Annotated in this window: 49 protein-coding genes and 2 tRNA genes (2 of these 51 only partly in view); 25 read left to right on the top strand and 26 right to left on the bottom strand. The window is 54.2% G+C overall.

Going from position 1 to position 57,671, the window contains the following annotated elements; genetic code table 11:
• Positions 1-496 carry the beginning of a sulfatase gene (locus C5Y83_RS13120; RefSeq protein ID WP_105330185.1) on the bottom strand. Its footprint begins 944 nt before the window's first position, so only the first 496 of its 1,440 coding nucleotides appear in the window; it begins with the start codon at positions 494-496; the stop codon falls past the left edge of the window.
• A gap of 187 nt (positions 497-683) precedes the next feature.
• On the opposite strand from C5Y83_RS13120, the gene C5Y83_RS13115 reads away from it, so the two are divergent.
• Positions 684-1,346: a DUF1080 domain-containing protein gene (locus C5Y83_RS13115; protein ID WP_105330184.1), complete on the top strand. Its 663-nt coding sequence runs from the start codon at positions 684-686 to the stop codon at positions 1,344-1,346.
• An 84-nt stretch (positions 1,347-1,430) separates the two neighbouring features.
• Positions 1,431-2,366 (top strand): DUF3472 domain-containing protein, encoded by a 936-nt coding sequence (locus C5Y83_RS13110; protein WP_105330183.1) that lies wholly within the window; start codon positions 1,431-1,433, stop codon positions 2,364-2,366.
• Between the two features lie 35 nt (positions 2,367-2,401).
• Here C5Y83_RS13110 and C5Y83_RS13105 read toward each other — a convergent pair whose 3' ends face one another.
• Positions 2,402-2,818, bottom strand: a complete 417-nt coding sequence (locus C5Y83_RS13105) for a winged helix-turn-helix transcriptional regulator (RefSeq protein WP_105330182.1) — start codon at positions 2,816-2,818, stop codon at positions 2,402-2,404.
• 120 nt (positions 2,819-2,938) lie between these two features.
• Between C5Y83_RS13105 and C5Y83_RS13100 the strand changes: the two genes are divergently transcribed.
• The 5 genes from C5Y83_RS13100 (at position 2,939) to C5Y83_RS13080 (ending at position 7,022) form a co-directional block, all read left to right on the top strand.
• The gene (locus C5Y83_RS13100) at positions 2,939-3,745 is read left to right on the top strand and encodes an SDR family oxidoreductase (protein ID WP_105330781.1); all 807 of its coding nucleotides are present in this window, start codon (positions 2,939-2,941) and stop codon (positions 3,743-3,745) included.
• Positions 3,746-3,855: 110 nt separating this feature from the next.
• Complete coding sequence (locus C5Y83_RS13095) at positions 3,856-4,305, top strand: Clp protease N-terminal domain-containing protein (RefSeq protein ID WP_105330181.1); 450 nt, start codon at positions 3,856-3,858, stop codon at positions 4,303-4,305.
• A gap of 294 nt (positions 4,306-4,599) precedes the next feature.
• The gene (locus C5Y83_RS13090; protein WP_105330180.1) at positions 4,600-5,169 is read left to right on the top strand and encodes a hypothetical protein; all 570 of its coding nucleotides are present in this window, start codon (positions 4,600-4,602) and stop codon (positions 5,167-5,169) included.
• A 93-nt stretch (positions 5,170-5,262) separates the two neighbouring features.
• Positions 5,263-5,907 carry a hypothetical protein gene (locus C5Y83_RS13085; RefSeq protein ID WP_105330179.1) on the top strand — a complete coding sequence of 215 codons (645 nt, stop codon included), beginning with the start codon at positions 5,263-5,265 and terminating at the stop codon, positions 5,905-5,907.
• Between the two features lie 104 nt (positions 5,908-6,011).
• Entirely contained in the window at positions 6,012-7,022 is a 1,011-nt protein-coding gene (locus tag C5Y83_RS13080) for a hypothetical protein (protein ID WP_146117766.1), read from the top strand.
• Positions 7,023-7,040: 18 nt separating this feature from the next.
• Here C5Y83_RS13080 and C5Y83_RS13075 read toward each other — a convergent pair whose 3' ends face one another.
• Positions 7,041-7,907, bottom strand: a complete 867-nt coding sequence (locus tag C5Y83_RS13075; RefSeq protein ID WP_105330177.1) for an SDR family oxidoreductase — start codon at positions 7,905-7,907, stop codon at positions 7,041-7,043.
• A gap of 396 nt (positions 7,908-8,303) precedes the next feature.
• Between C5Y83_RS13075 and C5Y83_RS13070 the strand changes: the two genes are divergently transcribed.
• The 3 genes from C5Y83_RS13070 to C5Y83_RS13060 all read left to right on the top strand — a co-directional run bounded on the left by C5Y83_RS13070 (position 8,304) and on the right by C5Y83_RS13060 (position 10,918).
• The gene (locus C5Y83_RS13070; RefSeq protein ID WP_158262348.1) at positions 8,304-9,281 is read left to right on the top strand and encodes a S1C family serine protease; all 978 of its coding nucleotides are present in this window, start codon (positions 8,304-8,306) and stop codon (positions 9,279-9,281) included.
• Between the two features lie 106 nt (positions 9,282-9,387).
• Positions 9,388-10,560, top strand: coding sequence for a trypsin-like peptidase domain-containing protein (locus C5Y83_RS13065; RefSeq protein WP_105330175.1), 1,173 nt, complete (start codon positions 9,388-9,390; stop codon positions 10,558-10,560).
• Between the two features lie 79 nt (positions 10,561-10,639).
• Positions 10,640-10,918, top strand: coding sequence for a DUF4404 family protein (locus tag C5Y83_RS13060; RefSeq protein WP_105330174.1), 279 nt, complete (start codon positions 10,640-10,642; stop codon positions 10,916-10,918).
• 115 nt (positions 10,919-11,033) lie between these two features.
• Here the strand turns inward: C5Y83_RS13060 and C5Y83_RS13055 are convergent, their stop codons facing one another.
• The 3 genes from C5Y83_RS13055 to C5Y83_RS13045 all read right to left on the bottom strand — a co-directional run bounded on the left by C5Y83_RS13055 (position 11,034) and on the right by C5Y83_RS13045 (position 14,852).
• The gene (locus C5Y83_RS13055) at positions 11,034-11,792 is read right to left on the bottom strand and encodes a hypothetical protein (RefSeq protein WP_105330173.1); all 759 of its coding nucleotides are present in this window, start codon (positions 11,790-11,792) and stop codon (positions 11,034-11,036) included.
• A gap of 93 nt (positions 11,793-11,885) precedes the next feature.
• Positions 11,886-13,139 (bottom strand): PQQ-binding-like beta-propeller repeat protein, encoded by a 1,254-nt coding sequence (locus tag C5Y83_RS13050; RefSeq protein ID WP_158262347.1) that lies wholly within the window; start codon positions 13,137-13,139, stop codon positions 11,886-11,888.
• Between the two features lie 417 nt (positions 13,140-13,556).
• The gene (locus tag C5Y83_RS13045) at positions 13,557-14,852 is read right to left on the bottom strand and encodes a 6-phosphofructokinase (protein WP_105330171.1); all 1,296 of its coding nucleotides are present in this window, start codon (positions 14,850-14,852) and stop codon (positions 13,557-13,559) included.
• Between the two features lie 307 nt (positions 14,853-15,159).
• On the opposite strand from C5Y83_RS13045, the gene C5Y83_RS13040 reads away from it, so the two are divergent.
• A complete protein-coding gene (locus C5Y83_RS13040; RefSeq protein WP_105330170.1) occupies positions 15,160-15,789 on the top strand; it encodes a hypothetical protein in 630 nt (209 codons plus the stop codon).
• A 49-nt stretch (positions 15,790-15,838) separates the two neighbouring features.
• On the opposite strand, the gene C5Y83_RS13035 is transcribed toward C5Y83_RS13040, so the two are convergent.
• The gene (locus tag C5Y83_RS13035) at positions 15,839-17,251 is read right to left on the bottom strand and encodes a hypothetical protein (RefSeq protein ID WP_146117765.1); all 1,413 of its coding nucleotides are present in this window, start codon (positions 17,249-17,251) and stop codon (positions 15,839-15,841) included.
• 200 nt (positions 17,252-17,451) lie between these two features.
• On the opposite strand from C5Y83_RS13035, the gene C5Y83_RS13030 reads away from it, so the two are divergent.
• The 3 genes from C5Y83_RS13030 (at position 17,452) to C5Y83_RS13020 (ending at position 20,229) form a co-directional block, all read left to right on the top strand.
• Positions 17,452-17,973 carry an alpha-ketoglutarate-dependent dioxygenase AlkB gene (locus C5Y83_RS13030; protein WP_105330780.1) on the top strand — a complete coding sequence of 174 codons (522 nt, stop codon included), beginning with the start codon at positions 17,452-17,454 and terminating at the stop codon, positions 17,971-17,973.
• An 84-nt stretch (positions 17,974-18,057) separates the two neighbouring features.
• Positions 18,058-19,686 carry a hypothetical protein gene (locus C5Y83_RS13025; RefSeq protein WP_105330168.1) on the top strand — a complete coding sequence of 543 codons (1,629 nt, stop codon included), beginning with the start codon at positions 18,058-18,060 and terminating at the stop codon, positions 19,684-19,686.
• 99 nt (positions 19,687-19,785) lie between these two features.
• The gene (locus C5Y83_RS13020; RefSeq protein WP_105330167.1) at positions 19,786-20,229 is read left to right on the top strand and encodes a hypothetical protein; all 444 of its coding nucleotides are present in this window, start codon (positions 19,786-19,788) and stop codon (positions 20,227-20,229) included.
• A 6-nt stretch (positions 20,230-20,235) separates the two neighbouring features.
• Here the strand turns inward: C5Y83_RS13020 and C5Y83_RS13015 are convergent, their stop codons facing one another.
• Together C5Y83_RS13015 and C5Y83_RS13010 are read right to left on the bottom strand one after the other, a co-directional pair.
• Positions 20,236-21,807 carry an arylsulfatase B gene (locus C5Y83_RS13015; protein ID WP_158262346.1) on the bottom strand — a complete coding sequence of 524 codons (1,572 nt, stop codon included), beginning with the start codon at positions 21,805-21,807 and terminating at the stop codon, positions 20,236-20,238.
• Between the two features lie 136 nt (positions 21,808-21,943).
• The gene (locus tag C5Y83_RS13010) at positions 21,944-22,375 is read right to left on the bottom strand and encodes a hypothetical protein (protein ID WP_105330165.1); all 432 of its coding nucleotides are present in this window, start codon (positions 22,373-22,375) and stop codon (positions 21,944-21,946) included.
• A 397-nt stretch (positions 22,376-22,772) separates the two neighbouring features.
• On the opposite strand from C5Y83_RS13010, the gene C5Y83_RS13005 reads away from it, so the two are divergent.
• Entirely contained in the window at positions 22,773-24,980 is a 2,208-nt protein-coding gene (locus tag C5Y83_RS13005) for a cation:dicarboxylate symporter family transporter (protein ID WP_158262345.1), read from the top strand.
• A gap of 18 nt (positions 24,981-24,998) precedes the next feature.
• Here the strand turns inward: C5Y83_RS13005 and C5Y83_RS13000 are convergent, their stop codons facing one another.
• From C5Y83_RS13000 to C5Y83_RS12985, 4 genes are all read right to left on the bottom strand, one after another.
• Positions 24,999-27,002, bottom strand: a complete 2,004-nt coding sequence (locus C5Y83_RS13000) for a glycoside hydrolase family 97 protein (RefSeq protein ID WP_105330163.1) — start codon at positions 27,000-27,002, stop codon at positions 24,999-25,001.
• Between the two features lie 170 nt (positions 27,003-27,172).
• A complete protein-coding gene (gene accC / locus C5Y83_RS12995; RefSeq protein ID WP_105330162.1) occupies positions 27,173-28,516 on the bottom strand; it encodes an acetyl-CoA carboxylase biotin carboxylase subunit in 1,344 nt (447 codons plus the stop codon).
• A gap of 50 nt (positions 28,517-28,566) precedes the next feature.
• Positions 28,567-29,079 carry an acetyl-CoA carboxylase biotin carboxyl carrier protein gene (gene accB, locus C5Y83_RS12990; RefSeq protein ID WP_105330161.1) on the bottom strand — a complete coding sequence of 171 codons (513 nt, stop codon included), beginning with the start codon at positions 29,077-29,079 and terminating at the stop codon, positions 28,567-28,569.
• Between the two features lie 241 nt (positions 29,080-29,320).
• Positions 29,321-29,650: a hypothetical protein gene (locus tag C5Y83_RS12985; RefSeq protein ID WP_105330160.1), complete on the bottom strand. Its 330-nt coding sequence runs from the start codon at positions 29,648-29,650 to the stop codon at positions 29,321-29,323.
• Between the two features lie 141 nt (positions 29,651-29,791).
• Here C5Y83_RS12985 and C5Y83_RS12980 point away from each other — a divergent pair, with 141 nt between their 5' ends.
• Positions 29,792-30,763 (top strand): hypothetical protein, encoded by a 972-nt coding sequence (locus C5Y83_RS12980; protein ID WP_105330159.1) that lies wholly within the window; start codon positions 29,792-29,794, stop codon positions 30,761-30,763.
• A 29-nt stretch (positions 30,764-30,792) separates the two neighbouring features.
• Here C5Y83_RS12980 and C5Y83_RS12975 read toward each other — a convergent pair whose 3' ends face one another.
• The 7 genes from C5Y83_RS12975 to C5Y83_RS12945 all read right to left on the bottom strand — a co-directional run bounded on the left by C5Y83_RS12975 (position 30,793) and on the right by C5Y83_RS12945 (position 36,548).
• Complete coding sequence (locus C5Y83_RS12975; protein WP_146117764.1) at positions 30,793-31,350, bottom strand: hypothetical protein; 558 nt, start codon at positions 31,348-31,350, stop codon at positions 30,793-30,795.
• A gap of 33 nt (positions 31,351-31,383) precedes the next feature.
• Entirely contained in the window at positions 31,384-32,490 is a 1,107-nt protein-coding gene (locus tag C5Y83_RS12970) for a M24 family metallopeptidase (RefSeq protein WP_105330779.1), read from the bottom strand.
• Between the two features lie 185 nt (positions 32,491-32,675).
• Positions 32,676-33,098, bottom strand: coding sequence for a hypothetical protein (locus C5Y83_RS12965; RefSeq protein ID WP_146117763.1), 423 nt, complete (start codon positions 33,096-33,098; stop codon positions 32,676-32,678).
• 109 nt (positions 33,099-33,207) lie between these two features.
• Positions 33,208-34,119, bottom strand: coding sequence for a DUF1559 domain-containing protein (locus C5Y83_RS12960; RefSeq protein WP_105330778.1), 912 nt, complete (start codon positions 34,117-34,119; stop codon positions 33,208-33,210).
• Positions 34,120-34,330: 211 nt separating this feature from the next.
• Positions 34,331-35,014, bottom strand: a complete 684-nt coding sequence (locus tag C5Y83_RS12955) for an HAD family hydrolase (protein ID WP_105330156.1) — start codon at positions 35,012-35,014, stop codon at positions 34,331-34,333.
• 159 nt (positions 35,015-35,173) lie between these two features.
• Positions 35,174-36,304, bottom strand: coding sequence for a S1C family serine protease (locus tag C5Y83_RS12950; RefSeq protein ID WP_233207206.1), 1,131 nt, complete (start codon positions 36,302-36,304; stop codon positions 35,174-35,176).
• A 173-nt stretch (positions 36,305-36,477) separates the two neighbouring features.
• Positions 36,478-36,548, bottom strand: a tRNA-Gln gene (locus tag C5Y83_RS12945).
• 215 nt (positions 36,549-36,763) lie between these two features.
• On the opposite strand from C5Y83_RS12945, the gene C5Y83_RS12940 reads away from it, so the two are divergent.
• Complete coding sequence (locus C5Y83_RS12940) at positions 36,764-38,452, top strand: SpoIIE family protein phosphatase (protein WP_105330154.1); 1,689 nt, start codon at positions 36,764-36,766, stop codon at positions 38,450-38,452.
• A gap of 59 nt (positions 38,453-38,511) precedes the next feature.
• On the opposite strand, the gene C5Y83_RS12935 is transcribed toward C5Y83_RS12940, so the two are convergent.
• The 3 genes from C5Y83_RS12935 to C5Y83_RS12920 all read right to left on the bottom strand — a co-directional run bounded on the left by C5Y83_RS12935 (position 38,512) and on the right by C5Y83_RS12920 (position 41,987).
• Positions 38,512-39,951, bottom strand: a complete 1,440-nt coding sequence (locus C5Y83_RS12935; RefSeq protein ID WP_158262344.1) for a DUF1080 domain-containing protein — start codon at positions 39,949-39,951, stop codon at positions 38,512-38,514.
• 248 nt (positions 39,952-40,199) lie between these two features.
• Positions 40,200-40,385: a hypothetical protein gene (locus C5Y83_RS12925; protein WP_105330152.1), complete on the bottom strand. Its 186-nt coding sequence runs from the start codon at positions 40,383-40,385 to the stop codon at positions 40,200-40,202.
• A gap of 108 nt (positions 40,386-40,493) precedes the next feature.
• Positions 40,494-41,987, bottom strand: a complete 1,494-nt coding sequence (locus tag C5Y83_RS12920; protein ID WP_105330151.1) for a hypothetical protein — start codon at positions 41,985-41,987, stop codon at positions 40,494-40,496.
• A gap of 302 nt (positions 41,988-42,289) precedes the next feature.
• Between C5Y83_RS12920 and C5Y83_RS12915 the strand changes: the two genes are divergently transcribed.
• Entirely contained in the window at positions 42,290-43,150 is an 861-nt protein-coding gene (locus C5Y83_RS12915; RefSeq protein ID WP_199195036.1) for a phosphoribosylaminoimidazolesuccinocarboxamide synthase, read from the top strand.
• Positions 43,151-43,157: 7 nt separating this feature from the next.
• Here the strand turns inward: C5Y83_RS12915 and C5Y83_RS12910 are convergent, their stop codons facing one another.
• From C5Y83_RS12910 to C5Y83_RS12900, 3 genes are all read right to left on the bottom strand, one after another.
• The gene (locus C5Y83_RS12910; protein ID WP_105330150.1) at positions 43,158-45,050 is read right to left on the bottom strand and encodes a tetratricopeptide repeat protein; all 1,893 of its coding nucleotides are present in this window, start codon (positions 45,048-45,050) and stop codon (positions 43,158-43,160) included.
• 10 nt (positions 45,051-45,060) lie between these two features.
• The gene (gene kdsA, locus C5Y83_RS12905; protein ID WP_105330776.1) at positions 45,061-45,867 is read right to left on the bottom strand and encodes a 3-deoxy-8-phosphooctulonate synthase; all 807 of its coding nucleotides are present in this window, start codon (positions 45,865-45,867) and stop codon (positions 45,061-45,063) included.
• A 193-nt stretch (positions 45,868-46,060) separates the two neighbouring features.
• Positions 46,061-46,990, bottom strand: a complete 930-nt coding sequence (locus tag C5Y83_RS12900) for a diacylglycerol/lipid kinase family protein (protein WP_158262343.1) — start codon at positions 46,988-46,990, stop codon at positions 46,061-46,063.
• Between the two features lie 797 nt (positions 46,991-47,787).
• On the opposite strand from C5Y83_RS12900, the gene C5Y83_RS12895 reads away from it, so the two are divergent.
• The 7 genes from C5Y83_RS12895 to C5Y83_RS12860 form a co-directional block, all read left to right on the top strand.
• Positions 47,788-47,861, top strand: a tRNA-Thr gene (locus C5Y83_RS12895).
• A 172-nt stretch (positions 47,862-48,033) separates the two neighbouring features.
• Positions 48,034-49,365 (top strand): DNA-directed RNA polymerase subunit alpha C-terminal domain-containing protein, encoded by a 1,332-nt coding sequence (locus C5Y83_RS12890; RefSeq protein WP_105330148.1) that lies wholly within the window; start codon positions 48,034-48,036, stop codon positions 49,363-49,365.
• Positions 49,366-49,487: 122 nt separating this feature from the next.
• On the top strand, positions 49,488-50,654 hold the full coding sequence (tgt, locus tag C5Y83_RS12885) for a tRNA guanosine(34) transglycosylase Tgt (RefSeq protein WP_105330775.1): 1,167 nt from the start codon (positions 49,488-49,490) through the stop codon (positions 50,652-50,654).
• A 117-nt stretch (positions 50,655-50,771) separates the two neighbouring features.
• On the top strand, positions 50,772-52,118 hold the full coding sequence (locus C5Y83_RS12880) for a PQQ-binding-like beta-propeller repeat protein (RefSeq protein WP_105330147.1): 1,347 nt from the start codon (positions 50,772-50,774) through the stop codon (positions 52,116-52,118).
• Positions 52,119-52,526: 408 nt separating this feature from the next.
• Entirely contained in the window at positions 52,527-52,883 is a 357-nt protein-coding gene (gene yajC, locus C5Y83_RS12875) for a preprotein translocase subunit YajC (protein ID WP_105330146.1), read from the top strand.
• 125 nt (positions 52,884-53,008) lie between these two features.
• Positions 53,009-56,863, top strand: a complete 3,855-nt coding sequence (gene secD / locus C5Y83_RS12870) for a protein translocase subunit SecD (protein ID WP_105330145.1) — start codon at positions 53,009-53,011, stop codon at positions 56,861-56,863.
• Between the two features lie 466 nt (positions 56,864-57,329).
• Positions 57,330-57,671, top strand: partial view of a LysM peptidoglycan-binding domain-containing protein gene (locus tag C5Y83_RS12860; protein WP_105330143.1) — the beginning only. The gene runs 546 nt beyond the window's last position; the window shows 342 of its 888 coding nt (coding positions 1-342); the start codon lies at positions 57,330-57,332; its stop codon lies beyond the right edge, outside the window.

Raw genomic sequence — 57,671 nt, 5'->3', positions numbered from 1 at the left:
TTTCGCCATCGCCGGGGGCTTTCCACTCGGGGCCAGGGCTATTAAAGCGTTCGTCCCACGAGATCGGATCGTCGGCGCCATCACCCCCACTTTCGATCCCGCCAGGAACGCCCATGTGATAGATCTTGCTCACGCGAGCCGTGTAATAACCGTTATCGCGAAAGTATTGCGGCCAGGTCGGGCGATCGCCGATCTTCGGACGGGGGCTCACATAGCCGAACACTTTAGTCGCGTGCGGATAATAGCCCGAAAGAAACGAAGCCCGCGATGGCCCGCAGTAGGTGGCGTTGCAATAAGCATGCGTGAAACGCGTTCCCTGCGATGCCAGGCGATCGATGTTGGGCGTTTGCGAAACTTTATTTCCATAACAGGAAAGAGCTGTCGGCGTAAGATCGTCGGAAATGATGAACAGCACGTTCATCGGTTTTTCCGCGGCCGCAGCCCACGAACTCATCCAAACGACGACCAACAGCGGCAAGCAAACAGAACGAAACATCGGCAGAAGATCCTAGGCAGGGGCAGCTTGTGGTGTGGCGGGGTGTCGCCTTTAGTGTAGACAAACCTTCGTGAAATTGCACGTTCCGATTTTAGGAGTAATCGACTTGATACCACCTGACATCAAGTCCACAATAGAGACACGTTCCTTCCTCCCTTTTCCCACCCGAAATTCAAGTGACCGACCCATGAGATATATGTTGACCGCCTTCCTGATTGGTCTTGGTTTAATCTGCAACACCGCGACGACGCGAGCCGCCGAAACGGAAGAAGGCTTCGTCCCGTTGTTCAATGGGAAGAACTTCGACGGATGGATCGAAAACCCTGGTTACGTGGCGGAAGATGGCAAGATTGTCTGTGCTCCGTCGAAGGGAAAAGGGAATCTGTTCACGAAGGATGAGTACGCCAATTTCATTCTCCGCTTTGAATTCAAGCTACCGCCAGGTGCGAATAACGGCCTTGGGATTCGAGCCCCGATGGGTGGTACGACCTCGCGTACGGGTTACGAACTTCAGATTTTGGACGATACCGCCAAGAAGTACGAGAAGTTGAAACCGTATCAGTATCACGGTTCGCTTTACGGTCTGGCCCCGGCAAAGCGTGGCCACCTGAAGCCGGTAGGTGAATGGAACGAGCAGAAAGTCACCGTCGACGGCGATTTGATTAAGGTCGTCCTCAATGGAACCGAAATCTTGAACGTGGATCTCGAAGAGATTCGCAACAACCCGACCATGGATGGCAACGAGCACCCCGGCCTCAAGCGATCGACCGGACATATCGGCTTCCTCGGACATGGCAGCCCGGTGGAATTTCGCAACCTGCAAATCAAAGTCTTGCCTGAGGCAAAATAGGCCCTGCCCAACCCGCTCTAGGTCTTACGCGAAATCGTACGTATACTGGAGGCTCCTCCCTCACGATCCTCTTGGAGCCTTCTAATGCGTTGGATGAGTTTGCTAGTTTGGCTGTGCCTGATTTCGCTGGTTGCTGCGAACGATCCTTGCGAGCAGCCGACGCCCGATGCGATGGCGAAAGAACTGGGCGTGAAGCTCCCGCGGCGTCCTTGGCACCTGGCCAACATCTGGTGGTTCTTCGATGGACCAGTCAAGAATTTTGAATCGCTTGAAATGGATGTCACCATTGATCGTGATGTCCCCGAAACCTATAACCTTTACGTCTCTCCCTGTGGTTCTTCGCTGATCAACGGTTTGCAGTTTTACGGCGGTTTGCAGACGAACGTGAACGGTTGGGTCAGCGGTGACGAACAAACCCGCGTTCATCGTGGCCATGGAGCGATCTTCTCGCGGTGGTCGTCCGACAAGAAGACACCGATCGGCCTTGAGCATGTCCGCAAAGCGGCCGACGAGTGCCTGGTGGAAAGTGCCGGGTACGAAGGGAAATTCGCCAGCGTCCGTCGTCCGTATGCTTGGAAGAAAGGGACCTACACTTGGGGCATCTACAAGGGGGAAACGATTGAGCGGGATGGTAAGCCGTCGACGTGGTTCACTTGCCGGGTTCGTAATCATGCCAACGACGAAGTGACCGAAGTGGGCAGCCTGCTGTTTGAAGGGACCGAGTTTGAGTTCTGGAATCGCCATTCGGCATTCGTCGAAGTTTATTCCACCTCGGAAATTCGCCGGTCGAACATTCCGAAGGTCAAGGTCACCTTCAGCCGACCACGCATCAACGGCGAGAAAGTCCCCTTGAAGCGAGCGATGGCCTTTTACCCGGACGAAGCCGCCGGTTCGACCAGTTCGCCCGACTGCGCGAAAGTGAAAGCGGACGGTGAAAACGCCGTCGTGGAAGTGGGGGCGATATTCGTCCGCGATCCGAAACAGCGGCGGCACGGGTTAGATCTCACGACCGCTGAGTAGTCATTGCAACTTCAACGCGACCAACTTCGCGCAACCTACGCCCTGCCCCGCCCGGCGGCGAATCGCTGGCGGGCTGCTTCGATCTCGGCGTGATGCTGCTCGGCCCATTTCCACACGCCGCAGAATGCCTCGCCTAAGCTTTCACCCAGCGGAGTTAGTTCGTACTCGACACGCGGTGGTACTTCGGCATAAATGGTTCGCTGAACGAGACCGTCGCATTCCATTTGTCGCAAGGTTTGCGTAAGCATCTTTTGGCTGATGCCTGGGACGAACCGACCGAGTTGCTTGAACCGCGTCACCCCGTTTTCATCCAGGGCTTCCAGAATCAAGAGCGTCCATTTATCGGCAACCTTTCCGATGATGTCGTTGACCAATTCAGACACCTGGGGATCGATCTCCGACCATTCTGGCGAATCTTCTGAAGCTGATTGTGTTTCATTTTTCCCGGTCATTTCCAATACTCACCTTGCGGTAACCAACCAACTTTTCGGTGCCTGCCTTCTTTACGAGAGCGTCACGTCTATCGTTGTATGCAGACGGCAATTCTGTCAATCAAGCGGAAGGAACAAATCATGAAGATGAGCGGCAACACGATTTTGATCACGGGTGGTGGAAGCGGAATTGGACGCGGCCTGGCTGAGGCCTTTCATGCGCTAGGAAATCAGGTATTCATCGCCGGGCGGCGGCAAGAATCGCTGGACGAAGTCACCACAGCCAATCCCGGGATGAAGAGTTATCAACTTTATGTGACCTCGCCGGTGGGAATCGCGGCGCTGGCGAAGAAGGTCACCGACGAAGTTGCTGGCTTGAACGTGGTGATTCATAACTCAGGCATCATGCGACCGGAGGATTACACTGCGGATCGTGTTGATCCACAAACGGCGGAAGCTACGATTGCCACGAATCTGCTCGGTCCGATTCGTTTAACCGCGGCACTACTTCCTCACCTCAGAACGCAGGCCGCATCGACGATTATGACCGTCTCGTCCGGGCTAGCCTTCACGCCATTGGCCCTCACACCGAGCTACTGTGCGACGAAGGCGGCGATTCATTCGTGGTCGATTTCACTGCGGCATCAATTGCGAGACACATCTGTCGAAGTTCTCGAACTGGCACCTCCCTACGTGCAGACGGAATTGATGGGGCCGCATCAAGCAAACGACCCCCACGCGATGCCCCTGGACGACTTTATTTCGGAAGTGATGCAACTTATCGAGGCGGGACCTACGCATGGCGAGATTCTCGTTCAACGCGTCATGAACTTACGAAACTCGGAAGCAAGCGGAAACTTCTGGGGAGAGTTCGAGCGACTGAATACGCTAAGTCATCGATTCAAACTGAATCTCGGTTCTCTAACAAAACTCTGGAGTGGGAGGTAACCTTCTGAGATAATTTGTCATTCAAGTTGATCGTTTCGCTTGTTGGTTCGAGTGGTCGTTTTATTCGCTGCCCCTCATGGTGAAGTGTCGTAGCGAATGTTGTGTTGAGAATGTTTGCCAACGTCGAATTTCGCATCGCCTATTCCGAAAACGTTCGCCGCGTCATGCGTCATGCGAATCGCTTGGCAAGGAAACTGAATGATGACTGGATCGGTACCGAACACCTCTTGCAGGGCATGTTGATTGAGCAAGACAGCGACATGATGCGTGTTTTCACGGCGATGAAGACGGACGTTGCTGCTTGCCACAAAGAAATCGGCCGCTTGACCCAGCCAAGGCCTGCCCAGCGGCAACAAGAGCCGCTGGCACTCACGCCGCGGGCAAAGCTAATGTTGGACTACGCAGTGACCTGGGCACGACGTCTTAATCAAGCCCAACTTCAGCCAGTGGATCTTCTCGTCGGAGCCCTGTGTGAGCGCGAAGGACTCGCTGCTCAGGTACTCATGAATGTCGGACTCGAACTGAGGGGAGTCTGTCGTTACATGTTGGCCTCTTTCTAGCTGGCGATGGCGTGGTATCTACTCCGGAAAAGGTGTTGTTGTTCAGGTATGTGTATATTGTCTAATAATCTACGTAAACGAGATAGGTGTTCATATGAGATAAAATACCGATTATTTTATATTAGAGTCTGGTGTGTAATAAGGAATGTGGTATTGTCTCTGTCACGCTACGTGTGGCGATGTTAAGCCAGCCATAGAATGTAAGGCTTGGTTCGTGGGTTTCCGTTTGCTTCAGTTGGCCTGAGCTTGGCAGGCGAACGTTTTTTACGATCGAGCCAATTAGGAGTTTGCGCGATGCGAATTGGAATGTTTTTGGTGGCGGCGTTCTTTGTGTCAATGGTATTACCTTGCGTAACCGCCCAGGCCGGTATCGACGAGACGTTGTCCGCGATTGCGAAAGAGACTGCTCTCAAGACGCTGAAGGACAAGGATTTCGAGTTTGAGAACGGCGGCTTCAAAGGAAACCTCTCGGCCGTTAAGCCAGAGGAAGAGTTGGAGATCGAAGTGAAGGACTTTTCATTGGCCGATGATTCGATCAAGGCCAAGGTGAAGGTCAAGGGGGTGTTTCTATTGGACGGAGAATACGAAACCGGCGGAGTGTCTACCATGCTGGAGGCAACGATGTTCGTGACGATCGAGCCGAAGTTCAAGACGCAACTGATCGAACGAGACGGCCAGTTCTTTGTAAAGTCCGAAGTGGAAGACCTCAGCTTCAAGGTGAAGGTGAATGAGCTGAAACCTGCCAGTATTTCGGGAGGCAAGGGAACGATCACCACGCTGCTCAATGCCGCATATGCCGCCAAGAAGAAGGAGATCTTGAAGCAAGTCAACAAGAATCTTCCTGAGAAGAAGTTGGAATTCTAATCGAAGCGATTTCCTACCCTCCATCGTTCAATTCAACGTTGGATAGCACTCCCTTTTTCAGATTCTATTTCCACGTAATGGAGTTTTCCCCTGATGAAATGGCCCCTGATTGCCATCCTGGCATTCGTAGTGTTCGGCACATCCGCTTCTGTACAAGCCGCGGATAATCCGGTGTTGCGAAAACTGCTCAGTAGTACACTTAAGAACGAACTTTCTAAGCACAATTCGGAAGACACTGCTTGGTACAACGCCGACAGTAAGAAGAAAGTGAAATGGGCGAAAACGAAAGTTTTTGGCAAAGTAATCAAAACCAAGGTCGCGGAGTGGAAAGAGGAAAGCAAGAGCTGGGTATGGTTAGACAACCCCAAAAAAAACTTGAGTGTCGACGTCTACAAGTTCGAGCTGAAAAACGATGTGTTAAAGTTTGGCGTAAAGGTGAAGGGCAAGGTTAAGGGAAAGGTATGGGGCAAGATTCCTAATGTGGTTACAGCGGATGTTAAGACTTCGGCTGTTGCTACCATCACTATCGAAGGGACGGTGAAGATTACCAAGGACAAATTGTCCGAGGCGAACATCACCAAGGCCTCTGGCTCGTTGAGCGATCTTCGTTTCAATAACGATGCCTTGAAGGTGATGCAGGGAGATTTGAAGGGACTTGCTAACAGGAATCTGAAAGATAACGAAGGCAAGTTCAAGAAGGACCTTGCGAAAGCTTTGAATGGGGTGAAGTTCCCATAGACTTCTTTCCCCTCTATTGTGTTCTTTAATTTAGGTCGGTTGGCCGGAAAGACGCAGCCGGCCTGGAATCATTTGGAAAGACCTTTTCAGCGGAGTGCGAAGAAGTGCGAAACTTTCATGTAGCCCTGGGAATATCGTTGTTGTTGGTCGGATCGGTGGTAACCACCACGTTCGCCGCTGACAAGTATGGTGGTTACATCGATACCGAAACCAAGATCGTCAAAACGCCGGAAGGGTTTGCCAGCGATGACGATTGTTGGCGGAGTTCGTGGTTCTATGCATCGCTGATCATCATTCACGCGAAAGACCAAGATCTCTACAACCAGCTCAAGCAAACACATGGCGTAGCGGTAGAAGATGCGACTGCGTTCATGAAGTACTATCGCGAAAACTGCCTGGCCGAGAAAAGCCTATTGCGGGCAGGATCGCTCAAGAACAACTTTTCTCGCGACCAGCTAGTGCCACTGCTCCTGCTGATCGAAACGGTGCGCGTGCATGGTCCCGTCGATGCGAAGCCGCACGGCAAGGCGATTCTTAAACACATCGTCAAGATCGTCGATAAACATGGCGAGGTCTCGCCAGAGGGGATTGGATCGGTCGGAGCTAACTTGAAGTATTGCATTGACGTGATCGGAGATAAGCAGGATGCCAGTTTGTCGAATTCGTTCCAGCGGCAACTACAAAAGGTGGCCTTCTCGGCAGCCTTGAAGCTTTACAATTTGCAAGCTCAAGCCCCGATTCCTGATCTGGCCCAGGAAGGTGACTACTCCGTATTCAACGCCTTGGCTTTAGTCACTATGCAATGTTTGACTTGGGGCAAAAACGACGACGATGTGAAAGATTGGAGAGCCAATTTCAAGATCCACGCCGACAAGGGTTGGGGGCCAGCCTTCAAGCTGGTGTCGGGACGCAACTTCGAAGATGATCAAATCGCCAAATACAAGACTGCCGCCATTCATCGCGATCAAGACAATGATATCCTCATGGGGCAACGTCCGGGAAAATATCTTGACGGTAAATTCCCCGACCCGCAGTTCGCTCAAGCATGCGACGACACCCACCACCTCGTGCTAGACTTCGTTATTCTGAAGGGGCTTCAGTTGGCATGGAAGTAGGGGAATTAGCCCAAAGCGTTATCTCAAAATACTCGCCAAGCCTTCTTGATAGCTGGGGAATTTGGGCGTGAAGCCCAACTCCTTCACAATGCGCGTGTTGCTCATCTTGCGGTCGGCTTGAGCACGCTTGGCGGCTGGTGAATTCGGTTCAGGGAGTTCGAAAGTTGGTTCTGGGGCGTCGAGCAGTCGAGCGACTTCGCGATAGTAATCACGGCGGTCAACCGGATGGCCGTCGCTGACGATGTAAACGGGCGAGAACGTTTCGCTATCGGCAGCCCGCTGAATCGCCTGAACGGCGTCGTCGACATGAATCAGGTTTAGGGCTCCGCCGGCCGGTGTAGGAATCGGATTGCCGGCTTGAATGTCCGCCAATCGCGGAACGCGATTGGGACCGTAGATGCCCGCCATACGGAGGATGATACTGCGAGTTGACCAGATAGGGTGACTTTGCAGGTACTGCTCGGCCTGAACGAATGCTTTCCCCCCAGCACGCGCGGGATCGCAGGGGGTGGTTTCGTCGACCGTTTGTCCACCAGCATCGCCGTAAACGCCGGTTGTGCTGACCATCACCACCCGCCGCGTGTGCTCGCTGAGATGGTCGAGCACGTTACGAAGCCCGTTAGCGTAAACGTCTTCCCGCGAGTTGCCGCTGCTGCTGTCGTAACCCACGGCGAAGACCACGGTGTCGGTTTCTGGTAAATCACGTAAACTTTGCGGATCGGTGACGTCGGCAATCACCGAGCGCCAACCTGCCTGTTCAAACTGTCGGGCTCGATCGGATGATCTGGTTGTGGGAAAAACAGTATCTCCCATTTGCTGCCATTGGCTGGCCAGCGGTTTACCAACGTAACCACATCCAACAATCATTCGCGTGCGGGAAACCATATTATCTTCTGCTTTCTTAGTAGTGCCGCACGAGCGGTAAACCTTGGCAATTTCAATGCTTCTGTCAATTTTGCCAAATCCCGGCAGACACTACCAAAGTATTCCGGGGTTGACTACTATAGATTGTGGAATCGCCGCCAGCAGTGACATCGAGGTGTGGCCCCTCCTCGGTTGCTGACCTGCAAGAACGTGACAAACTCTTGCTCGTATTCCTAGAATAGAACCGAACCCCGACACGATCCTGCCGTAGTCGATGGTGGTCAAACTGATTCTTAAGGGCGCAAAATGAAACAACGGACTTTCCTTCCCTCCTCTATTCTCCCTGCAGGGTCTTCGCGGTCGAACTTGACGGCATCGTTTCTGAACTTCCTGGCGGTATGCGGGTTGATTCTGTGCATGCCTCTTCTTGCGAATGCGCAAGAGAACGCAAATCCTTCCAGCGTTCAACGGACGGCGCACTTCTCCGAAATCCTTACCGGCGATGCACCGCACGATGTTGCCGACTTGCGTTCGATGGAGAAGTTGATTCAGCAAGTCACCCAAAAGGCACTTGATGCCACGGTGGGTGTTGTCGTGGGTCCGGCACAGGGCTCCGGAGTGGTCGTCAGTGAAGATGGTTTGATCCTTACCGCTGGGCATGTCATTGGAAAGCCTGGGCGAGAGGTAACGGTCATCCTCAATGACGGAAGCCGCGTGAAAGGGGTAACCCTGGGAACAGATCGTAGTATTGACTCTGGTGCCATCCAAATCACCACGCCAGGCAAATATAAGCACCTTCCCGTCCGTGCATCGTCGAACCTTAAGGACGGTGAATGGGTATTAGTAATGGGGCACGCAGGCGGCATCGTTCGAGACCGTCGCCCTGCCCTGCGGCTGGGCCGCGTGCTGGCAAACGGCCGCGATGTGATTGCCACCGACGCAACCTTGGTAGGTGGCGATAGTGGTGGTCCACTGTTGGACATTCAGGGTAATGTGATTGGAATCAACAGCCGAATCGGAAATCGAATTACGGCGAATTTACACGTTCCTTCGACGCAGTACCTCGAAAACCTGGACCGACTTCGAAGCTCGGAGGTTTGGGGACGACTTGGCGGAACGCAACCTTATTTGGGTGTACGATGTGACAGTGATCGACAGGAGGTTGTGGTCACACGTGTTACCCCGGGTTCCCCGGCAGCCAATGCGGGAATCCAAGAGGGAGATCAAATCTTGCGATTCAACAATCGCGAGATCGACTCCTTCGACAGTTTGAAGCTGATGGTAAATCAGTACTCTCCGGGCGATCGCATTAGCGTACGGATACGGCGCAGCTCGGGCAACGTTATTACTCTTGAAGTTGAACTAACGGATCGTCGTCAATTGGATCGCGAATAGTCCCTGGCGGGAAGATTTCGATTCGACTATTCAGAAACGTCGGAGCTCGGTTAGCGGGCTGCGGTAAGTCTGGGATTGCGTGGCGACGAAACAACGGAGTGAACAGATGCCCCGGTTTCGTTTGAATTTGCTACTCTCGGTATTGGTGATTGCACCACTGGCAGGTTTTGCACTTGTACCTGCCCCCGCCCAAGCTCAAGTTTTCGAGAGTGACGGCGTTGCGATGCGTTTCATGAAACGCATTCACCAACGCAATAGCAGTGAAGTGCTTGGCGCATTTCAGTCAGTCGTTGGTAACACTCGCAGTGCGACGGTCGAGTTCAAGCGTGGCGGCAAGCAAGTTGCCATGGGCGGCATCGTCGATCCGAATGGTCTGATTGTTACCAAAGGAAGTCTCGTCAACACCTACGATGACGAAGCCCCGCTGGTGGCGGAAATGGCCAACGGCGATCAATACCTGACCAGCGAGATTGTCGCGATCGATAAAGAACATGACTTGGCATTGGTAAGCATCAATGCCCGCAATTTACCGGTGATGGAAATCGCGGCTGACAGCAAGTCGACCGTGGGCAGCATCCTGGCCACGGCAGGTCTCGGTAAAGAGCCTGTGGCGATTGGTGTCTACGGGCTGACACCGCACAAAGTCGATGTGAAGAACGCGATGCTCGGCGTCATGCTCTCGCAGAATCCAGGTCCCGCAGTGGTCGATCAAGTGGTTGAACGCAGCGCCGCACATCACGCGGGAATCTTGGCGGAAGATGTGATCGTCTCGATCAATGACATGGACATTGAAACCGGCACTCACTTGATTGAAACAATTCGCACCTTCGAGCCAGGCGATTCGGTACGCGTGACCCTTCGTCGTTCGGAGGAAGAAATGCATCTGAGTATGGTTCTCGGCGAACGGGTCGACGGCCGCGGCCAAGCCCGTCACGACTTCCAGAATCATCTCGGTGGTGAACTGAGTACCCGTCGCAGCGGTTTTCCTTCCGTCTTCCAGCACGATAGCTACTTGCAGCCAGAACAGTGTGGCGGACCGGTCGTTAATCTGGATGGCCAAGTCGTTGGGCTCAACATTGCTCGTGCGGGCCGCGTTGCCACGTACGCGATTCCTGGCAACGAGCTGGCCAACGCCGTCTCGAGAATGCTTTCTGCGGCAGGGGCGACCCGTAAAGCGGAAATTGCTCAATCTCGGGTAAGTGCGAAGCCGGTTATTTCCGACACGACTGAGCAGCCAAACGGCAACCCCGGGTGGATTCCTCGCGAGACGTCGAAGTAGAATAGAAGCTGGCACCTCGCGCGTTCGCGAATTGGTTTAATCGGTGCCACTCGAAACCCCTGCATGACGATCGACGACCATGGAAGACAAACTCTCCGAACTACGCCAAACGCTCCAAGAGCTACAAAAAGAACTACGTGACGTCGATCAACTCGATGACGAAACGCGAGGCCGCTTGGAAGGCGTGATGGAATCGATCAATGATGCCTTGCATCGGGAAGACACCGCCGCCCTGGCCCACCCTTCCCTGCGGGAAACCTTGGAAGAACGTTCGTCGCACCTGGAAGATACCAGCTACCCTTCGCTGACCCGCGTGCTGAACAACTTGGCCGATATTCTGGGAAACAGCGGACTGTAAAGCCTGCTTCCCGGATCGCAAGAAATTAAGAGACCGCTAGTCCCAAATACTGGCGGTCTTTTTCGTTGCGCTGACCATCATAAACCAAAGGCGTTTGCTCGATGCCATGGTCTGGCTATTGGGTATTCGTCGCGGAGGATCCATCGGGATCTCGAAGACAAATCGAGTAGTAGAAGATGGCATAGGCCGATGCGAGCCACATAGCGGAAAAAAGTGATCCCACACAACAAAGCAGCAGCCCGGCAATCTCAATTAAGATGCCCATGAATAACAAAAACAGTAGCGGCGGCTGATAGTGCTCCGTCATCCGCCAGCTTTCGTTAAAGGCATCGCGAATATTCATGCGGCGGTCGATGATCAGTACCTCGACAAACGATAGGCGGATACTCAGGTAAATGCCTGGAAGGATCAAGCAAATCAGCCCCAGCACGACAGCCAACCCTTTCAGGAATCCTCCGCCGACGATCTGCCAATAGCATTGATGGAAACCAGCAAACATATCTTCTACCGCAAACGTCTCTCGCCGAGTCGCTTTCAGGAAAATCCAAAAAGCTCCGACGCTGATCACATGGCCAATGAACGTCTGATAGAGAATCTGAAACGCCCAGCCTATCGGCGGCAATCTTGTTTCCGCGAGGTAGGCGAAGTCATCCAAATAATCGCAGGGAATTCTAAGGATCTCGTGTAGAACAACGAGACCCAAGAAAGGAAGAAAGTTATCGATAGCGAGACGCCACCCCTTCTCCAAGGCATTGTATCCGGTCGCATCACAAACGTATTTGTCGTCGGTCCGCAATTCCTCTGCGTCGGATACATTGGGCGGTGAAGCGAATGGATTGCTCGAATCGTTTGCTTTAGAGTCGTTATTGCTCAATGAAGACGTCCTGTCTCTTAAAGTGCTCGACGAGATAAAATCGAATCGAGCTTAATCGCATCGACTGCGATGGGGGTGCTGAGTTTCGAGAGCTTACTTCCCGCCCAGCGAGATCACGTGCGAGTACGTTCGGAGGTACATCACGCCATCGGAAACAGCCGGGGTCGATTCGCTTCCTTCGCCGAGCGGACTCTTACCGAGAACTTTCAGGTCTTTATCGGCTGAAACGACCACCAGTTCTCCCTCTTCCGACATGCAGAAGAGGCGATCTCCGACCAGAATGGGCGAACCGTAATAGTTGCCACCGACCCTCTTTTGGCCGAGGACTTCTCCCGTTTTTCCGTCGAGGCAACTAACGATCCCTTTGTCGTACCAGACAAACACCTTGCCGTCGTAGGCGATTGGGGTGGGCACGTAGGATGCCGATTTGGCCAGACGCCAAACAAGCTTCGGCTGGCCGCCGTTCGGGTCGACTGCACTCACCGTGTTGCCACCACCACCCGAGCCACACGAGCCGAGGATGTAGTCACCGGCGATGACCGGGGATGAAACCGACCGCATGTTGAAGACTTGCTCGGACCAAAGCTCTTTGCCGCTCGACAGGTCGTGGGCAGCGATGCCATGAGCACTGCTGTTGCAGATCAGCACATCTTGGCCCTCTTTGGTCTTATAGATACATGGAACGGAATAAGCCGCCACGTCGCTATCACGATCTGCTTCCCATAGCTTTTCGCCCGTCTTGCGATCGAAGGCAATCAATCGACTTTGGCCCGCGGGACGGTTACCGATCTTGCGGGGGTCACCCAGTTGCATTAGCGATACGATCAACTTGTCTTGGTAAACGATCGGTGAGGTACCAAATCCATGCTGGCTGACCCAGGGGCCGAGATTGGCAACCCAGGAAGTTTCGCCGTCGTGGTTCAACGCAATGAGACGGGTGTTCTCGTCATCGGCCCAAGCCACGTAGACGTGATCCTCGTCCACGGCCGGACTGCACGAAGCATAGCTGCTTTTGGAATGCAGGTGACTTTCCGCCGCAGGGAATTCTTTCTGCCACAATATCTTACCGGTCTTGGTATCAATTCCGACGACGTAGCGGAACGCACTTTCCGGATCGGCACTCAGCACAAACAGACGATCGGTCCAGATCGCTGGCGACGAATGCCCGATGCCCGGCAGCTTGGTCTTCCAGTTGAAATTCGCCTCGCTGACGGTCGAGGGAATATCGACGGCCGGCACAACACCGCTTCCATTTGGGCCACGAAATCGGGTCCACTCCTGAGCCGATACAGATCCACACGCGAAGCAGACACAAACAACGGCAATCCAAATTCGAACGATCGACATAGAACAATAACCCCAGATCGGGAAAAGGTGGGAATCGAGGACGGGACGTTCGCCCTTGATCGTAATCGGTTTCCCCGCGACTTTCCATGCGCCAATGTCCGAAAGTGGGCGAACTCTGGCGGGGGATAGGTATTTCGCCACAGAGGACACGAAGAGCAGCAAGGGAAGAGGCCGTAACAGATCCGCAAGGGCTTCGTAGGTGGTAGAACGGTGTGCCCCGGGCATCTTGCCCGGCCGCTCCTGGAACCCGCTTCAGCCAGGCAGGATGCCCAGGCAGACGCGACAGGATCGATTCTTATCCATGTAATCCGTGGTCGCTCTTCTCTTTCTGGGTGCTCGCTGTGGCTAAGCAAAAAAAAAAGAGGCCGCACCAAGGCGGCCTCTCTCTTCTTCGTGGTTGTTGTGATATCTGAAAGCTTAGTCGTTGACGTAGGTTTCGAGGAAGCGGGCGAGCTTCTGGAAGTCACAGCCAGGCTCGATGTGGCGGACGACCGTAACCAGGTTCTCTTGATTCACCAGGTCGGCGAAATCAACGTAGTGCAGCTCGAACTGGCCGCTGGCCGAGACCATCACACCGTTAAGCTTCTTTTCGACCAGGGCACGGTAAGCACCAACACCCAGTTGGCTACCTAAGATCACGTCGTAGGCGAGCGGCTTGGTGCAGCGAGCTTCGTAACCGATCTGAACACCGGTCACCTTGCGGCTACGACCTGTCTTCTCTTCGTACGCCTTGGCGACCCACTTGCTAAACGTGCGGCCCAGTTGAATGTCGGTGATCGCAATGTGGCCGTGATCGTCGCGGGCGACCCCTTCCAGATAGCTTTCCGGTAGCATCTCGGCCAAGCCTTCGGCGAGTACGATCACGCCAAACTCTTTGCCTTCGGCTTCGCGAGCGAGCATCGTTTTGACGATCCGATCGACCACTTTTGGGACGTTCATCGTCTTGCGAATCTTGCCACCTTCTTCCCATTCTTTCTCGACGAAGTCACCCATGATGTCTTCGACACTGATCACCAGCGAGGCTTCGCCAGCGATTGCGGCACCGTAGGCCAACCAGCCGGCACTACGACCCATCGCTTCGCACAGGAAGTAAGCCTTCGAGGCTTCGCCGTCGTACAGCAGCGTGCGGATTTCGGTGGAAAGGAAATCAACCGCGGTAAAGAAGCCGAACGTGAAGTCGATCCCGTTGTAGTCGTTGTCGATCGTCTTCGGCAGGTGAACGACCGGCAACTTCTTGCTGCCTTCCGGCAGCGTGTCTTGGAACATCTTGAACTTGTTGGCGGTCTTTAGCGTGTCGTCGCCACCGATCGAAATCAGGGCATCCACACCCAGCGAGCACAACGCGTCGTAGGTGGTTTGGAACGCTTTGCAACGTTCTTTGTCTTTCAAGTGGTCTGGGTGCGAGATCGCTTTACCTGGGTTGGCCCGGGCGGTACCGATCATGATCCCTTGCTTGGCACGGCTGCGGCTGAGCGCCTTGTGGTTGAGGATCAAGTAGTCACGATCTTCTTCCATCGGGCGATCGGAACCGAACTGCATCAAGTTCGAGTAACCGTTCTTGATTCCCAGCACTTCGATGCCAGCACGCAGAAACGAAACCGCGGCAGTCGAAATCACCGCGTTGGCTGCTGGAGCCGGCCCGCCTGAGAACAGGATGGCAACGCGCTTGAAATTGTGTTCTGGCTGCGGAGGACGGGAGAGGCTATTGGTCATGGTTCCATTCCAACGGGGGAAGCAATTTTCGGACACTTGAATGAACCGCTGATTTTATGCGGTATGGGGTGGTTTTCAACCTAAGGTAAAATCGTGGGGGAAGATGAGCATCTCTGGGGGAGGATCTGGGGCGATATCGGGCTTCTAATGGGGGCCAGACTAGCGTAAGTTCGAATGAACGAAGGGAAATCGCCATCGATTGCCACTTTACGCTGACCACGAGAGCAATCCCTCGCCGTCGCTGGTGATCGTTCTCGCGAGAATGAGTAGATAACAATGGGGAAGATATTGGCGTTGGAGGTTCAAAATGTTTGAGATTGATCACCCACCGCTCCGTCAACTGTACGACCTGAACCGAACGCTACGGCAGCGCGAAAGCCTCCTGGGATCGGGATTGTCGCCTGGATTGGAACGGGTTGGTCTTTGCCTGATGTCCGATCTCTTCCGCAGTTCCTGGTCTCCGTTGGAGAAACCTGTCGAAGCAGGCGATTGGTGTCGTCCACTCAACACCTATCCCTTTGCGGTGACGGGAGGTGAAGACACCCAATTTGGCCTGCTGGTTGAGAAGGATCGCGTCACGGCAGAGTCGCCGGTCGTGCTCACGGTGCCTCACTCTGGTGGCAATGCCGAAGCGAGTAATTTCATCGTCGGCGAGAACCTGATCGACTTCTTGTGTCTCGGCTATTACCGCGGCTACTTTTCACTCGAACAGCTCGCCTTCGGATTTCGAGATACGTTGAACGCCCACCTCTCGCCGGATTGGAAACCGCATAAGGCGGATGTCTATATCGAGATGATCGAAGAGGAAGAGCAAGCGGTGTTGGACGCGTTGATCGAAGCGTTCGATCTTGAGCCAAGCAGCTACGATTTGGAAACGTTTCTCGAACTTCAAGACCGCCACAAGCCAAAGCTCAACTACCCGCCGGACGAAGAGTAGTAAAACCAGTCGCCAGAAATTAGGTCCAATGAAATTAGACGCGTGAAACTCAGATCGTATCTGTGGCTGCAGACTCGGCCGGAAAATGTTCGCGTAAAATCGATTTCAGGCCTCGCTTCGCATTCCCATGCGGGGTGCTCTCACGCAATTGGATTAGATACTCCATAAGAGTTGGCCAGGCAACTTTTTCGCGCTTCGCCGCAAAGATGTAGCTATTCAATTGCGAACAGGCCCTCCCGGCCAGTTCTTTATCGCCTTGAACTAGATACCTCTCAAATTCGGCTAGTACCTGCGGCGAGATTTTACCGGTTCGTTTTAGCTCGTGCTCGGCGGCCGAAGTAAAACCATGCACATAGTTATACGTAGGATGATTATCCGTTGAGCGAAGCGGGACTAATTCGTGATAAAAGGCAAAGACCTTCTGCCAGCTTTCCTCTGTTCCGTCCTCATGGAATTCTCCGGCCATGCCCGCCGCGAGGTTTTGTATGTCAGGGCGGTTTTCAAGCGCGAGCATCTCGCGAAGCAGTGGGAGCAATTCCAACCGAGTATGAATTGGACATTTTGAGTAGGAACGTAGGATCTCCTGCGCATCTTGCAATGTGTAATACTTTATATCACGATCTTGCGATCGATTATTGATGATTGCTCTGAGTCGCCTTCGTTTCGTTTCGTGGAATAGTCGCTCCTGATCCGACGAAAGTTTGGCGAACGACAGACTCCTCAATGCAAATTGGAAGACGACACTGTGCGTCTCGGGCAACTGAAGCAGTTGCCAGCAAACTTCTACATCTTTCTCGGGAGCGATGTGTGCTCTCAGGTTCTTGTAGGCGTCCAGGAATGGCTTATCGAGGCACCGCTCGAGACTCGTGGAAACAAGGAGGCACCAGCGGGCGAAGTAGGGGTCGTCGTCAAAACAGCCGTCGATGATTTTCTGCGACAGCTCGGGACTCGCATCTTGCGATAAGAGGTCACCGATTCGTGATAAGCGAGCGATTTCTGCGTCCGTGGCCAGAGTGAACCAAGGGGCACTCATTGGACGGTACTTTTCAGGACGTAAAGTCCCATCATGAGCAAGAAAGATTCGGTCGCCAGGTTGAAACGTTGCTTCCTCTGGAGAAATTCGGATCCAAAACGACGAGAGCACCAGCGGGTTCTCTTCTGGCATCTCACCAAGGATCGCACGCTCCAATTTGAAAGTAACTTGAACTTCGTAATGCGGTGGATAGTGCCAATTGTCCTTGTCCGCTCGACCGGTGTACCTGAGCTCTTGAAGGGTACCCAGCAGAATTCCACCGTCATTGACGATGTAAGGAAAGCTCGTGGTATATAAAGAAACTCGCGGCTGTTCAGGTTGGTAGGTAAAAAAGCCGAACCCATTCTGGGCATCGGCACGTTGTCCCCCAAGGAAGCTTAAGGTCAACGAGACCATCAACCAATGGACACGAAAAGTACTCGTAAACATGACGGGAATTGACGCGATAAAGGTATAGAACGTCTCTAATCCAGTTTCCTCATTTAAGCAGGTGGGATGGATTGCAGAAAGGTTTTTGAGAGATTTCCTCGAATCGATATTTGATAATGACTTGGCGTTTAAAACGAATCGATTCAATCTTCGCCTAATAGTCGAACGCAAATAAGACTACGAATGAAATGAAGAGCATCATGCCGACGAACGTTTCTGCAGTTCTACTTGAAGCAGGTTTTCTGAACACTCAGCAAGCATTGTTTGATGAGTTACTGCGTCTTGTCACATGGGACGAGAGAATGCAGGCCCGAAAGACGGCCAGCTTCGGGAAGCCATATGATTACTCGCAGATGAACTACCAACCGGCGGAGCTGCTTCCTTGCCTGGTCGAACTTCGTGAACGGCTTCAGCAGCGACTCGGCGTTGCTTTCAACAACTGCCTCGCGAACTATTACGAGACCGGCGAGAACCGCATGGGCTACCACGCCGACGATACCTCGGGACTAATCGACGGGACAGGCGTGGCGATCGTTTCTCTGGGCAGTGTCCGTACGATTTCTTTCCGTGCGATCGATAATGATGCGCGAGCACAATACGAGCTCGAACCTGGTTCGCTTCTTTATATGGACGCCGAAGTCCAGACGGCTTGGAAACACGCGATCAATCGACAGCCAGACGCTGGCCCGCGAATTAGCCTGACTTGGCGAGCCGTGCGTTAGCCACCAAATCTTTGCTTCGACTGCAAACTCCAGCTAAGTTGGGGGGATTCCCTTTCTTGCCTGCGGATCAGGAAACCTCTTCCCATGAAGCGTTGGACTCCCCTTCTCCTCGCCGTCCTACTTTCTGCGACAGTTCACGGCCAAGACGTGGCTCAGGTTAACGCGTTACCCTCTTCGGCGACGGAGCGTTCGATCGACGATCAGATGGGCACGCGCGATCTGATCGAGCGGCTGTGGAACACGACGATCACGATCGAGGCGGTTGATACACCGTTGGACGAATTCCTCCCAATGCTGGCCGAGAAGTCTGGCTGCCCGTTTCATATCGATAACCGTTCGCTCGAAAGGGTTGGCAAGAACTGTGACATGCCGATCACGATTCATCTCGAGAACGTCACCCTGGGAAGTGTGTTGCAGGTATTCACTCGGGGCATCGATCTTGAATATGTCATTCAGCCAGAGCGAATTCTCATTTGCAGTTCCGACGCCGTTTTGGGGCAGGATCACCTGGTGACCCGCTACTACCCGGTCGGCAAGTGGCTAGGAGATGAGAAGGATAACCGCCGCTTGGCCATGATTTTGGCCGCGGTGCAACTGCTTGATCCGGAGCAGTGGGAGATCCTGGGTGGGCCAGGCTCGTGCGAGATCGCCCAAGGAGGATTGGTGGTCACGCAGCCGGTCCGTTTTCACGACCGGATCGAGCGTCTGCTGAAAGCGATCGTCGCGGCCAAGGATCTTCCTAGCGAGGCTTACCCCACGCAGTCGATCTCCATCCACCCGCTGGCGAAGGAAGCGAAAGCGATTGAGCAACAACTCCGGACGGAAAGATTTACCAAGTTAGATACCAAACTCTCGTTGGAAGAACTGGCCAGTGTCCTGAGCAAACAGTTGGGAATTCAGGTTTGCATCGATAACCGAGCCCTCGAAGACATGGGATTGTCGTCTGATCTGATCGTCCCCACACAGTGGAAGAACGTGACGATCGAGACCGTTTTGAATGATCTCTCTCAGCAGTATTTGGTCTGGCAAATTCGCGGCGACTATCTCTGCATCACCACGCCGGACGAATTGGAACGTTCGCTCGAGATTCGCGTCTATCCCGTGCGCGACTTGACGTACGGAGACTCAAAAGTGAACGTTGGCGAGTTGCCGAAGTTCATTCGTTTCGATGGTTTCTTCTGTGGTTCGCGGTTGCCTGGTTCGCCAAATTACCCTGGCCAATTGGTGCTCAAGACGCCTGCCGATCGGTTGCTGGCAATGTTTACCAACGAGATTGTGCCTGATTCGTGGGAAGAGTTGGGAGGTCCTGGCAGTTCCGTGTCGAATCCGTTGGCGGATTGTCTTGTGGTTTCGCAAGAGCGGCGTGTCCATGAACAAATCGAAACACTACTGGCCGATTTGCGTCGCTCGGCGGTGACTTCGCTTGCTGACGAGTACCAAGAAGCCGCGTCTGAAGTCATCGACGTAGCGTATGCTGCTCCGCTGGGGCTCGGTGGTCAAACGCTGCTGGATAAAGACGATTTAGAGGAACTGGCCACGTTGATCGAAACGAAGTTTCTCTCCGGCGAAGAGATTGATCCCACCTCCTACGCAACCAGTGTTGGGGATCGCTTGATCGTTCGACAACGTCGCGACGTTCAGCGGGCCATCTATCGTTACTTGGCCGACCTAGGCTACCACTTCCGCGACGGCCAGCAAAACGGCGGGCACTAGAGGGGAAAGAAAATGCCGAACATTTCCGAAACCTGCGCGAGCGTTATTTCGTCTTTGCAGGGTAACGGTTACTTCCTTGGTCCCGTATGAGTGTCCACCATGCCCCATAAGTACATCTACGTCATGCTGATCGTCGGCCTCGCGATTATTGTGGCGGCGATTTTAGGTAGTCCGTTTCAAAATGGTCGGGCGATTCAACGGTTGGTGATGTGTGCCTACTTGATGGCGTCGACCGTTGGTATTGTGGTTGGCATCTTTGGCAATCGTTTCATCCGGCCTGGTGCGTTGGGGCTGGGGATCTTCGGAATGTTGTATTTTCTGTTCTTTGAGGTCTTCCAGGGAAGAAGTGGTTACCTGGGGCGTTCCTTCGGTGGCAGTGACTTCATCTCGGAGATGATGCTGAGCTACGGAATGCTAGTCATGGCAGGGATTGTGTCGCAGCTGGCTGGGATGCTGTTTGCCCCACCACCGAAAGATGGCAAGCGGAAACAACCTCCGCCACCACCACCCCGTCCGCCAGAGCCCCCCTGCCCGCTTGACTGACGGGGACTATTTGGCCACTTCATCCCTCAGCCCATCCATCTTGCTGGCCTCGGCGCCCATCGGGGCTTTTGGCCAGGGTGTCTCGCCGGGGGCCCATTGTTTCGGCTGTGTGGCTCGAACCGCTTCGACCTTGTCGATCAGCCACTGCGGCGTCTCCTTCTGTTCTTCCAGCCCATAAACGTACGGCAGCGGAGGATCCATCAGCAGCGGTTTGTCTCCCAGCGGAGGTCGCTCGGCACCGACTTCGGTGACGCGTTCACGAAGCTGCGCAACAAGCTGAGGATGTTTCAGGGCGACGTCGACTTGCTCGGCAGGGTCGGTTTTGATGTTAAATAGCATGTCCCCCATCAATTTGAAATCGCCTTGCCGAATCGTCGGCAGGCGGACGCTACCGGCGACGTCGTAGATGATTTCGTGACGCTGGCTCGGTTGCCCGTCAAATAGCATCTCGGTCATGTCGATCCCGTCGATCGGACGGGCTTGTGGCATGTTACTTCCAGCAAGCGTACGGAACGTCGGATAGAAATCGGTGACAAACATCAGGCCATCTTGGCTGCTCCCTGGCTTCACTTTGCCTGGCCAACGGATGATCGCGGGTTGGCGAACGCCCCCTTCAAAGGTTGTGTTTTTGGTGCCACGGAACGGCCTGCTCAGTTCTTCCAATACGGGGCCGTTATCGTTGGTGAAGACTAACAGGGTGTTGTCTTGGAATCCGTTGTCATCCAGGGCCTGTTCGATGCGGGCCACGGCCTTGTCCAGACTTACCAGCATCGCGTCACGTATCGCCATCGGATCGTTCACGTCTCCCGAAAACCCAGGCGGAGGATTCAAGGGGCCATGGACTGCGTTGAATGCAACGTACATGAAGAAAGGACGCTCATCATCCTTCCGCGCGGCGATCACTCGCTCGGCCTCGGCGGCGATTAGATCAGTGCTATAACCTTCTTCATTCACCGGCTGCTGATTGCGATGCCAATCGTAAACGGCAAAGCGGGCCGGGGCGTTGTGGACGATTGTCTTGGTGTAGTAGTCGATGCCCCAGGCGTAGTGCCCGTATTGATACTCGAACCCCTGCCCCATCGGCAGATGTTCTGGTAACCACTCGCCGAGATGCCACTTGCCAAGCAAGGCGGTGAAGTAACCGGAGTCCTGGAGGACTTCAGCAATCGTGATCTCTTCGGTATCGAGGGCATGGATGCGCCGGGTTGGTTCGCCCCGATCGTTATGGGCCAGCGTGAGTCCAAGTTTGGCGAGGTAGCTGGGTTTGCCGAAGTCTTCGGTTCGCCAATCGCTCCACGTGCGGAATGCGTAGCGACCCGTCAAGAAGGCAGAGCGTGTCGGGGCACACACACTGTGGGTGTAAAACTCATTGAGACGCATCCCTTCGGCGGCCAGGGCATCAATGTTAGGTGTCAGCGACTTTCTGGCTGGGTTGTTAAAGCCCGGCTGATTCCAGCCCATGTCATCGGCCAGGATGAAGACAATGTTGGGCCGACTGCCAGCGACTTCTTCCGCAAAGGCGAAAGAAGCGGGAAAAAAGGAGGCGACCAACGCGAGCAGCGTAAGCAAACGAGGCATGTTCATACAGATACCTGAGGCGGTTTGAGATCAGGGGGTGGGAGATCGTCGTGAAGAGAAGCGAAGCTCCATTCTACCCCGAATTGCAGCACGATTTAAAGAATAAGCGAAGCCACACAATTCCGGTGAATCTTCGCTACACGAACGGATAGATGTTGCAGTTATTCAATTGGCAGTGCCGTTTCATTTCAAAGACGACCTGTTCGTCCACCACCAGGCAGTGATTCTCTGCCAGGCCGATCTCGTCGAGGCCTGCTTGCCCGGTGACTTTGAGCCACCAAAGTTGTGGAAGCGGTTGAAACGGCTGAAGCTTGCGTGGTGGCCCGAGTCGAGTTTGCCGCAGGGAATCGAATTGAAACCCACCCTTGGCGAACTTCTCGATAACGCGACGGAGATTCTCGGTGACGAGGAAGCAGGGATACGCTTCCAAGAGATCATCACCACGCCAGGCTTCCATGTCGAATTCAATGTGGAGCGAAGAGACCTCAGGCGGGTGAACCGATTGATTCACAACCTTGCGTGGCCCCAAGGGACCAGCAAATTCAGGCTCCAAGACACAAAACATCATTGATTAGCTTTCAAGGTGCATGGTACCTCGTTTCGGATGGCATGCACCTTCTTACGCATGTCATTCCCCTCGGAGTGGGCGATCTTGCGGCAATCCCTGATAAAAGTAATTCGTAACAGCGGCGTATTCTGAGAAAAAGCAGTCGAACTCAGCATTGATAGCAGTGCACACTTCCCGCGCGATGCGTGCTCACTTCTTTGCCGTCGTCAGAACGCGGTATGAAAGATGACTTTTCTAAGTCGTGAACTCTTCTTTACTTTCGCGTGAGTGGTCAAGAGTTAACCACCCGCATGGCATAGATCTTGCGATTGAGGTTTCAGCAACACCTCTGCAGGGTTGTCGCGACTTTTTCGCGGTGGCCTGAACGTATGAAATGGAACTCCGTTCAGGGAAAAAGATGAAGCGTTTAAGTTTGACGGCTTGGATCTTAATTGGTTTAACACTTGGAATTGCTGTAGGAATCTTTGTTGGTGAACGTGCCCAGGTGCTTGATCCGCTGGGCACCGGTTTCATTCGCCTGCTGCAAATGGCGGTCTTGCCTTACTTTATTGTCAGTCTTCCGCTTGGATTCGGTCGACTCAGTTTTGAAGAAGCCAAGTTACTCGGAGTGCGTTTGGCCGCGTTCTCTGCGCTGCTATGGCTGCTGGCGATCGCACTTGTTGTCATGCTGCCGATTACTTTTCCAGTGATCGCCTCGGCAAATTTCTTTAGTGCGACGATGGTTGAATCCAGCCAGCCGGTTAACTTTGTCGAACTCTACATCCCAGCGAACCCGTTTCGAAGTTTGTCCGACGCAATCATCCCAGGCGTGGTTGTCTTTGGGATTGCCTTAGGCATCGCGCTGATCGGTGTGCCGAAGAAGCAGCAGCTACTCAATATTCTGGATAGTCTGGCTGATGCCCTCGGGCGGATTACAGGCTTCGTCGTGAAGCTAACCCCGATCGGTGTTTTCGCCTTGGCGGCCAGCGCTGCGGGGACGATGACGCTGGAGGATTTAAGCCGATTGCAGGTTTATCTGATTGCCTACACGGTAGGGGCAACGCTGCTTACGTTCTGGCTTGTGCCAATGTTGGTGGCCTCGCTTACGCCATTCAGTTATCGCGATATTTTGCGAGCGACCCGCGATCCGCTTGTCACTGGTTTCACGACCGGAAACTTGTTGGTTGTGCTGGCCATGTTGGCGGAAAACTGCAAACATCTGTTTCAAGAGCAGGAAGAACTGAGTCGCGGTCGTGCCGAATCGGTTGTCGATGTTTGCTTACCGATCGCGTTCACGTTCCCCAACATGGGCGTGGTGTTGTTACTGTTATTTATCCCGTTTGCTGGTTGGTTTACCGGCAACCCGGTCGAGATGTCGCAGTACCCGAAGCTATGTTTACTCGGCTTCTTCAGCTTCTTTGGCAGTGTCGAGATCGGGCTACCGTTCGTGCTGCAACAGCTGCGGATTCCGACCGATATGTTTCAATTACATGTGGTAACGCTCGTTTACATCGGACGTCTGGCGACAATGCTCGCCGTGATGCACTTAGCTGGCGTGGCGCTGCTGACGGCTGCCGGAAATGCTGGCTGGTTGAAGTTCCGGCCGAAACGGATTTCGGCATTCGCCGGCCTGACCGTCGCGCTGCTGGTTGTGGCGGTTGGTGGGACGCGATTTGTCTTAGAAACGACCGTCGACCGAGCTTACTCCAAGGACGAGATGATCGCCGGGATGCAATCGATTCAGTACGAACTGAAAGGAAGCGTCAGCCGCGAGATCCCTGAGCCGATGTCGGAACCTGAAGAGGGATCGGTACTGAACCAGATTCGCGAGCGTGGCGTTCTACGCGTCGGCTACGATCCAGGCGGCATGCCATTCAGCTTCTTCAACAAGAAGGACGAACTGGTCGGATTAGATATTGAAATGACCCAAGCCTTGGCTGATGAATTAGGGGTCACCGTCGAATACAGTCCTTATCAAAAGGGTGAAATGGCGGCGGGGCTCAAGGGCAATCGCCGTTACGACATGCTGGTCGGTGGACTGTTTGCCACGCCAAGTCGCGTGGAATCGATGTTGTTCAGCCAAGGCTATCTCGACTTGAACCTATCGTTTGTGGTGCCAGATTATCGCAAGCATCAGTTCGATTCGTTCGCCAGTTTGCGGCAAATGGAACGTCCGCGGATTGCGGTTTTAGAGCGTCCCTACTTTGGAACCTGGATTCAAAATACAGCCCCTGCGGCTGAGATTGTGCTGGTTGACTCTCCCAAGGAATTCTTTGACCAGCCAGATAGCTACGACGCCCTGGTGATGAGTGCTGAAGCAGGCAGTGCGTGGACACTGTTGCATCCAAGTTACAGCGTGGTTGTGCCTCAGGATGCTCGCCTGCAAGTGAGCATTGGTTACCCGATGCCGATTGAAGCCAAGCGACTCGAGAACGTGGTAAGTCACTGGATTGATCTCAAGCAGAAGGATGGAACAATCGATTCGCTGTACGCCCACTGGATTGAAGGGAAATCAGCGGAAAACTCGCAGCCGAGATGGAACGTGATGACCAACGTCTTAGGCTGGGGGAAACCGATTACTCAGCCAGAGGCAGTAGCGCGAAAGCCACTGCCACGCGTGCCGTAGTCGTTATGACGCCAGCGATTAGTTGGGAATCAGCGTTGAGATCCGGCCGACAAAGCCGCCGCTCGCCGGCATGGTGATCGGTACCACTTGGTCGGGGGCAACCATCTGCTCTCGCTTCTCAAGAGACGTGGGATCGCCACTTTCATCATCGAAGTACCAAGTTGCCTTGCCGGGCGAATTGCCCAGGAAACTCATCGATAGATCGAGCTGGCAAGGTTGATCGGCCGTCATCCCGCCGACATACCACTCGGTGCCGAGCCGCCGTGCGATGATCAGGCACTTGCCAAAATCAGCATGTAGCACCCGTGTTTCATCCCAATTGGCAGGAACATCAACCAGGAAATCGAGTCCTGGTTGATCGCGATACGCATTGGGGTAATCGACCAGCATCGACAGATGGTTTTGATAGACAACGTACATCGCTAGTTGGTGACCGCGCGTTCCTTGCACTGGCGGCGCGACGTCGCGCGGTTTGAATTCGCTCGGCAACTCATTGCGCATGCCCCCTTGATGATAGTCGAGCGGCCCAGCCAACATGCGGATGAACGCGGCATCGAGATTATGTTTCGGGGGCGTACCAATTTCCGACCATTTGTTGTATTCCTGATTCAAAACCCCTTCGTAACTCAACACGTTGGGCCAGGTTCGCTCCATACCGGTCGGCTTATAGGCACCATGCCACGTGACGGTCAAATGATGACGGGCGGCCTTCTCGGCGACCTCGTGATACCACTGCACCATCTCTTGATCATCGCGATCCATGAAATCGATCATGATGCCTTCGATGCCCCACTTTTCGTAAGTGGCAAGCGCTTCGTCGAGTTGCGGTTTCAGCGCTTTCCAATGAACCCACAATCGGAGACGGACTCCTTTCTCTTTCGCGTATCTTAAAACCTCGGGCAAATCGATCGGATCGGCCGCAGTTGTCACATCGGTCGGACCGTTGGGAGCAATTGGCCCGCCGTACCAGGCAATGTCGAGCCCATCGAGTGAATGGTAAGGAATGCCCTGCTGAGCACAGAAGTCGATGTAATGCTTGGTGGTTGCTGTGTTCACGCCTGGTTTAAAGTCGACGTCTCCGAGGACAAAGTGATTCCACCATGGGAACGTTGATTTGCCAGGCTTGATCCAAGATGGATCTTTGATTTTCGCGGGCTCGTTCAGGTGAAAGACAAGATCTGATTCGATCAGGCGGCCAGGATCCTCGGCGATCATGAGAACACGCCAAGGCGACGCAAACGGCGCCTCGCCCATCACCTTCGCACCGTCTGTGCGACCAGGAAGGGGTGAGAGTGCCGTCGCGAACGTGCCAGGCTTCTCGTTCACAGGAGTGAGGTACATCCCGGCGTAGTTCGTCAGGTCGGCCTCGGTTACGGCCAACCAAATCGGCGTCTCCTCCTGGGCAGGCTCCATTAGCATGGGCAAGCCAATCAACGATTCCGGGCTGATCTCGGCGAGTGGTTGCGATTGATAGTACTTCTCGTAGGGCGTGGTGAAACTGTTCAGCGGAAGATAATGCGCGGGCGTGTCTTCAGCGAAGGTTAATGTCGTCAGTTCGTCGGTGAGAACGAACTTCTTTAGATTTGGCTGTTGTGGAATGACGTAGCGAAATGCGATGCCATCGTCGAACGCGCGGAGCTGGAGATCGAGGCGCCGCTCTGGCTTGGCTGTTTCTTGGAGTGAGATCGTGAGTTGATTGTGTCGATCGTGGGCCAACGATGTCTTGCCGACAGGGATTGTGTACGTAATGTCCCGGCTGTCACGTGTTACTTGTTTGTACTGCAAGCCACTTTGCAGCGGCGGGGCATCTGCGAATTTCAAACCTAACGTACCGTCAACAAGATTTTGGCGATCTCGCTTTACCACAAACGTTGGTTGGCCTTTCTCGTCGAGTTGAAAGACAAACTGTAGATGGCCATCAGGAGATTCGATGAGCTGCGGACCGACAGTATCTTCGGCGGAGGAAATGTTCGGTAATAAAAGCAATGCAACGAGTAGGATGCAATGTCGAGCCGTGATCATCGGAATACCTGGGGCAAAAAATCGGTTGGGGTACCTGCCAATTCTATAAGACGAGGCGTCCGGTTTCACTTACATGCCGTTCGTTTCCCAAGGAATCGAATTCTGCGCATAAGAAAGGCCGCCAGTCGGTGGGACTCGCGGCCTTTCGATTGTTGCTGAACGCTGGTTGACTAAGAGAACCAGGTTCGTTCGACGAAGGTCGTATCGATCTTGCCTTCCGCGAAGGCCGAATGGTTGAGGACCTTCTTGTGGAAGTTGGCCGTTGTGGTAATCCCGTCGGTACGAATCTCGTCGAGGGCTCGCAGCATACAGCGAATGGCTTCCGGGCGGGAAGCGCGGTGTACGAGCAACTTGCCGATCATCGAGTCGTAGTGCGGAGGCACCGTGTAGCCGCTGTAGACATGCGAATCGAACCGCACGCCGGGACCGCCTGGGACGATCAACTGGTTGATCTTCCCAGGGCACGGCATGAAGTTGCGATCGGCGTCTTCCGCGTTGATGCGGCATTCGATCGCCGCCCCTTGCAGCTTGATATCTTCCTGCTTCCAAGGAAGCGGTTCGCCCGAAGCGACGCGGATTTGTGCTTGGATCAAGTCGATACCGGTTACCATTTCGGTCACGCAGTGTTCGACCTGAATACGAGCGTTCACTTCGATGAAGTAGAAGTTCTCGTCCTTATCGACGATGAACTCAACCGTACCAGCGTTCTGGTATTCGGCCGCTTGAATCATCCGCACCGCCGCCGAGCAGATCGCTTCGCGTGTTTCAGGCGAAAGGTTCGGAGCCGGGCTCTCTTCAATCAGCTTCTGGTGACGACGTTGCGTACTGCATTCACGCTCGAACAAGTGCACCGCGTTGCCGTGATGGTCGGCGATGACCTGCACTTCAACGTGGCGAGGATGCTCTACGTACTTTTCGATGTACACGCCTGCGTTACCGAACGCCGCAGCCGCTTCGGTTTGAGCCTGGTTGAGGGCGTTCTTGAGCACCAGGTCGTTCGCTGCAACACGCATCCCGCGACCACCACCACCGGCGGTTGCTTTGATCAGAACGGGAAAGCCGATCTCGTGCGCGATCTTCAGCGCTTCGTCTTCGTCTTCGATCAAACCGCCACTACCAGGCACCACGGGCACGTTGGCTTCGCGAGCCATCGAGCGAGCGGTGTTCTTATCGCCCAGCTTGGCCATCGCTTCCGGCGTGGGACCGATGAAGTCGATGTTGCAACTGCGGCAAATGTCGTTGAACTCAGCGTTCTCAGCAAGGAACCCGTAACCGGGATGAATCGCTTCGACGTTGCCGACTTCGGCCGCGCTGATGACGCGGTCGATTTTTAAATAGCTTTGCGCGCTTTTAGCGGGACCTACGCAGTAGGCTTCGTCCGCCAGTTTCAAATAGGCAGCGTCTCGGTCGGCTTCGCTGAAGATAGCGACCGTTTCGATGCCTAGTTCTTTACAAGCACGGATAATACGGAGAGCAATCTCGCCACGATTGGCGATCAGAATTCGATTGTACATGCGTCGGTGTCAGGTCCCCTTCCCTGTGGAAAGGTGAAGTGAGGAGTTGCTTAACCTTGCGGATCGACCATGAACATCGGCTGGCCATATTCGACCGGCTCTTCGTTCTTGACCAAAATTTTGACAACCTTGCCAGAGATTTCCGCCTTGATGTCGTTGAAAACCTTCATCGCTTCGATGATGCAGACGACCGTATCTTCCGAGACGTGATCGCCGACGCGAACAAACGGATCGGATTCGGGTTTCGGTCGCAAGTAGAACGTTCCGACCATCGGGCTTTTGATGGCCACCAAGTGGGAATCGGACGCGGCAGTTGCTTCGCCACCACCGGAGGCTGCCGGGGCTGCGGCCGGAGCGGGTGCTGCGGCTTGCGGCATGGGGGCAACCGGCATCGGAGCTGGTGCGGCATAAATTGGGGCTTGGCTGCCACGTTTCAGCGAGATCTTCTGATCCCCTTCACGTAGGTCCACTTCACTCAAGTCGTGCTGCTTCATCAGCTCGACAAGGGCACGCACCGTATCAACGTTAAAAACATTGCTGGGCGTCGATTTCGAGTCAGACATTCATGCGCTCCCACGGATTGTCCGCTAGAGGATTATGGTCGAATTATGTTTATGGCAAAGCTTTACAGCGTAAGGGATAACGGTAGGTTTCGTCCAGATGGGATAAGGAACTCGCAATTTGACAGACTTGCCTAGTTTAAGTGAGAATTGTCCTCGCTATTTCAGGATAATCGGGACGTAACAAACCAGGGGCTCCCAGCGAAAATGGATCCGCAATGAGCGATTTCAGGGGGCTACGCTATCAGAGCTGCAAGGATCTTGGCAGATCGTTCGTTACGGAGAGAACGGTAAGAAGGGCCCCTTCTTTCAAGCTTGGTATAGCAAGCGATGGTTCCGCATCGAAGGGACGCATTATGAGAAATTCGATGGACTTCAGACCGTTGAAAAAGGGCTGCTCGATGTCACTACTGGCGATGAGTGTTCGTTCTACGACGAGCTGATCCAGTTCGGCCCGCATCACGGTCGCCATCATCGGGGAATCGTCCGCTTCGTAGGCACCAAAATTGAGCATCTTCAGGCCCCAATTCATCACCCGCGGCCCGACCAATTTGTCTACAAGAAAGGTTGTCACTGGGCGTACTCACTGTGGCGACGGGCTTAGCTAAGTGGAATCGTTCGGGTGCCAAATTATAAGTTTGCTTTCGATTGGCTCGCCCCCTATAACGGAGGGACTAGCAGGCACCGCATATCAACGAATCTTGGAGAATCGGTTATGGTCAGGAACCAAATCGCAGTCGTAACCGGCTGCCTGCTTCTGGGACTACTCTTCACTATCCATGCCCACGCGGAAGAGATCGACGCGAAAGAAGCGATCAAGCGGATGTTTGAAACACGCGATCGGCTGGTAAGCGGGCGGTGTTCGATTGACGGGTTCTCACCAGATCGCGAGCGTACGAGTCGACTTTCGACGCCCGTTTCTGAGGATCGATTAGAGCTCGTGTTTGATGATCGACTTCCGGGATATTTCCTCGAAGAAGGCCTCGATTCTGCCTTCCTCGAAACTTCCGAGCATCAATACAGTGCGCGGGCCGGTCGTAGCGTGGTTGTGGTAGATCCGACCGATCTGAATATCCCAGAGCGAGGCATTATTCCGTTTCATGTCCAGTCGCTTGGCTTTTACCCGGAGCCAACGCATCGATTGCAACAATGGATGTCGAGCCACGCCGCGTTGAAAGAGGCATTTGCGAATGCAGAGATATTAGAGTCGGAGAAAGAAGACACGCAGTGGCGAATCAAAGTTCTGCTGCCGCGGCAAGAGGGAGCCCATTATGCTGTTCCAATGCAACTGTGGCTCGATCCTACGCGGGACTATGTGACGACTAGGATTGAACAACTCGGTGCCGATCAGAAGAGGTTAGTGGCCCGATCGGAAATGTTGTGGGCGAGAATTAATGATGTCTGGGTGATGACACACTTTCGAGAATTCGGACGCCGTAGCGATGTACCCGCGATTAGCTGGAAACTTGCCTGGACGGAAGTCAACGAAGTGATTCCGGAGAGCGAGTTTGATCTAGGAAACCTCCCCAACCCAGGCCGATCGGCACCGATGCAAGCCGGATATAAAAGATATAGCGTTTCAGATTCATTGCGGATGATTCACTGGGATTCACCGCGGACAATTCAGAGCAACGCCCCTAAACCCGAAGGCGATCCCGATTGGAGCAGCTTGCCGCCGGTTGAGTAGGAAACACCCGTGTGTCTGATTCCTATTAGCTAAATATTTCGATCTTCGCTTTGTCTGAGATAATCGATTAGATCAGGCTTTGTGGTGACCACAATGTCAACATCTCCGGACGCTGCATAGCAAACAACATCTAAGCGTTCCATATCACGCCAGAATATCGCTTGCATTTGACCAAGAGTATCGAGATCCACTGACTCCCACGTATTGTCGCGTTTTGCAATCACTTCGTCGGGGCTGACAAGTGTAAATTCCCCGTTGCTCAGAAATGGTTCAGAGAAATCAAGTGACGATGGCAAATGCCCGACGAGATACCATTCGTCGAATTGACTAGTCGGAATCTTGAGATTGGGGCTCAGTGGTGGACTCACCATTACGCCATCGTGCTCGACCCACCCAAGAGCTGAGTCTTCCCTTTTGGGCAAGATGTGACCGAAATCGAAAGCAGTAATACAGAGTCGGCTGCCGGGGTGAAATTGTATCAATAAGCGGCTAATACCGTAGACATGCTGTTCCCGAACGATCCACGACCATTTCTTATGGGTTCCAGTGCTGTAATCACCATTCGATGCCATACCAAATTCGATCAACTTAATCAGTCTTTGCCTATGAATCCATTCGCCTTAAAGCGTGACCTGGGCTTCTTCAAACGACTTGGGCACGCTGGTCATGACTTCGTGCCCATCTTTGGTGACCAGGATGTCATCTTCGATTCGTACGCCGCCGAAGCCGGGAAGGTAAATGCCTGGCTCAACGGTGACGATCATGCCCGCTTCTAGTGGGCGATCGACGTTCGAGCCGAGGCGTGGGGCTTCGTGGATATCAAGACCGATGCCGTGTCCCAGGCCGTGGCCGAAGTTTTTGCCCCAGCCTGCTTTGGCGATCACGCTGCGGGCGGCGTGGTCGACGTCTTTCATGATCGCCCCTGGCTTGATCATGTCGATCGCAGCGAGCTGTGCTTTCAAGCAGACGTCGTACATCTTCTTCATCTTCGCGGGGGCCTTGCCGGTGAACAGCACGCGAGTGAGATCGCTCTTGTAAAACTTGTAGTCGGCACCCCAGTCGATCAGTACGAAGTTATCTTCCTCGATCTTCGACATGCCTGGCGTGACGTGTGGCAACGCGGCTCGCGGACCAACGCCGACCAGCGTGGGGAAGCTGGGACCGCGTCCCCCATTGCGTTGGATTTCGTAAGCGATAGTCGCTTCGATCTCTTTTTCGGTTTGATCGCCACGTAGGCCAGCTTTCACAACGGCGAATGCTTTTTCGGCCAAGGCGATCGCGTCGCGAGTGAGCGCAATCTCTTGCTTGTCTTTGATCTCGCGAAGCTGCTCGATAAAGCCATCGACAGGCTGGACTTTTACCTTGTCGAGTTTCGAGCACAGCTTATGAAATAGTTCGACGGTCATCGACGGGCTCTCAATCCCCAGTGTTTGGATCTTGGCCTTGGTGATCGCCTTGTGAACGGTAGTTAAGATCGGTACGCCTGGCTGGCGGATTTCAAGCGGTAATCCGGGGCATTCGGTTTCCAACTGTTCGCTGTAACGAGGATCGCTGAACAAGATTTCGTTCTTAGGAGTGACCAGCAGGTAACTGTCATCTCCCGTGAAACCGGTGAGGTAAGTGACGTTCTTGAAGTTGGTCACCAGCAACGCCTCCGCGCCACTTTGCTTGAGCAAACGACGAAGCTTCGTGATTCGCGGGTTCGATTTGCTGCTGGACTTTGCCATGACGTTACCAATGCTTGTTGAGTGTTCGGACCAAATTTCAGCGGTATGGATGTCCAATTCTCGGGAAAAGCCCGGCTTCTGCAAGTCGATGGGGGCCGTCCGGCTGTTTCGAAACAAAAACGGCCAGATCTAGCAAATCTGCTTAGCCTGGCCGTTGATCTTGATTGGATAGGAAGCGAAGCGACTTACTTCTTCGTTTCCAAATCGAAGTTGATGGTGTTCTCACCACCGTTGACGGTGCCGCGAAGTTCGGTCTCTTCCAACTTAGCGTAGTTGGGGCCCAGCTTGAATTTGGGAATTTCCAAGTTCGGGTCTTCGGTGAAAACGCGGATGGCAACCTTGTATTCCCCGGTTGGGATTTGATCGTTGCCACGTCCGACAATCAGTTGGTACTTGCCACCGTTGGCCGTGTAACCCATCGAGGAACCACCGCCAGCAACGGGAACAAATTCGAGTTCGAGGCCGTTCACCGGGGCACCGTTAACGGTGACGGTACCTTCAACCGAACCTGTGGCCGCTCCGCCGCAACCGGTAAGCAGCAACAGCCCGAGGCTCAAACAGCCGAACAAGGCGAGGTTGGATATCGTGTTAGGTAGGAAAGCGCGCATGATTATTTATGTCAGATTGGGGACAGATGAAATTGCATGAGAAAAAGCAAAACGCCTTGGAAGTCGATTCAGCAACTTCCAAGGCGTTAGGTTGACTTCGTGTGATTGCTTACGGAAGCTGGAAGACCACACCGTCCTGACGGCGAGCCATCGGGACGATCACGGCATTCTTATCAGCCGTTTCGGTTAGGAAGCGAACCGAACCATCGCAGAGCAGGATGTTCAAACCGCCTGGGTGCAAGCTGGACATACCTTTGCCCATGTTTTCCGGCGAGCCAGCGGTGGCATAGTCGAAGTTGACCGTGAAACCAGCACGAAGACCGGTACGACCAACGGCTTCGTTGCCGATGCTGTTGTTACGACCAACGCCAGCCCAAACGGCTGCACAGTAGTTTCGACCGGAAGTCTTGGAAGGACCACCGTCGCGTTCGCCAACCAACAGCGTGTTGCTGGTACCGTCGATCAGGTCCTTCATGCCCAGGAAGCTGTTGCCGTAGAAAACGCCGTCGGACTGAACGGTACCTTGGGTGGCCGTTGTGCCCAGGTTGCAGACGTAGTTCGACGTTGCGATCTGGAAGTGCTCGGTCGAACCGAATTTCTGCTTGTTGTTCAGCTTACCGGTGACGTCGCTGGGGCAGCGATAGCCGTCGATGGTTGATTGCAGCAAGGCTTTTTCCGCATCGGTTGCCGAAGCAGTGTAGCGTTCGTACAGGGGAACACGACCTGGTTCCAAAGCGTCGTACAGGGCAGTTTGTTCCATGAACGGCAAAATGTTGGTTGCCCAACCGTAGTTCGCACTTCCTGCGGGGCCGCGATGCAACCAAGCCGGTGGGAAGGCATTGAATGTGTCGTGATAGTTGTGCAGGGCTAAACCAATTTGCTTTTCATGGTTGGTGCACTGCATACGTCGTGCGGCTTCACGAGCTTGCTGCACGGCTGGCAACAACAAGGCGATCAAGACGCCAATGATCGCGATGACGACCAGTAATTCGACGAGGGTAAAACCTAACCTCTTCTTCATGATAGGAAGCGCTCCGAAAAGATTGTCAAAAAGTATTAGACGAATATCGATCGGAGTAAGATATCCACAAAAGATACTTTTGGGGCTAAGAAAATCCTGCAAAAAGAGAATTTTGCGGCAAGAATTTTTTACCCTATGTATTTAAGGGTGGGACCAAGCCCCTTGGTATCCACCCGTGGGGGTATCTCCCCCTAGTTGTGTGTGATATCTCTCAGGTGGTTGGGAATATGTAGTCGATTATCTGTTCTGTGTCCTTCAAATCGGACAGCAAAAGATCAGGGTGGGTCGCTTTAAGCTCGTCTAGCGAAAAGACACCCGTGGCCACTGCGATTGATTGCGCACCGATGGATTTAGCACACACGACATCATTTGGCGTGTCACCTATCACGTAAACATCCTCAAGAGAGAGTCGTGCACCGTGGAAAGCTTCGGCCGCTTCGAGTGCGGCCCTGGCGACATCGTTGCGGTGGGGATGGTCGTCGCCAAAGCCGCCAAAGGCGAAGTAGTGATCTATTCCATAGTGCATTAGTTTCAATTGGGCACCTCTCTCGACGTTACCGGTGAGTAGCCCTAGTAAAACGTCATCACGCTTGGAGAGTTTGGCGAGCAGTGCGACAACTCCCTCCAGCACGAGACCTTGTCGCTCTGGCAGATTCTTTTCGAGTCGCTTCAGATAAAGCTCGATGAAGTTTCGCCAGTTGTCATCTGTCAGCGATTTGCCGTGTGCCTCGAACAACTCGTGAAAGATGCCGCGGTCGGTCTTTCCACTCAGGTGTAGCGCATGGTCGATCTGTGTGAGCTGAGCCGCTTCCAAGAATGCAGTCACCATGGCGTCTTTGCCCGCCTTGCCAGAGTTGATTAAGGTTCCATCGATGTCGAATAGGCAAACTTTCATCGTGTCCTCTTGTTTGGGATAGGAGAGTCTCGCCCTGGGCAGGCAGAATAGATGGCGAGTGATTCAGCCCAGCAAAGACGGTCGCAGGTCAAATTCTAGACGCCAAACGCAGATAGGATGGCAGCTTGTTTCGCGAACTCGCCAGCGGGCCGGCTGGGTTTAAGTTGATTCAGTCAGCTTAACGTCCAACTCGACTTCTTCCGGAGAGGCACCTCTCCGCACGCCACGAATGACCTTCATTTTCAGAACATCGCCCACCTTGTGGCTGAACAAGGCGCGAACAACATCACCATAATGCCGAATCGGCTTACCATCGATTTCGACGATGATGTCTCCCAACTCGATGCTACCTTGTTGCGTTTGGATCGTAGGATGAATGCCAGCCTTTTCGGCAGGACTCCCTTTGATCACCTCGCCGACAATCGCCCCCTGGATACCAAGCTGGGCGTTGATCGTCGGTGGAGCAAAACGGACGCCGAGGTAGGGTCGTTTGATTTCACCATTGCGAATCAGCTCGGTGACTACTGCATTAACGGTATCGGCAGGAATGGCAAACCCGATCCCGGCATAGGCGCCACTGGGGCTATAAATGGCTGAGTTGACTCCGATGAGCCTGCCACTGCTGTCGAGCAGCGGGCCTCCGCTGTTGCCCGGGTTGATTGCGGCATCGGTCTGGATCAGGTCGTCGATTTGACGTCCATCCTCAGCCTCGATTGAGCGGCCCAGTCCACTAATGATCCCCGTGGTCAAGGTATGATCGAAGCCAAAGGGATTGCCGATTGCGAAGACCTTTTGACCAACACGTAAATCGGTAGAGGTCCCCACAGGGATGGGCGTGAACTTCTTACCTTGAAAATCTTTGACTTGCAGCACGGCTAAGTCGTTTTCAGCGGATGTTCCGACAACCGCGGCAACGTACGTCGATCCATCGGCGAATGTGATATGAGCCCGGCCCGAACCTTCAACAATTGGCTTAATCACGTGGAAATTGGTAACGATGTGTCCTTCTTTGTCCCAGACGAACCCACTTCCCTGCCCGGTCGCCATCTCCGAAATCTTGGCGGTACCTCGCGAAAGAAACTGCTGTGAGGTGGTGATGAAAACGACTGCATCGGACGAATTCTCGAACAATTCGATCGTCGATTGCTCGTCATCGGCGAGGTCACCTCGCGGAGTAATGGCACGTGGCTCGGCATTGGGGTTAAGAACGACTTCATTTTCGGGAGGTGTCGTCCAATAGCTAATCGTCCAGGCGCCGAAAACAGCGACCACCAGACAGTACAGAAACACCCGCAAGAGCGCTATGGCGTTTGAGTTAGAATGAGGCCGGCCGTGATTCTCTGGATGGCCGCTTTGAGGGGAAGGCTCCATCGAAACGCACGTGCAATAGAAGGATGGGTCGGTCGGGAGATCCCTTCCGCGCGAAAAAATGGCTCGCGGATCTTGCGAGCCAACGGACGAAGCTGGGGAACAAGGATTTGAACCTTGACTAACAGAGTCAGAATCTGTCGTGCTACCGTTACACTATTCCCCAGTGATTGGAATGCATAAGATTAGGGCCTAAGTCGTCTGGAGTCAAGGGATTCAGACGCCTAACTATGGTGGACTAAGGCGGAAATTGTTAGACTACCCCTACCCTGTGCGGCTCGCCCTTCGCGGGGCAAGCTGAAATCCCTTTTCGCTCGACAATTTCCGAGATGGTGCGCCCTCTCCTTGGGGCACTTCCTGTTAGGGAGCTCTTTCGAAGGTATGTCCAGTTATCTGGTTGCACTGAACGGCCCGGACGCCGGCAAGAAGATTTTTCTTGTAGGACAAGAGTTTGTCATCGGACGACATCCCGAATGCGACATCATTGTCGAAGTCGGCGCAGTCAGTCGATATCACGCCAAAATTACGCGCGTCGACGGAAAGTTCAAAATCGAGGACTTGGGTAGCCGAAACGGTACCTTCGTTAATGACGTTCAGCTTACCGGCCCGCACATCTTGCAGCATGGCGACTCGATCCGGGTGTGCGATGTTTCCTTCGAATACAAAATCGAAGGTCACAAGCCGTCGCCGATGGAGACGGTCGGCATCAAGTCGGAAGGCCAAGGCGCGTTTGGCGCCGTGATGGTCGACGACGACGGGGCGACTTCGACCATCATGTCGAAGTTCGAGGTCTCGTCGCAAAGTGGTTCGATCCATCTGACGGCCAGTCCTGAGGTAAAGCTGAACGCACTGCTGCAAATCACCCGCGAGCTGACCGGGACCCTCTCGATGGAAGAGGTGTTGCCGAAGGTGCTCGATGGGCTGTTTCATATTTTCCTGCAAGCGGATCGTGGGTTCATCATCATGATGGACGCGTCCGGCAACATGGTTCCCCGCTGGACCAAGGCACGCCGCGAAGATGACGAGGAAGAGATCCGAATCAGCCGAACCATTGTAAAGCATGTGATGAAAACGCGAGAAGCGATTTTATCGGCCGATGCCGCGGCAGATTCACGCTTCGAGATGAGTCAAAGTATCACCGACTTCAAAATTCGCTCGATCATGTGTGCTCCGCTGGTCAATGCTGACGACGAAGTGATCGGAGTGATTCAGATCGACACACTCGACCAACGCAAACGTTTCCAGAAGGAAGACCTGGAAGTGCTGGTCAGTGTCGGAATGCAGGCCGCGGCGGCGATCGAACGAGCTCAACTGCATGATGCCGCGATTCGCCAAATCTCGTTTCAGCGCGACTTGCACGCCGCGAACCAGGTTCAAATTGGTTTTTTACCTTCAGCTGATCCGTTGGTTGAAGGCTACCGCTTTGCTCATTACTACCTCGCGGCTAACTCGGTTGGTGGCGACTATTACGATTACATCTCGCTTCCCGATGGGACGACGGCCATATTGGTGGGCGATGTGGTGGGACACGGGATTGCAGCCTCGTTGATGATGGCCAAGCTATCGGCGGAAGCCCGATACTGTTTGGCATCCGATGCCGATCCGCAGAAAGCGGCCTATCATCTCAACAACGATTTCGCCGCGGCCACCCCAGACGACAAATTCGTCACGCTGGCGATCGCCATCTTGAATCCTGCCAGCAACGAGATCACGTTGATCAACGCCGGTCATAACCCGCCGATCTTAAGAAAAGCGGACGGCACCTGCTCGATGATCTTCGAGGAAGAGATTGGCTTGCCGCTGGGAATCATGGAAGACATGGAATACGATGTCGCTCGGATTACCCTCAAGCCTGGCGAGATGCTGTTCATCTATACCGACGGCATCAACGAAGCGATGAACGCCCAGGGAGATCAATTCGGGATGGAACGCATGATGAAATGCGTTTCCGACAACCAAGAAACGGTCGACGTGATTAGCGAGGCAATCATTCAGGAATGTCGCGCGTTTATGGCCGGTAGCCCACAGTATGACGATATGTGCATGGTTGGCCTGGAACGTCAGGCGTAATTCCTCTTACGCTCAAGTCGCGCTGACGTTCCCTTGACTGTTTCCCCTGACGCCGGCGATTACTTGGCCGGCGTGGGAAGTTCCTCCGAGATAACCACTGGTTCATTCAGGTACTCGATCCAGATGTTGCGGAAGACCACGGGGTTGCCGTGATCTTGCAGCTTGATCACGCCAGGATTCGGGCCTTCCTGCTTGCCCGCCCCGGTCTTGTTGGGGATTTCGTAGTTATCCTGAACCAGGATACCGTTGTGCACGACACTGATTCGGGCCGAGCTGATCTTCTTGCCTTCCTCATCGAAGCGTGCTGCGGTGAAGTAGACATCGTAAGTCTGCCATGAGAGAGGCGGGAAGCTCATGTTCAGGTCAGGAATCTTCGTGCGATATAGCGAGCCGCAATCGTTGAATTGTGGATTGAGGCCGAACGAATCGAGGATCTGAACTTCGTACCGTTCCTGAATATAAAGTCCGCTGTTCGAGCGGGCCTGACCTGTCGCGTAAGGCATGTACGGCAAACGGAATTCTAGATGAAGACGGAAGTCACCCACCGGACGTTTGGTCACGGTGCCGAACTGTAAATTGCCGTTCTCATCGATCTTGCCGTTGACGAAATGTTCGGTCGACGTGCCATCGAATAAGACGACCGCATTTGGAGTTGGCTTGAGGCCGAGGAACTTACTCTTGCGATCAACACGCATCAGGATGCCGAGCGTATCGCCGTTGGAATTAACAACGTTGGCTCGGTTGTCTTCGACGGAAACGCGATAGTCGCCGTGGAACAACAACGCACGACGCCCTTCCCGTTTACCTTCCAAGTCAAGTTGGGCACCGTTGTCCCAACCGTTTCCAGGCAGACCACCCCGTAGCTGACGACCCACGAAGTTGCCGTCACCGCGAGCGATCACCTGGATGCCAACGTCTTCCAGTGTTCCATTGGGCAAGCGAATCTTACCGTAGTACTCGCCCTGCAAAGCGAAGTCCGCATCGACCTTGCTAAGCTCGGTCACGGCAAACTTCCGAGGATCAGGCTTAGGAGCTGGCTTCGGAACCGGTTTGGGCTCTGGCTTAGGCTCTGGCTTAGGCTCAGGTTTTGGCTCTGGCTTGGACTCAGGTTTTGGTTCTGGCTTGGACTCAGGTTTCGGTTCTGGCTTGGACTCAGGTTTTGGTTCCGGCTTGGACTCAGGTTTTGGTTCCGGCCTTTTGGCGGGCGTTGGTTCGTCCTTTTTGGACTGGGCCTTTTCCGACTTGTCGTCGTCTTTCTGCTTTTGGTCGTCCTTCTTGGGCTTGGTCTTCTTCTTGTCGGAATCCTTTTTGGCTTTGTCCTTCTTCTTTTTGCCCTCTTTTTTCTTGTCGTCGCGGTCCTTCTTCTTGGACTCTTTCTTTTTCTCCTGCTTTTCTATCTGCTGGTCGTCGGGCTTATTGGGCCCGTCTTTGGCGAAGACGGGAACACCTAGAAGTGCAATTACAAGAAGAGAGGCGACAAAGGCACGAAGGAACGTCATGTGGTCAGGCTCCCAGGACTGGTCAGCGAGAAGGTTACTCCCGTCACGGAAGTCTGGCTCTGCGACCGCCCTGTCCGAATCATTGAGACTTGGGGGTTTGGGTAAGGAGTTCTAGTTTGACCAGAAGGGTAAAAGGAATCAAGTTGGTAGTGAATTATTCGCATGGTGCCGGGGCGCATGAAAAAGCACCCAGAGGATCGAGATCCTTCGGGTGCTTCTATCATTAACGGGAAATCGCAGGCGAGAAATTACTCGGCCGGCTTTTCTTCCGCTGGTGCTTCTTCAGCCGGTGCTGCTTCTTCGCTACCCATTTCAACTTCAGGAGCGGTTTCTTCAGCAGCTGGCGGTTCAGCGGTTTTGCTGTCGCAACCAACGGTTGCCACAGTCAAACCCAAAAGCATACAAGCGGAAAACATCCATTTCGTAATCGACATAGTCACAGAAACTCCAAGGGGTCTAATACTTAACTCTTGGCTCGGGGGCCATTAACCCACATTGTAGGTGCTCCGGCGGGCTCACAAAACTCGCCTGCTTAACGTTTTCTAAATATTTTCAGGGAAGTAGGTCCGGATAATTTCGGTCATTTTAGTCACAGAGGATTTAGGTCGTCCGCGTGGATCGAGTAATCCGGCATGCGGAAAACGGTGTGGCTGCGAGTCCGAAACTTGCGTCCAGAAGACCCCTTGTACCTGAGGATGCGTCAAAATCGCCGGTAAAATGTGTTCGACAAGTTCTCGTTGAGTCCGCTTGCTCAAACGTTCCAGCGGTTCTTCCGAGCGATTCGGATCGTAGATCGCTTCGGCATCTGGCCGCCACGAACTTGGCGCAGAAAGGGTCACGAATAGTGGAACCCCCAGCAAACTCCAATAGTCGAGCAAATCCTCGACATCGAAGTAGCCACGATAATACGAAGCGGGAGGATGGCATCCAAAGTTGAATTCGAGGCCGATGCCGGTAATTCCGACTCGGGCACGGACCAGTTCTTCGGCGAAGTGAATCGGTGCCAGCTCACGATCGCGACTAGTCATGTACTCGCCCCATGGCTTGGCGAAGCTAACCAGTAGTGGTGCTCGTAATCCAGATCCACGGAGCGATTGAATGATATGGATTAGCAGCTGCAGTCGCTGCTCTTCCTTCATCGGCAGCGCGGTTTGATCGTTCAAACCTGCGGCGCAGTACCAGAGATCGACCCGATTGCGAAAGTGATCGACCAATTCGCCAGAGTACCGTTTGACGGCGTTGAGCAACTCGTCGAAATCGTTCTCCCACAGGTACAGCCAATCGGGCGTCGTGAAGCGGTCCAGCGTGAAGATCGGTCCGAGAATCGTTGCCAAGCCTTGTTGCCGCACAGCATCGAGCGTTTCATCGACTTGCTGCCAGACGTGATGGCCGATCTCAGGTTCGCAATGTTTCCAGTTCGGTTCGACGACGACCGAGTTCAGCGGGGTGGTAAGAAGTGGCTTGATGTCGAGCGACATCGGCTCGGTCAGCGAAACGCCTCGGAGGAATGCCCGCTCTTTCCCCTGTCGCTTGATCGCGAGGTGCGAGGCGGTCGCGTAAACGTGTTCTAGTTGGCTGATTCCTTCCAGGGAATCGTTCAAGCTTTTGATCGCCAACGGGTCGGAATCGGTCGGTTCGTCTTTGGTAACGGCCGCCCGGGCAAAGCTGTCGGTGGCGTCTTTCAGCAGGGCCAGCGTGATGTCGAGTAGATCGAGCTCAGCCTCAATACACGCGTTGCATAACGTTCGAAAACGGAACAACGAGCCGCGAGCCAGTTCCAGCAACAAACTGTAGGGTGTCTTGTTGTCGATCCGCAAACTACACGTCGAGAGCATGACGGGAGTTCGCTCAGCGTTGCGATAGGGAACCTTGATTTTAACCCCGTCCGATTCCAGAACTTCGAGCACAAGCCGATCGTCTGACCGCTTAACGGACGTGCAGCGAACCAGCCGATCACAGCCGACCGCGTGGATCGTGCGACAATCGGTGTCCGAAATGGTGAGTTCAGGGGAAATTCGAAACGTCAGTTTAGGCAACTCAGCGGCTCTCTTCCGTTCGACGGGCCCTCTCATGCGGCGAAATCAAAGTAGCTGGTCCCGTGTTGATACCACGTGGCTTCTTAGCATTCTAATCGTCGCTTGTGCTTGGATGAACCACCAATAATCGTCATCCACCGGGGTGTGGCGTTTGAAACAACTATACCGGTCGCGGGTGGCGTGGGCCTGTTACGGGGGCAAATCGTGTGGCAAAATGCCGGTTGTCCGCACCTCTCAGGGCCGTTTATTCCCCTTGAGTTGTGCTCTTACTGTCCATTTGCCTCTCCGAAGTCAGCGAGATCATGGGGCTTAATTATCCGGTCCGACAGGGCAAAGTTCGCGATGTGTACGATCTGGGAGACCAGGTTTTGTTGGTGGCGTCTGACCGAATTAGCGCCTTCGATTACATTTTGCCGACGCAAATCCCGGACAAAGGTCGCGTTCTGACGCAGATGAGCCAGTTCTGGTTCGAGTCGCTCGAGATCCCCAATCACCTGATCACAACCGATGTTGCTCAGATGAATCTGAGCGGCGACGGCGACTTTGCCAACCTGGAAGGCCGGTCGACCCTGGCTCGCAAGACGGAAGTTGTCCCGATTGAATGTGTTGTCCGCGGTTATCTGGCCGGGTCTGGCTGGAAGGAATATCAGCAGAGTCAAACGGTGTGTGGGATTCCGCTGCCGGCCGGTTTGAACCAGGCCTCACGCTTGCCGGAGCCGATCTTCACGCCAGCCACCAAAGCAGAGTCTGGCCACGACGAGAACATTCCGTTCGAGCGCATGGTCGAGATCGTTGGGCAAGAGATGGCCGAGCTGCTGCGGGATCGAAGCTTGGCCGTTTATCAGGCGGGGGCTGAGCGTGCCTTAGAACACGGAATTATCATCGCGGATACCAAATTCGAATGGGGCGTCGTCGATGGCGAAGTGATTCTGATCGACGAAGTCCTAACGCCCGATAGCTCACGCTTCTGGCCCCAAGATCAGTACGCCGAAGGAATGAGTCCGCCGTCGTTTGACAAGCAGTTCGTCCGAGACTGGCTCGAGCAAAGTGGTTGGGACAAGAATAGCGAACCACCTGTCTTGCCGGACGAGATCGTCCAAAAGACACGCGGCAAATACATCGAAGCCTACGAAAGAATCACCGGCCGCAAGTTCGCCTGGTAAATGAATCCTATCGCTTAGGTTCTGCGGCTTGTTCTGTGGAATCAGCTGCCGGCTTCGATTCTTCTGGGCTGGCGGTATCTGCTTCCGGTTTCGCGTTCTCGGCGGGTTCTTCTTTCTCCTCTACGGGCTTGGCGTCTTCCTTCTTCGGAGGAATTAGACGCTCGGCTCGCAAAGTGTTGCCGCGGCGGTAGGGAGAAAGAACGTCATCGTCATTGGTGTAGTAGCGAACGGATTGCTCGGCCAATGAAGGGTCGGCGTTGTCGGCTTCCAGCAAAGCTTCATAACTGCGACCGATGTTGTAGAACGCGGCCGACTTGTACTTCGTCTGCGGAAATGGCTCGAGCGTGCGGTTCTCGAAGAAGTCGAGCGCCGACCGGTATTCTTTCTCTTCCAAGGCGATGACACCGAGGTTGAAGCTGGCCAGCTCTCGCCACTGATTCGCATTTTGCTGCATGTGGTCTAAGTAGGCATCGCGTGCTTGCGTGTCGGTACCGAAATCGATGCCCATCGCTTTAAGCATTTCAACCTTTTCGTTGATCGTCGCGTTACGCAGGTCGCGGGACATCAAACGCGTATCGAGTAAGATCTTTCGTGCCCCAGGGCGTTGCGATTCAGAGTTGAAGCGTCCCATCAGTTGGAGGGTGCGTGCCAAGGCGATTCCGCCTGGGAAGTCGTATAGTTGGCGTTCTTTACGGAATTCGAGAGCCAACTCCGGTTTCGAGAGCCACTCGAAGATTGACTGCTCGGCTTCAAACGGAACGGTCCACAACTGGACATCGGTCACGCCAGGCAAGTCCTTCAAGCGATCCTTGATTAGGCTCGGGCGGACGTGCAAAACAAGCTTTTCTTCGCCTGTCAACGTTTGTTCGAGCATATCGGTCGCATGGGTCAAAGAAGTCGAAGGTGCTTCGATGAGGAGCGTCACATGCTTGAGGTCTTCGGCCGAAACCGAATAGGGATAGGTCTGTGAGGCCATCGCCTGAAGATCTTCAGGATGCTCAACCATCCGGCTAAGTGTTTGGATTCCTTTGCCGTCCGCGGTGGCGACTGGTAGACCGTAGGCCGTATCGAAAAGGTAAAGTTCTTTGCCAATGTGAACGCCGACAACTTGGGTCGTCGGATCTTTCTCGCCGAACTGAACGACTACCGCATCGAGATCTTGTTGGCGGCAAAGTTGTATGAAGACGCGGGCTCGCTCCAGGGCATCCCCCTGCATCACTTGCATGACCCGCCAAAAGTCACGACGCGTTCCAGCTTCAAACGTATCGCGGACGATTTCTTCCTCGCGAACGGGTTGAATGTGACGCACGGTCCAATCGAATAGCAGGTAGGCGATCGAAAGCTGCTCCGCTTCTGATTCGGTAAGCGTCTGGTTCTCCTGCGCTTTGACAAATGCGGCTAACTCTGGCGGAAGATTCAACTTGCCATCGTTCCAACGCTGCTTGATCGACTCAGAGATCACCTTGGCCCAATAAGTTCCAAGGATGAAGTCGTATTCACTGCCACGGTAAGTGACTTCCGCCAGGCCGGGAGGTGCCGGCAGGAATGCACGCGTCGCCAAATCTTGCAAGCGTGGCAACGACTGAACTGATTCCGGCATTTCGGCGACCATTGGGTCTGGCTGCCACTGCGGATCTTTCGGCTGAGCCATCAGCCAGCGGTTGAGCTTCTGAAAGACCTGGTCCTGCACGGGCGCCCCAGAAGCGCTTTTCGTGTAGAGATCAAGATCTTTAATGAAGGTGAACGCCTGATCGACGAACTGTTTGGCGCTTCCTGGGTCGGTGGCAATATCGGTCTGGGTGTCGGCCACTGTTCGATGCTTGCGCGTGTTATCGTAACAACCAGCCAGGAAAGTCGCAGCCAGAATGGAAGCAATAGCAAGTCGGTGGGTGCAGCTCATGCGGATTCGCTTAACCTTGGGTGGCCGCGCGAACGGCCAAAACACGGTCTATAAGGGATTCCAGCTCGGCCAGGGGAACCATGTTCGGGCCGTCACTGGGGGATTGATCAGGGTTAGGATGAGTTTCGAGGAAAAGTCCGTCGATGCCGACCGCAGCCGCGGCCTTGGCCAGCGGAGCGACCATCGCTCGGTTGCCACCCGTTTGGCTTCCTAGTCCGCCAGGCTCTTGCACGCTATGAGTGGCATCGTAAACGACCGGTACGCCGAGGGCACGCATTTCGATGAGCGCTCGCATGTCATTGACTAACCGGCCGTAGCCAAAGAAAGTGCCACGCTCGGTCAACATGATCTGCTTGGCGCCGGCTTCTTTGAGCTTCTCGACCACATGCTTCATGTCCCAGGGGGCCATGAACTGCCCTTTTTTGACATTCACGGCTTTGCCAGTTTCCGCTGCCGCAACTAACAAGTCGGTTTGACGTGCCAGGAAAGCGGGGATCTGCAAGATATCGCAAACCTCGCCAACGGGAGCAGCTTGCGGCGACTCGTGAACATCAGTCGTAACCGGGATGTTGAACTCGCTGCGCACGGCTTCGAGCAATTTGAGTCCTTCTTCCAGCCCTAATCCTCTGTACGAATGAATGCTAGTACGGTTCGCCTTGTCGTATGATGCTTTGAAAACAAGCTGGATCGGATGTCGCTGTGCAATTTGACAAAGCTGTTCAGCGATCTCAAACGCTAAGTCTCTCGTCTCTAAAACGCAGGGGCCGGCGATAAGCAACAATTGCCCTTCGGCATTCAGGCTGAACTCAGGTTGCATGGTGGAAGAAGCGTTCAAGAAAGTCTCGGTCGATGGGGAAAACGACAATGCTAGTTTACCCGCCCACACGTGGTTCGCGCGAGGAAGGGATTCCCCTTTCAAGCGATCTTAGGGAAGGAACTAGGCGGTAAGTCCTATTGTGACAAGACTTCCGGCAAATGCCCACCCGAGAAGTTGCTGGCCACCGCCTAGGTTAGATCTGCTTACCGGTGGGGGGGACGACCAACGGCAGGTAACCGGGCTGAACGGAGATGTCTATGTCAGTAAAACCGGCCGGATCGCCATCGGTTTGCAGCGGGACTGAACCTTCTTCACAGTGGATCTTCAGCGAGCGGGCTCGGAAATAAGTCACATCGCTGCGTCCGGCGATGCTGCCTGATAAAAGGGAGCAAATATACGAGTTCGTCGCCCAGAACCCTTTCTGGGTCAGCACGCATACGTCCAGCAAGCCGTCGTCCGGCTTCGCCTTGGGGGTGAGTTCGAGCCCTAGTGCATAGCGTGGAAAGTTGAAGGCGAACGCCCAGTAGCCACTCGTTTGGGTCCGCGTTCCGTCTTCGAGTTCAATATCGAGATCAAGTTTGGGGTAGTGGTAGTTGCGCATGAGCCCGAACGTGGGAAGGACATAATTAAACTTAGAAAGGTGCCCTTGCCGCTGGTCGTGAACTTGGTGGACGACTTCGGCCTCGAATCCGGCTGACAACATCAACATGAATGTCCGGTCACCACACATTCCAGCATCGTAGCGTCGCACTTGCCGCTTGGTGATCATCTTTGCCCAAGCGTCAAAGTCGGTTGGAATCTGGAGATACTTCGCCAGGACGTTCTCGGTCCCGGCGGGAAAGATGGCAATCGGAACTTGCCCACAGGTCAGTCCAGCGATCATGGCTGCGGTTCCGTCGCCGCCGACTGAGATAATGAAATCGGGACGCGGTAGCGAATCGTCTTGCCACTGAGCGGTTAGCTGACTCGGCGAGTTGATCTCACGCATGGCGATGCCCATTCGATTGAGCAACTCGCGAAGCTGAGCATGCTGGTGCGACCGATCGATACCGCCGGCGATGCGGTTAATGAACAACCAAGCCGAACCGAGCGAAGTCTGCGAGCGAGTTTCGGTTGCAGTCACCGTCATTGTGCCTTTGGGGGAAGTTCCCTACTTATGCGTGGAGTGAACTCTCGAATGTCCCATCCTATCGATGCTTAGTCTGAAAGAAAGCCTAGTTAGCGTTTGGCCGTAGATACGACTCAAAATGAGATGAATTCGGCTGAAATCACCTTCGGCTAAGTGGCTGTCTCAAAATGAATCGGGTTGTCAATTTTCTAAGTCTTTTACAGGCAATGGGATAGCAGTGCTCGTCTCGATATCGGACACGATTTAGGGCGTTTCAGATCAGGAAATAGTTCGTGTTGGGGGTGTGTATTATTCGTTTGTGGCATCCTGCGTCACGCTGGGAGCTATTTAGCAGGTAAGTTTGGATGGATCAAAATGAGACATCTTTGTAAGTGGCTTCATGCCAATAACTTGCAAACTAAATTTGGTATTCTTGCCGGAATGGTTCGCTAGTTGCACTAAGGGCGGCATCGGCTCCTCGGAGGAGTCGGTAAGCTGGCCCGTGGGGCCGCTGTCGAACTTAAGCTGGATGGTTTGCCTTGCCCCTGACGATCTAGCTTCTCCAACGCGGGTTGGTACGACAGCGGTCCCTCGATTTTTTCTTGCCTCAGCGAAATTCTCTCACGAGCAACCGTCTGTTCGCTCGATATCGAAACTCGCGAACCACAGGTCGACCCGATGGGTCTGTCAGCTTGTGTGAACCGCAAAACCTTGAATCTTGCCCTGCTTCCTAAAATCAGAAGGTATGGTAAGTTGACGCCAACCAAGAGCTTCTGTATCTTGGAGCGTTTTGATTCGCAGCCTGCGAATAAGCCAGCGTAGCTTCAATTGGCAGAGCACAGCATTCGTAATGCTGGGGTTACGAGTTCGACTCTCGTCGCTGGCTCTTCTTCCTTTCCCAGATGCGAAGGGGTAATCGGTCTGCTTGAAGGATGTTTTTCGTGTGACACCGAAAGACAGTTGGCAGGCCCCTTAACGGAATGGCCCAGGTTACCCTGAATTTCTCCCCCCGAGCTTTCGCACTTGGGACTCGACAGTAAACGTTTGGAGCCCGCTTGATGATTCAAGGAATCGATTTCGATTTGAAGAGCGTTGTTCTCACGAATTCGTCCTTCGGACCAGAAGAGATTCGTCAGATCTTGCGTACGGTCGGACGCGATTACAACGCCTACTCGACGCTACGAGATAGCGTCTCTGAGTTAGAAGGTCAGTCGGAAGAGCGTTCGCCGGCGACGAATGTTCGCCTCGGCGTATGCCAGTTCATCATGGGGCACCATGATCGTGCTGTTGGCACGTTGTCGGCTGCTGATGGCGGTGCTTTGGCTCACTTCTACTTGGGCCGCAGCTACTTCGCGATGCAGGACTACGACAAGGCGATCGAAGCTTTCCAGTCCGCTCAAACCGCCGGTTATAACCGCGACGATTGCCAGTTAGGAATTGTTGAGTCACTGCGAAGCAAGGGCGAGTCGGAAAAGGCCCTCGCGATGCTTGACAACATGTTTGGCCCGGTCGAATCGACCGCCAATTACCTATACCAGCGTGGTGCGACAATCGCTTCGCTTGGTGGTAATCCGGCCGAAGTCGTTGCACTGTATGAACGAGCGGTCGAGGCCGATGCGGGCCATGCCGGTGCTTTGTTCGGCTTGGCTTTGGAGAATGATCGCCGCGGTAACGACGTTCAGGCTTTGCAGCTTTATCAGAACGCCGCCGCAGTCTTCCCCAGTCACGTGGGTGCGCTTTTGAACCTTGGTTTGTTGCACGAAGATCGTGGCGAATACGATCGTGCCACGCATTGCTACCAGCGCGTCTTGGATTCGTATCCAACCGACAAGCGTGCTCGTATGTACTTGAAAGACGCTCAAGCTTCGGGCGACATGTACTACGACGAAGAAGAGCAAAAGAAACGCGACCGCATGTCGCAGGTGCTCAGCATCCCAGTTACCGATTTCGAGTTGTCGGTCCGCAGCCGAAACTGCCTGCAGAAGATGGGCATCATGACGCTGGGCGATCTGTGTCGCTGCTCGGAGCAGGAACTGCTGGCCAGTAAGAACTTTGGCGAAACTTCGCTGATCGAAATCCGCGACATGCTTCGCTCGAAGGGCTTGGAATTGGGGCAGATGTCCAACGACAAGCAAGCCGCTCCGGAGGTCGCTTACGACACATCCGGATTGTCGGCTGACGAGCAGGCGTTGCTGGATCGCCCAATTGCTGAGTTGAGCCTGTCGGTTCGTGCCCGTAAGTGTATGGTCCGCCTCGGTATCTCCACCATCGGAGAACTGGTTCGCCGTACTGGTGACGAACTGCTGGAATGCAAGAACTTTGGCGTGACCAGCTTGAATGAAGTCCGTGAAAAGCTGACTTCCTATAACATCAAGCTTCGCGGTGACTAGGTCTGGCTGCGGTTTCCCCGCAATCGACTTCGGGCAGGCCGTACGGAACACCACCGCATTCTGGTCTGCCAGACGGACGAAATAAGAATGAACCCATGCGGCAAGCCGTGTGGGTTTTTTTCATGGAGCCTCGAGAAGACACTTTGGACGATTCGCCTGCGAAAACAGCCGAGGCTGATTGGTTTCGCTATCAACTGAAGCACCAAGATTCGACCTCCTCGGCGCGGCGGGGTGTCTTTACCACGCCGCATGGTGCGGTTCAAACGCCTGCATTCATGCCGGTTGGAACCCAGGGGACCGTGAAAGGCCTCGAGATCGGCATGGTTCGGCAGACGGGTGCCGAGATGATCTTGGGAAACACCTACCATCTATCGCTTCGCCCAGGCGACGACATCGTGGCCGAGCTAGGTGGGCTGCATAAGTTCATGGGGTGGGATGGTCCCATTCTAACCGACAGCGGTGGCTTTCAGATCTTCAGCCTGGCTCAGATGCGAAAGATCACCGAGAAAGAAGCGGTCTTTCAATCACACATCGACGGCCGCAAGATTCATCTTTCGCCTGAGCGAAGCATCGAAATCCAAGAGAACTTGGGTAGCGATATTGCCATGGTGCTCGATCACGTGGTCGAACTGCCGAACGAGCCCAAGGTCATTCGTGAAGCGATGGACCGCTCGATCCGCTGGGCGGAACGCTGCAAAGTAGCCGCCACGCGCAAGGATCAGGCACAGTTCGCGATCGTTCAGGGGGGCCTCGACGAAAAACTGCGGGTTGAGTGTGCTGAGCGACTTGCGGCGTTGAATTTCCCTGGCTATGCCATTGGTGGCCTCAGTGTTGGTGAGCCGCCACCGGAGATGTACCGGATTCTGGACGCCACCTGCCCTGCTCTGCCGACGGAAAAGCCGCGGTACTTGATGGGCGTTGGTCGCCCCGAGGATTTGCTGGAAGGGATCCGTCGTGGGGTCGACCTGTTCGATTGTGTAATGCCGACGCGGAATGGCCGCAACGCGTTGGCATTTACCGACGAAGGAACGGTCCGTTTACGGAATGCCAAATATCAACGCGACCCGGCGCCGCTCGATCCGAAGTCGGTCCCTCAGGTGGCCGGGCTGAGTCGGGCCTATCTGCGGCACTTGTTCATGGCCAAAGAGATGCTCGGCCCTATTCTGCTGACGCTCCATAACGTGGCTTATTATCAGCGACTCATGCGCGAGGCACGCCAGGCGATCGAGGAAGATCGTTTCGAGGCGTTTTATGAAGAAAAGATGCGCGGTTGGGGATCGAGCACGTGAAAGTGTATCGATTCCGAAAAGTTTACCAAGTTCATGAATCCTGGTACGGTTGAGCGGCTTCTAAGGTGAATCGGAGCCGCTCTCGCTACGCGCCAGTTCTTGCCAAGGAAAAAAACAATGCCGCTGTCGTACTTTGGTCGTCTCTCCCTCGCTTTCTTCTCGATGCTGGTCTTTGGCATCGCTTCTCCTGGCTTGGCAGATGATTGGCCGCAATGGATGGGGCCTCAGCGAGATGACGTTTTACGCGAGGATGGCATCATCGAGTCGATTCCAGACGAAGGGTTGAAGGTGAAGTGGCGCGTCCCGGTCGCTGGGGGTTACGCCGGACCGGCTGTCGCTGGGGGGCGAGTCTTTCTCACTGATTACGTGGCCGATTCGAACGAAATTGCCAATGACCCAGGTGCTCGGCAAAAACGAACTGGTCAGGAGCGAATTCAGGCATTCGATGTCAAAACAGGGAAGCGTTTGTGGGAATATGCCTACGAACGTACCTATGAAATCTCGTATGCCGTAGGACCTCGATGTACGCCGACCGTCGATGGTTCGATGGTTTATATGCTGGGTGCGGAGGGGGATCTGATCTGTTTGGATGTCGAAACGGGCGGACTTATCTGGCGACAGAGTTTGAAAGAAGACTTCGGTGCAGAAATTCCGACGTGGGGCTGTGCTTCGCATCCGCTAGTTTTCGACGACCTGCTAATCACGATGGTGGGTGGCGAAGGCCAGGGTGTGGTCGCTTTCAACAAGAAGAGCGGCGAGGTTGAGTGGAAATCGCTCGATTGCAAGATGGGCTATGCCCCACCATCCGTGATTGAGGTGGGCCAAACAAAGCAGCTAATCGTCTATCACCCGGAAGGCGTTGTCTCGCTAAAGCCTGAAGATGGCACAGTTTATTGGGAAATCCCTCTGACGCCTTCCTACGAGATGTCGATCGCTCGTCCGATGGTGGATGGCAACAAGATGTATGCGAGCGGTATCCGAACCGAATCGGTAATGATGGAGTTGGACGAGAATAAGCCTGCCGCGAAGGAGTTGTGGCGAGGCAAGGCAAAGAATGCCGTCTACAGCGGAACCTCGACTCCTTTGTTTGTTGACGGCGTGATTTATGGCAGCGACTGCAATGATGGCTGTTTGGTTGCTGCCGATGCGAAGAACGGCGACCGACTCTGGACCACCTTCGACGCTACTGTCCCAGGCGTGACTCGCTACATTGGTCACGGCACCTGTTTCCTGACTCGCATTGGCGATTCGCATCGTTACTTGATCTTCAGCGAGGTGGGTGACTTATTGGTGGCAGAACTGACCGCCGAAGGCTTCAAATCGCTTGGACGTTTTCACGTGCTGGAGCCCACGAGCGAAGCGTTCGGCCGCGGCGTGGTTTGGACGCACCCTGCGTTTGCTGACAAGACCGGTTACTTCCGCAATGACAAAGAGCTGGTCGCGGTTGACCTGGAAGCAAAATAAGCGTCTGGCAGGACGTAAATCGTTGAAATCTTTTAGGTTTCGACCGACTACCCCCAAGCTGCTCCGCCTCGCTGAGGAGCAGCTCTGCCTTAAAGGCAGCCTGGTCAGGGGGTTTGGGTAAAGAAGGGCTCAGTTTCGTGCCTTAGAAATGGCGATGAGGCGGTTAAATCGACCGCCTTTCGTCGTTTTTCGCCCGATTGGCCGCTATTGCCGGTATAGAACGAAACTCTTATCATGATCGGTTTCCATGTGCTGTCACCTTGTGGACGGTACGAAACAGGTCCATTCTCTGGGTAATTCTGGCCGTGTGTCCGCGGCGACTTGGCAGCGTGATAGCAGTCAAGTCGGACCGTGACATGACAGAATGCCACGGAGGAACCAGGCAAGCGGTAGGAAGTATCGGCGGAAATGATTGATTTGACGGCATTGCCGATTCTCATCTTGGCTCAAGGCGGCGACGATATGAGTGGCCTGTTGAGCTATCTACCTCTTCTTGCCATTCCTGTGCTGGCTTACTTCATGATGATTCGGCCCGAGCAAAAGAAGGCTGCCGAAGCCAAAAAGATGCTCGAAGGAATCAAGAAGAATGATCGCGTGGAGACGATCGGAGGGATCATCGCCACCGTGGTCAGTGTCAAGAAGGACCAGCAAGAGGTCGTACTGCGTCTGGATGATAAGTCGGGCACGGAGATGCGGGTTCGTACGCGAGCGATCGCCGGTGTGCTTTCGAGAGATGGCAAATCGAGTGATAACGCCGAATCTTAGTTTCCTCCGCCCCATGTCCTTCCCCGGACAAGACCGACAAGCCATGGAATAGATCAGGGACGATTCCACTTTCCAATATTCACACTTGCCTCAGGACACGTAGTCCCAAGGCGTGGAGACACGCGATGCAGAAGAGTTGCACGATTTTTGCTGTCATGCTCGTGCTGACGCTGACTGTCACTTTGTTGACGGGCGTCGATTTCGGGCTGGACGCTGGCGGAAGTTCGTGGCTAGGCTCGACCGCAATGGCACAAACCGTGCCGGCCGGCGATGCCACTGGGCCAACGATCGAAGTCACTCCAGTTCAAGCACAAGCTTCCGAATCCGAAGGGTACACAACGTTCAACGTCTTGGCGGTTATCGCTTTGACGATTGTGCTTCCTTATTTCTTGGGCGCCTGGATCGCCAAGGCAATTCGCTTGCCCGATCTCAGCCAACGGCTGGGGATCACGCTGGCCAGCTTGGTCTGTAGCATCGCGATCTGCGTTTTGTTGTGGCCGCCTCGTTTCGGTATCGACCTTCAAGGTGGGATCATTCTGATTTACGAAGTCGACGAAGAAGCCAGCTTGGACTTGCTGGCGACCAACGCGGCTGCTTCCGGCAACACCTCTGTGCTTGAGCAAACCAATGCTGCTCGCTTGAAGGAAGGTACCGCCCAGCTGATTCAACAGCTGCAAAAGCGTATCAACCCATCCGGTGTTTCCGAAGTTGTCATCCGCCCTTATGGCGAGAACCAGGTTGAAGTCCAGATTCCGTTGGCGGAGTCCGCTGATCTCGACTCAATCAAACGCCGGATTACCAAAGCGGGTGTGCTCGACTTCTTGATCTTGGCCAACAGCCAGGACCATGACTTCTTGATGACGCGTGCCCAGGACGAATCGCAATACGGTGTCACCTATGTCACCGATCGCGAAGGCAATCGCATTGGTCGTTGGGTGCGTGTTGAAAAGGATCGTGCGGGTGCGGTTGGTAACTACAATCCGACCTCGACCGACATGACTCCGATGATCAACGAAAGCCGCCACATGGTTCGTGGTGGTGGTCCTGGTCAGACGCTGGAAGCATTGATGAAGGTTGAGCCACCTGAATATCAACTCAGCGGTAGCCACCTCAATGGTGCTTCGGTGACGCGTGACGAATATGGTTCGCCAGCGATTTCGTTCAGCTTCAATGTGGACGGTACCAATCGCATGGGGCACCTTTCGCAAAACAATCTGACCGAACCGAACATTCCGCGTCAGCTGGGTATCGTGATGGATAACGTCCTGATCTCGGCTCCGCGAATCAATGCGGTGATTACCGATAGCGGTATCATAACCGGCGATTTCAGTCAGCAAGAAGCTTCAGATCTGGCCCAGGTGTTGCGTGCCGGTAAATTGCCAGTTGTGCTTCGTAAAGAGCCGATCAGCGAGCAAACGATCAGTGCCACGCTGGGTGACGACACGGTCCGCAAGGGTAAGATCGCCATTGGGATCTCGTTGATCGCCGTGTTGATCTTCATGGTTATTTATTACCGTGTTGCTGGTGTGGTCGCGTGTTTCGCTCTGCTGTTCAACCTGCTGTTGATCATGGCCGTGTTGATTCCGATCGCTGACCTCACGCTGCCAGGTATCGCTGGTTTGGTGTTGACCGTCGGTATGTCGGTCGACGCGAATGTGCTGATTTTCGAGCGTATCCGCGAAGAACTCAAAGGTGGTGCCACGCTGCGAGTTGCCTTGAATAACGGTTTCTCGAAAGCGATGTCGACCATTGTCGATGCCAACATCACCACCTTGATCACGGCTGCCGTGCTTTACCGCATCGGTACCGATCAGGTTCGTGGGTTCGGTGTGACGTTGTTCATCGGTATCTTGATGAGTATGTTCACCGCGATCTATGTTTCGCGAGGCATCTTCGAGATCTTGGAACGTAAACGCATTATCAAGTCGTTGAGCTTCATGCCTTCGGCTTCGAGTATTGGTTACGACTTCATCGGCAAGCAGAAGGTCGCCGCGATTGTTTCGGTGGTCGTCATTCTAGTTGGCTTGATTGGTGTGGGAGCTCGTGGCAAGACGATTTTTGACATCGACTTCAACGGTGGTTCTTCCGTTCAGATTTACCTGAACGAACCGATGCCAATCTCGGAAGTACGTAGCAAGCTGACCGGTGTTTTGCCTGACCTTTCCGTCAGTGCCGTCACGCTGGAAGGTTCGGAAGATCGGATCTACAAGGTCGATACTTCGCTGGCCGAATACGGCGAGCTGGGTAAGGTATTGATGACCGACCGCAAAGGTAAGTCGGCTGAAGTTGATCTGTCGGGGTTGAACTCGTTGAATCAGATCATCAAGAAGCTGGACGCCGCCGATGTCGAAATTGCCGTCACGCCAAACGTCGATTCCGATGGAATCGAGTTCACTGACGCGACCAATTCCTCGGAAGGGGAGATGTCGGTCAAGAACGTGGACGACAAGACCAACACGGCCAGCAACCTGAAGATGAACTTCAGCACCGACGCACTGCGTTACAACACCGGCATGATTCCTGCCGGCGTCGACGTGGTGCAAGACAAGATTGAAGAAGTCTTTACTGGTCCTAACGGCGAAAGCTTGTTGGTGATGCATAACATGGACTTCACGCCACCAACTGGCGAAGCAGCAAGCAGCTCTCCTGAAGCGACCGACAAGCCGGAGACTTCTCCGACGACGACCGAAGCTCCGATGGAAGAGAAGCCAGCCGCTCCTGAAGGTGACGAACAGTCATTCCTTGCTCCGGTTTCTTCTAAGTTGTTGGCGATGCTGCCGTGGCAACTCGCCTTCGACGCGGTTCTTCTGCAAGACGAAGAAGCCCCCGAAGAGCCTCCCATGGAAGAAGCTAAGCCTGCAGACGAAAAGCCTGCGGAAGAAGCTCCTGCGGAGGAGAAGCCTGCAGACGAGCCACCGGCTGAAGAAAAACCGATGGAAGAGCAACCTGCCGAACCAATGGCCGAGCCGATGCCAATGACGGAGCCTGCTCCGATGGCGGAAACCTCGGCAGAGTCGCCTATGACGGAAGCTCCAGCGACCGAAGCTCAGGCTACTGAGACTCCGGCCGAAGAGACTCCGACAAGCGAGGTTCCAGCGGGCAGCATGTTCAATGAAGAAGCCGCGCCAGAGAAGCCGCGTTTCGCAACGGAAACGGAGCTGACCTTCGACGAAGGAATCAGTGCCGACACGGTGCGTTCGTTGATCGATCTGGCGGCGGATGATTTGGCTGTCGCTCGACCGGAAGTTGCTTTGCTGGACAAGGACGGCAATCTGTTGCCTATGGATAGCCGTGTCAGCCAAGAGAAGTGGGCGATCAAGATGTCGACGTCGCCGGCTGAATCGGCCAAGATCTTGGAGAAGATGAGCGTCAAGCTTGATGCGACTCCGGTTTGGCCTTCCTCCAGCAAGATCGGTAGCAAGGTTGCTGGTGACATGCAGACGATGGCGGTCTCGGCTATTCTGTTCTGCTTGATCGGTATTGTGGGCTACATTTGGTTCCGTTTCCAAAGCGTGGCCTTCGGTCTCGCTGCCGTGGTGGCCTTGGTGCACGACGTCCTCGTGACGCTGGGCTTCATTGCGTTGAGCCTGTGGATGGCTCCTGCGTTGGGCTTCCTGCAAGTGACCGAGTTCAAGATCAGCTTGCCGGTTGTGGCCGCGTTTCTGACGATCATCGGTTACTCGCTGAACGATACGATCGTGATCTTCGACCGTATCCGCGAAGTCCGTGGTAAGGATCCTCATCTGACGCCAGAGATGGTCAACCTGAGCGTGAACCAGACGCTTGGACGTACCTTGTTGACCTCGCTCACGACGTTGATCGTGGTCATGATTCTGTACTTCATCGGTGGTGAAGGCATCCACAGCTTTGCCTTCTCGCTGGTGATCGGCGTGATTGCTGGTACGTACAGCACGATCTTCATCGCGTGCCCAGTACTGCTGTGGTTGATGAATCGCGATCAAGGTAAAGCCAAGGCTTAATTGCCAGGCTTCGCTAATCGATAAACTTTGCGAAGACGGTACCTTTTGGTGCCGTCTTCTTTTTATGCGCTGAAACCTCTTGGCGAAACTCGAACTCGCCCGCGCAAGCATCGCGTAATGAACATGTGATTTGGCTATTGTCGGGTCGATGGCCAACTGGCTCTGCTTGGTTTAAAGAGTGGGAAGTGCTCTTGGCGAAACCAAGCAGAGCCAGTCATCACCCGTCGGTGTGTTTGCTAAATCAGGCTTGGTTTTCCTAGCTGGCAAAGTCTTCCAGCGCAAAGTTTGCCTGACGGGCACGTCGCTTACATTCGTGCCTCGCTCAGGTGAAAAACGTGGGAATGCCTTCTCAAATTTCAAGAGTCCGACGCTAGCAGGTGTCGATGAACCGAAGTATCAGGATGGTCTTCGAGAAGTAATGCAATGGACTGCGTACACGTGACTCCCCAAGACGACGGTACGCAACATGAATGGCGATTCCAAATTTTTGACCCTGGCCGCACTCGGAGTGATCGGACTTGGGTCAGCCATGCCCTATTGGTCGGCATGGACAGCTCCTCCTCAGGCGCCCCCTGAGGCAACTGCCGCGAATGAAGCGGTGCAAACACAACGGGCCGAACCGAACTTCGATGCCCAACATTATTGGGACCAGCAAGTCTCTCGTCCCGATGTCGTTACGTTGACTCCTCGCCCGGAAACGGCGATGGGGCTCGACAATCCAGCCCAGATTCCGGCCTTATCGGTCGCAATCGAGCAGCCGAATCGGGCCCCGGCTCAGCCAATTCTGGCTGATGTTCCAATCAACCAA

Origin of the sequence: Blastopirellula marina, from assembly GCF_002967765.1 — a bacterium.
GTDB lineage: Bacteria > Planctomycetota > Planctomycetia > Pirellulales > Pirellulaceae > Bremerella > Bremerella marina_A.
Note: the sequence above shows the minus strand (reverse complement) of the source record. Positions and strands in the feature narration are given on the sequence as shown.

Coding starts and splice junctions, on each gene's coding strand:
- C5Y83_RS13115 (WP_105330184.1), top strand. CDS start 684: ATGAGATATATGTTGACCGCCTTCCTGATTGGTCTTGGTTTAATCTGC.
- C5Y83_RS13110 (WP_105330183.1), top strand. CDS start 1,431: ATGCGTTGGATGAGTTTGCTAGTTTGGCTGTGCCTGATTTCGCTGGTT.
- C5Y83_RS13105 (WP_105330182.1), bottom strand. CDS start 2,818: ATGACCGGGAAAAATGAAACACAATCAGCTTCAGAAGATTCGCCAGAA.
- C5Y83_RS13100 (WP_105330781.1), top strand. CDS start 2,939: ATGAAGATGAGCGGCAACACGATTTTGATCACGGGTGGTGGAAGCGGA.
- C5Y83_RS13095 (WP_105330181.1), top strand. CDS start 3,856: ATGTTTGCCAACGTCGAATTTCGCATCGCCTATTCCGAAAACGTTCGC.
- C5Y83_RS13090 (WP_105330180.1), top strand. CDS start 4,600: ATGCGAATTGGAATGTTTTTGGTGGCGGCGTTCTTTGTGTCAATGGTA.
- C5Y83_RS13085 (WP_105330179.1), top strand. CDS start 5,263: ATGAAATGGCCCCTGATTGCCATCCTGGCATTCGTAGTGTTCGGCACA.
- C5Y83_RS13075 (WP_105330177.1), bottom strand. CDS start 7,907: ATGGTTTCCCGCACGCGAATGATTGTTGGATGTGGTTACGTTGGTAAA.
- C5Y83_RS13070 (WP_158262348.1), top strand. CDS start 8,304: ATGCCTCTTCTTGCGAATGCGCAAGAGAACGCAAATCCTTCCAGCGTT.
- C5Y83_RS13065 (WP_105330175.1), top strand. CDS start 9,388: ATGCCCCGGTTTCGTTTGAATTTGCTACTCTCGGTATTGGTGATTGCA.
- C5Y83_RS13060 (WP_105330174.1), top strand. CDS start 10,640: ATGGAAGACAAACTCTCCGAACTACGCCAAACGCTCCAAGAGCTACAA.
- C5Y83_RS13050 (WP_158262347.1), bottom strand. CDS start 13,139: ATGTCGATCGTTCGAATTTGGATTGCCGTTGTTTGTGTCTGCTTCGCG.
- C5Y83_RS13045 (WP_105330171.1), bottom strand. CDS start 14,852: ATGACCAATAGCCTCTCCCGTCCTCCGCAGCCAGAACACAATTTCAAG.
- C5Y83_RS13040 (WP_105330170.1), top strand. CDS start 15,160: ATGTTTGAGATTGATCACCCACCGCTCCGTCAACTGTACGACCTGAAC.
- C5Y83_RS13035 (WP_146117765.1), bottom strand. CDS start 17,251: ATGTTTACGAGTACTTTTCGTGTCCATTGGTTGATGGTCTCGTTGACC.
- C5Y83_RS13030 (WP_105330780.1), top strand. CDS start 17,452: ATGCCGACGAACGTTTCTGCAGTTCTACTTGAAGCAGGTTTTCTGAAC.
- C5Y83_RS13025 (WP_105330168.1), top strand. CDS start 18,058: ATGAAGCGTTGGACTCCCCTTCTCCTCGCCGTCCTACTTTCTGCGACA.
- C5Y83_RS13020 (WP_105330167.1), top strand. CDS start 19,786: ATGCCCCATAAGTACATCTACGTCATGCTGATCGTCGGCCTCGCGATT.
- C5Y83_RS13015 (WP_158262346.1), bottom strand. CDS start 21,807: ATGCCTCGTTTGCTTACGCTGCTCGCGTTGGTCGCCTCCTTTTTTCCC.
- C5Y83_RS13010 (WP_105330165.1), bottom strand. CDS start 22,375: ATGATGTTTTGTGTCTTGGAGCCTGAATTTGCTGGTCCCTTGGGGCCA.
- C5Y83_RS13005 (WP_158262345.1), top strand. CDS start 22,773: ATGAAGCGTTTAAGTTTGACGGCTTGGATCTTAATTGGTTTAACACTT.
- C5Y83_RS13000 (WP_105330163.1), bottom strand. CDS start 27,002: ATGATCACGGCTCGACATTGCATCCTACTCGTTGCATTGCTTTTATTA.
- accC (WP_105330162.1), bottom strand. CDS start 28,516: ATGTACAATCGAATTCTGATCGCCAATCGTGGCGAGATTGCTCTCCGT.
- accB (WP_105330161.1), bottom strand. CDS start 29,079: ATGTCTGACTCGAAATCGACGCCCAGCAATGTTTTTAACGTTGATACG.
- C5Y83_RS12980 (WP_105330159.1), top strand. CDS start 29,792: ATGGTCAGGAACCAAATCGCAGTCGTAACCGGCTGCCTGCTTCTGGGA.
- C5Y83_RS12970 (WP_105330779.1), bottom strand. CDS start 32,490: ATGGCAAAGTCCAGCAGCAAATCGAACCCGCGAATCACGAAGCTTCGT.
- C5Y83_RS12965 (WP_146117763.1), bottom strand. CDS start 33,098: ATGCGCGCTTTCCTACCTAACACGATATCCAACCTCGCCTTGTTCGGC.
- C5Y83_RS12960 (WP_105330778.1), bottom strand. CDS start 34,119: ATGAAGAAGAGGTTAGGTTTTACCCTCGTCGAATTACTGGTCGTCATC.
- C5Y83_RS12955 (WP_105330156.1), bottom strand. CDS start 35,014: ATGAAAGTTTGCCTATTCGACATCGATGGAACCTTAATCAACTCTGGC.
- C5Y83_RS12940 (WP_105330154.1), top strand. CDS start 36,764: ATGTCCAGTTATCTGGTTGCACTGAACGGCCCGGACGCCGGCAAGAAG.
- C5Y83_RS12935 (WP_158262344.1), bottom strand. CDS start 39,951: ATGACGTTCCTTCGTGCCTTTGTCGCCTCTCTTCTTGTAATTGCACTT.
- C5Y83_RS12925 (WP_105330152.1), bottom strand. CDS start 40,385: ATGTCGATTACGAAATGGATGTTTTCCGCTTGTATGCTTTTGGGTTTG.
- C5Y83_RS12915 (WP_199195036.1), top strand. CDS start 42,290: ATGGGGCTTAATTATCCGGTCCGACAGGGCAAAGTTCGCGATGTGTAC.
- C5Y83_RS12910 (WP_105330150.1), bottom strand. CDS start 45,050: ATGAGCTGCACCCACCGACTTGCTATTGCTTCCATTCTGGCTGCGACT.
- kdsA (WP_105330776.1), bottom strand. CDS start 45,867: ATGCAACCTGAGTTCAGCCTGAATGCCGAAGGGCAATTGTTGCTTATC.
- C5Y83_RS12890 (WP_105330148.1), top strand. CDS start 48,034: ATGATTCAAGGAATCGATTTCGATTTGAAGAGCGTTGTTCTCACGAAT.
- tgt (WP_105330775.1), top strand. CDS start 49,488: ATGGAGCCTCGAGAAGACACTTTGGACGATTCGCCTGCGAAAACAGCC.
- C5Y83_RS12880 (WP_105330147.1), top strand. CDS start 50,772: ATGCCGCTGTCGTACTTTGGTCGTCTCTCCCTCGCTTTCTTCTCGATG.
- yajC (WP_105330146.1), top strand. CDS start 52,527: ATGATTGATTTGACGGCATTGCCGATTCTCATCTTGGCTCAAGGCGGC.
- secD (WP_105330145.1), top strand. CDS start 53,009: ATGCAGAAGAGTTGCACGATTTTTGCTGTCATGCTCGTGCTGACGCTG.